Annotated in this window: 60 protein-coding genes (2 of these 60 cut by a window edge); 50 read left to right on the forward strand and 10 right to left on the reverse strand. The window is 38.3% G+C overall.

What is annotated here, in order from left to right:
* The 3 genes from cobA to BK581_RS01680 all read left to right on the forward strand — a co-directional run.
* A protein-coding gene (gene cobA, locus BK581_RS01670) for a uroporphyrinogen-III C-methyltransferase (RefSeq protein ID WP_078576519.1) crosses the window boundary here: on the forward strand, positions 1-1369 show its 3' portion. It extends 41 nt beyond the left edge of the window; the window shows 1369 of its 1410 coding nt (coding positions 42-1410); its start codon lies off the left edge, out of view; it ends in the stop codon at positions 1367-1369.
* Between the two features lie 237 nt (positions 1370-1606).
* Positions 1607-2425, forward strand: a complete 819-nt coding sequence (locus BK581_RS01675) for a formate/nitrite transporter family protein (RefSeq protein WP_078576521.1) — start codon at positions 1607-1609, stop codon at positions 2423-2425.
* 203 nt (positions 2426-2628) lie between these two features.
* Positions 2629-3090 (forward strand): GNAT family N-acetyltransferase, encoded by a 462-nt coding sequence (locus BK581_RS01680; RefSeq protein WP_078576522.1) that lies wholly within the window; start codon positions 2629-2631, stop codon positions 3088-3090.
* 237 nt (positions 3091-3327) lie between these two features.
* On the opposite strand, the gene katX is transcribed toward BK581_RS01680, so the two are convergent.
* From katX to lexA, 3 genes are all read right to left on the reverse strand, one after another.
* Complete coding sequence (gene katX, locus BK581_RS01685; RefSeq protein WP_078576524.1) at positions 3328-4923, reverse strand: catalase KatX; 1596 nt, start codon at positions 4921-4923, stop codon at positions 3328-3330.
* 88 nt (positions 4924-5011) lie between these two features.
* Positions 5012-6247: a DNA polymerase IV gene (locus BK581_RS01690; protein ID WP_078576525.1), complete on the reverse strand. Its 1236-nt coding sequence runs from the start codon at positions 6245-6247 to the stop codon at positions 5012-5014.
* A 103-nt stretch (positions 6248-6350) separates the two neighbouring features.
* Positions 6351-6974: a transcriptional repressor LexA gene (gene lexA / locus BK581_RS01695; RefSeq protein ID WP_078576526.1), complete on the reverse strand. Its 624-nt coding sequence runs from the start codon at positions 6972-6974 to the stop codon at positions 6351-6353.
* Between the two features lie 201 nt (positions 6975-7175).
* On the opposite strand from lexA, the gene yneA reads away from it, so the two are divergent.
* The 11 genes from yneA to BK581_RS01750 all read left to right on the forward strand — a co-directional run bounded on the left by yneA (position 7176) and on the right by BK581_RS01750 (position 17605).
* Positions 7176-7502 carry a cell division suppressor protein YneA gene (gene yneA, locus BK581_RS01700; protein ID WP_169837478.1) on the forward strand — a complete coding sequence of 109 codons (327 nt, stop codon included), beginning with the start codon at positions 7176-7178 and terminating at the stop codon, positions 7500-7502.
* Positions 7499-8152 (forward strand): YneB family resolvase-like protein, encoded by a 654-nt coding sequence (locus BK581_RS01705; protein WP_078576529.1) that lies wholly within the window; start codon positions 7499-7501, stop codon positions 8150-8152. Before yneA ends, BK581_RS01705 begins: the two co-directional genes overlap by 4 nt.
* Positions 8153-8224: 72 nt before the next feature.
* Positions 8225-8470, forward strand: coding sequence for a DUF896 domain-containing protein (locus BK581_RS01710; RefSeq protein WP_078576530.1), 246 nt, complete (start codon positions 8225-8227; stop codon positions 8468-8470).
* 223 nt (positions 8471-8693) lie between these two features.
* Positions 8694-10691, forward strand: coding sequence for a transketolase (tkt, locus tag BK581_RS01715; protein WP_078576531.1), 1998 nt, complete (start codon positions 8694-8696; stop codon positions 10689-10691).
* Between the two features lie 397 nt (positions 10692-11088).
* Positions 11089-11535 (forward strand): sporulation inhibitor of replication protein SirA, encoded by a 447-nt coding sequence (gene sirA / locus BK581_RS01720; RefSeq protein WP_169837480.1) that lies wholly within the window; start codon positions 11089-11091, stop codon positions 11533-11535.
* A gap of 118 nt (positions 11536-11653) precedes the next feature.
* On the forward strand, positions 11654-11872 hold the full coding sequence (locus BK581_RS01725; RefSeq protein ID WP_078576533.1) for a YneF family protein: 219 nt from the start codon (positions 11654-11656) through the stop codon (positions 11870-11872).
* Positions 11873-12278: 406 nt separating this feature from the next.
* The gene (locus BK581_RS01730; protein WP_078576534.1) at positions 12279-14042 is read left to right on the forward strand and encodes an ABC transporter transmembrane domain-containing protein; all 1764 of its coding nucleotides are present in this window, start codon (positions 12279-12281) and stop codon (positions 14040-14042) included.
* The gene (locus tag BK581_RS01735; protein WP_078576535.1) at positions 14035-15855 is read left to right on the forward strand and encodes an ABC transporter ATP-binding protein; all 1821 of its coding nucleotides are present in this window, start codon (positions 14035-14037) and stop codon (positions 15853-15855) included. The genes BK581_RS01730 and BK581_RS01735 overlap by 8 nt, the downstream gene beginning before the upstream one ends.
* Positions 15856-16092: 237 nt before the next feature.
* Positions 16093-16416, forward strand: coding sequence for a metal-sensitive transcriptional regulator (locus tag BK581_RS01740; protein ID WP_078576536.1), 324 nt, complete (start codon positions 16093-16095; stop codon positions 16414-16416).
* 25 nt (positions 16417-16441) lie between these two features.
* Positions 16442-16648 (forward strand): copper chaperone CopZ, encoded by a 207-nt coding sequence (gene copZ / locus BK581_RS01745; RefSeq protein ID WP_078576537.1) that lies wholly within the window; start codon positions 16442-16444, stop codon positions 16646-16648.
* 450 nt (positions 16649-17098) lie between these two features.
* Positions 17099-17605, forward strand: a complete 507-nt coding sequence (locus tag BK581_RS01750) for a CcdC family protein (protein WP_078576538.1) — start codon at positions 17099-17101, stop codon at positions 17603-17605.
* A gap of 44 nt (positions 17606-17649) precedes the next feature.
* On the opposite strand, the gene BK581_RS01755 is transcribed toward BK581_RS01750, so the two are convergent.
* Positions 17650-18087: a DUF2621 domain-containing protein gene (locus BK581_RS01755; protein WP_078576539.1), complete on the reverse strand. Its 438-nt coding sequence runs from the start codon at positions 18085-18087 to the stop codon at positions 17650-17652.
* 582 nt (positions 18088-18669) lie between these two features.
* Positions 18670-19137, reverse strand: a complete 468-nt coding sequence (locus BK581_RS01760) for an NUDIX domain-containing protein (protein ID WP_078576540.1) — start codon at positions 19135-19137, stop codon at positions 18670-18672.
* 188 nt (positions 19138-19325) lie between these two features.
* Between BK581_RS01760 and BK581_RS01765 the strand changes: the two genes are divergently transcribed.
* The 6 genes from BK581_RS01765 (at position 19326) to BK581_RS01790 (ending at position 23999) form a co-directional block, all read left to right on the forward strand.
* Positions 19326-20579 (forward strand): NAD(P)H-dependent oxidoreductase, encoded by a 1254-nt coding sequence (locus tag BK581_RS01765; RefSeq protein WP_078576541.1) that lies wholly within the window; start codon positions 19326-19328, stop codon positions 20577-20579.
* 41 nt (positions 20580-20620) lie between these two features.
* Complete coding sequence (locus tag BK581_RS01770) at positions 20621-21028, forward strand: transcriptional regulator GutM (RefSeq protein WP_078576542.1); 408 nt, start codon at positions 20621-20623, stop codon at positions 21026-21028.
* A gap of 80 nt (positions 21029-21108) precedes the next feature.
* On the forward strand, positions 21109-21624 hold the full coding sequence (srlA, locus tag BK581_RS01775) for a PTS glucitol/sorbitol transporter subunit IIC (protein ID WP_078579819.1): 516 nt from the start codon (positions 21109-21111) through the stop codon (positions 21622-21624).
* 31 nt (positions 21625-21655) lie between these two features.
* Complete coding sequence (srlE, locus tag BK581_RS01780) at positions 21656-22669, forward strand: PTS glucitol/sorbitol transporter subunit IIB (protein WP_078576543.1); 1014 nt, start codon at positions 21656-21658, stop codon at positions 22667-22669.
* A 20-nt stretch (positions 22670-22689) separates the two neighbouring features.
* Positions 22690-23043 carry a PTS glucitol/sorbitol transporter subunit IIA gene (locus BK581_RS01785; RefSeq protein ID WP_078576544.1) on the forward strand — a complete coding sequence of 118 codons (354 nt, stop codon included), beginning with the start codon at positions 22690-22692 and terminating at the stop codon, positions 23041-23043.
* A 17-nt stretch (positions 23044-23060) separates the two neighbouring features.
* Positions 23061-23999: a sugar-binding transcriptional regulator gene (locus tag BK581_RS01790; RefSeq protein ID WP_078576545.1), complete on the forward strand. Its 939-nt coding sequence runs from the start codon at positions 23061-23063 to the stop codon at positions 23997-23999.
* A gap of 86 nt (positions 24000-24085) precedes the next feature.
* Here the strand turns inward: BK581_RS01790 and BK581_RS01795 are convergent, their stop codons facing one another.
* On the reverse strand, positions 24086-25747 hold the full coding sequence (locus BK581_RS01795; protein WP_078576546.1) for an SLC13 family permease: 1662 nt from the start codon (positions 25745-25747) through the stop codon (positions 24086-24088).
* A gap of 536 nt (positions 25748-26283) precedes the next feature.
* Here BK581_RS01795 and BK581_RS01805 point away from each other — a divergent pair.
* Positions 26284-27267: a ring-cleaving dioxygenase gene (locus BK581_RS01805; protein WP_078576548.1), complete on the forward strand. Its 984-nt coding sequence runs from the start codon at positions 26284-26286 to the stop codon at positions 27265-27267.
* Between the two features lie 74 nt (positions 27268-27341).
* Here BK581_RS01805 and BK581_RS01810 read toward each other — a convergent pair whose 3' ends face one another.
* Complete coding sequence (locus BK581_RS01810; protein ID WP_078576549.1) at positions 27342-28892, reverse strand: glycine betaine uptake BCCT transporter; 1551 nt, start codon at positions 28890-28892, stop codon at positions 27342-27344.
* Between the two features lie 457 nt (positions 28893-29349).
* Between BK581_RS01810 and BK581_RS01815 the strand changes: the two genes are divergently transcribed.
* The 9 genes from BK581_RS01815 (at position 29350) to BK581_RS20400 (ending at position 35834) form a co-directional block, all read left to right on the forward strand.
* Positions 29350-30570: a PcsB-like coiled-coil domain-containing protein gene (locus BK581_RS01815; RefSeq protein WP_078576550.1), complete on the forward strand. Its 1221-nt coding sequence runs from the start codon at positions 29350-29352 to the stop codon at positions 30568-30570.
* A gap of 153 nt (positions 30571-30723) precedes the next feature.
* Complete coding sequence (locus BK581_RS20000) at positions 30724-30888, forward strand: hypothetical protein (protein ID WP_169837482.1); 165 nt, start codon at positions 30724-30726, stop codon at positions 30886-30888.
* A 481-nt stretch (positions 30889-31369) separates the two neighbouring features.
* The gene (locus tag BK581_RS01820; RefSeq protein ID WP_078576551.1) at positions 31370-31795 is read left to right on the forward strand and encodes a YwqH-like family protein; all 426 of its coding nucleotides are present in this window, start codon (positions 31370-31372) and stop codon (positions 31793-31795) included.
* Positions 31792-32079 carry a YwqI/YxiC family protein gene (locus BK581_RS01825; RefSeq protein WP_078576552.1) on the forward strand — a complete coding sequence of 96 codons (288 nt, stop codon included), beginning with the start codon at positions 31792-31794 and terminating at the stop codon, positions 32077-32079. The genes BK581_RS01820 and BK581_RS01825 overlap by 4 nt, the downstream gene beginning before the upstream one ends.
* A gap of 24 nt (positions 32080-32103) precedes the next feature.
* Positions 32104-33528, forward strand: a complete 1425-nt coding sequence (locus BK581_RS01830) for a ribonuclease YeeF family protein (protein ID WP_078576553.1) — start codon at positions 32104-32106, stop codon at positions 33526-33528.
* Positions 33529-33555: 27 nt separating this feature from the next.
* Positions 33556-34278 carry a hypothetical protein gene (locus BK581_RS01835; RefSeq protein ID WP_078576554.1) on the forward strand — a complete coding sequence of 241 codons (723 nt, stop codon included), beginning with the start codon at positions 33556-33558 and terminating at the stop codon, positions 34276-34278.
* A gap of 42 nt (positions 34279-34320) precedes the next feature.
* Positions 34321-35064, forward strand: a complete 744-nt coding sequence (locus BK581_RS01840; RefSeq protein WP_078576555.1) for a hypothetical protein — start codon at positions 34321-34323, stop codon at positions 35062-35064.
* A 41-nt stretch (positions 35065-35105) separates the two neighbouring features.
* Positions 35106-35390, forward strand: a complete 285-nt coding sequence (locus BK581_RS01845) for a DUF4176 domain-containing protein (protein WP_078576556.1) — start codon at positions 35106-35108, stop codon at positions 35388-35390.
* Positions 35391-35699: 309 nt separating this feature from the next.
* Positions 35700-35834, forward strand: a complete 135-nt coding sequence (locus BK581_RS20400) for a hypothetical protein (protein ID WP_276327409.1) — start codon at positions 35700-35702, stop codon at positions 35832-35834.
* Positions 35835-36303: 469 nt separating this feature from the next.
* Here the strand turns inward: BK581_RS20400 and BK581_RS01850 are convergent, their stop codons facing one another.
* Positions 36304-36444 carry a small acid-soluble spore protein P gene (locus tag BK581_RS01850; protein WP_078576557.1) on the reverse strand — a complete coding sequence of 47 codons (141 nt, stop codon included), beginning with the start codon at positions 36442-36444 and terminating at the stop codon, positions 36304-36306.
* 118 nt (positions 36445-36562) lie between these two features.
* Here BK581_RS01850 and BK581_RS01855 point away from each other — a divergent pair, with 118 nt between their 5' ends.
* From BK581_RS01855 to BK581_RS01875, 6 genes are all read left to right on the forward strand, one after another.
* Complete coding sequence (locus tag BK581_RS01855) at positions 36563-36817, forward strand: hypothetical protein (RefSeq protein WP_078576558.1); 255 nt, start codon at positions 36563-36565, stop codon at positions 36815-36817.
* Positions 36818-37034: 217 nt separating this feature from the next.
* A complete protein-coding gene (acnA, locus tag BK581_RS01860; protein ID WP_078576559.1) occupies positions 37035-39755 on the forward strand; it encodes an aconitate hydratase AcnA in 2721 nt (906 codons plus the stop codon).
* A 218-nt stretch (positions 39756-39973) separates the two neighbouring features.
* A complete protein-coding gene (locus tag BK581_RS01865; protein ID WP_078576560.1) occupies positions 39974-40684 on the forward strand; it encodes a DUF421 domain-containing protein in 711 nt (236 codons plus the stop codon).
* 67 nt (positions 40685-40751) lie between these two features.
* Positions 40752-40886, forward strand: coding sequence for an FbpB family small basic protein (locus tag BK581_RS19815; protein WP_095995517.1), 135 nt, complete (start codon positions 40752-40754; stop codon positions 40884-40886).
* Between the two features lie 24 nt (positions 40887-40910).
* Positions 40911-41054 carry an acid-soluble spore protein N gene (locus BK581_RS01870; protein ID WP_078576561.1) on the forward strand — a complete coding sequence of 48 codons (144 nt, stop codon included), beginning with the start codon at positions 40911-40913 and terminating at the stop codon, positions 41052-41054.
* A gap of 320 nt (positions 41055-41374) precedes the next feature.
* Positions 41375-41863, forward strand: a complete 489-nt coding sequence (locus BK581_RS01875; RefSeq protein WP_245828849.1) for a VanZ family protein — start codon at positions 41375-41377, stop codon at positions 41861-41863.
* A gap of 42 nt (positions 41864-41905) precedes the next feature.
* On the opposite strand, the gene BK581_RS01880 is transcribed toward BK581_RS01875, so the two are convergent.
* Positions 41906-42571, reverse strand: a complete 666-nt coding sequence (locus BK581_RS01880; RefSeq protein ID WP_078576562.1) for a TVP38/TMEM64 family protein — start codon at positions 42569-42571, stop codon at positions 41906-41908.
* A gap of 164 nt (positions 42572-42735) precedes the next feature.
* Here BK581_RS01880 and BK581_RS20235 point away from each other — a divergent pair, with 164 nt between their 5' ends.
* The 12 genes from BK581_RS20235 (at position 42736) to BK581_RS01935 (ending at position 54302) form a co-directional block, all read left to right on the forward strand.
* Positions 42736-43101 carry a DMT family transporter gene (locus BK581_RS20235; protein ID WP_245828850.1) on the forward strand — a complete coding sequence of 122 codons (366 nt, stop codon included), beginning with the start codon at positions 42736-42738 and terminating at the stop codon, positions 43099-43101.
* 90 nt (positions 43102-43191) lie between these two features.
* Positions 43192-43683, forward strand: coding sequence for a DMT family transporter (locus BK581_RS20240; RefSeq protein WP_245828852.1), 492 nt, complete (start codon positions 43192-43194; stop codon positions 43681-43683).
* Between the two features lie 5 nt (positions 43684-43688).
* On the forward strand, positions 43689-45998 hold the full coding sequence (locus tag BK581_RS01890; protein WP_078576563.1) for an AAA family ATPase: 2310 nt from the start codon (positions 43689-43691) through the stop codon (positions 45996-45998).
* A 2-nt stretch (positions 45999-46000) separates the two neighbouring features.
* Entirely contained in the window at positions 46001-46423 is a 423-nt protein-coding gene (locus tag BK581_RS01895) for an acyl-CoA thioesterase (protein ID WP_078576564.1), read from the forward strand.
* 50 nt (positions 46424-46473) lie between these two features.
* Complete coding sequence (gene tlp / locus BK581_RS01900) at positions 46474-46728, forward strand: small acid-soluble spore protein Tlp (protein ID WP_078576565.1); 255 nt, start codon at positions 46474-46476, stop codon at positions 46726-46728.
* A gap of 413 nt (positions 46729-47141) precedes the next feature.
* Positions 47142-47456 (forward strand): hypothetical protein, encoded by a 315-nt coding sequence (locus tag BK581_RS01905; protein WP_078576566.1) that lies wholly within the window; start codon positions 47142-47144, stop codon positions 47454-47456.
* Positions 47457-47504: 48 nt separating this feature from the next.
* Positions 47505-48335, forward strand: a complete 831-nt coding sequence (nadE, locus tag BK581_RS01910; RefSeq protein ID WP_078576567.1) for an ammonia-dependent NAD(+) synthetase — start codon at positions 47505-47507, stop codon at positions 48333-48335.
* Positions 48335-49186, forward strand: a complete 852-nt coding sequence (locus BK581_RS01915) for a PHP domain-containing protein (RefSeq protein ID WP_078576568.1) — start codon at positions 48335-48337, stop codon at positions 49184-49186. The genes nadE and BK581_RS01915 overlap by 1 nt, the downstream gene beginning before the upstream one ends.
* A gap of 680 nt (positions 49187-49866) precedes the next feature.
* Positions 49867-51075: an EAL domain-containing protein gene (locus BK581_RS01920; RefSeq protein ID WP_169837484.1), complete on the forward strand. Its 1209-nt coding sequence runs from the start codon at positions 49867-49869 to the stop codon at positions 51073-51075.
* A gap of 171 nt (positions 51076-51246) precedes the next feature.
* A complete protein-coding gene (locus BK581_RS01925; RefSeq protein WP_078576570.1) occupies positions 51247-52404 on the forward strand; it encodes an MFS transporter in 1158 nt (385 codons plus the stop codon).
* Between the two features lie 125 nt (positions 52405-52529).
* Positions 52530-53189, forward strand: coding sequence for a TVP38/TMEM64 family protein (locus BK581_RS01930; protein WP_078576571.1), 660 nt, complete (start codon positions 52530-52532; stop codon positions 53187-53189).
* A 93-nt stretch (positions 53190-53282) separates the two neighbouring features.
* The gene (locus tag BK581_RS01935) at positions 53283-54302 is read left to right on the forward strand and encodes a DUF2207 family protein (protein WP_078576572.1); all 1020 of its coding nucleotides are present in this window, start codon (positions 53283-53285) and stop codon (positions 54300-54302) included.
* Here BK581_RS01935 and BK581_RS01940 read toward each other — a convergent pair.
* A complete protein-coding gene (locus tag BK581_RS01940) occupies positions 54294-55109 on the reverse strand; it encodes a hypothetical protein (RefSeq protein WP_078576573.1) in 816 nt (271 codons plus the stop codon). The two genes, BK581_RS01935 and BK581_RS01940, sit on opposite strands and share 9 nt — an antisense overlap.
* 510 nt (positions 55110-55619) lie before the next feature.
* On the opposite strand from BK581_RS01940, the gene BK581_RS01945 reads away from it, so the two are divergent.
* Both BK581_RS01945 and BK581_RS01950 read left to right on the forward strand, forming a co-directional pair.
* Positions 55620-57113: an esterase/lipase family protein gene (locus tag BK581_RS01945; RefSeq protein WP_078576574.1), complete on the forward strand. Its 1494-nt coding sequence runs from the start codon at positions 55620-55622 to the stop codon at positions 57111-57113.
* 236 nt (positions 57114-57349) lie between these two features.
* On the forward strand, positions 57350-57671 hold the 5' portion of the coding sequence (locus tag BK581_RS01950) for a YwpF-like family protein (protein WP_078576575.1). It continues 203 nt past the right edge of the window; the window shows 322 of its 525 coding nt (coding positions 1-322); the start codon lies at positions 57350-57352; its stop codon lies off the right edge, out of view.

Consider the following 57671-nt stretch of genomic DNA (forward strand, 5'->3'; position numbering starts at 1 on the left):
CGTAGGTCTTTTAACAGAAAAAGGCCGCCAATGTTTGGAAAAAGCAGAGGTTGTCCTATATGATCGGCTAGCAAATCCGCGTCTTCTTAGATATACAAAAGCTAACTGTCAGTTAATCTACTGCGGGAAGCTACCAGATAGACATGTAATGCGCCAAGAAAAAATTAACGACACATTAATTGAGATGGCATTGGCAGGGAAACGGGTTGTCCGCTTAAAGGGCGGCGATCCGTCTGTCTTCGGCCGGGTTGGCGAAGAAGCAGAAGCCGCACGTAACGAAGGCATTGATTACGAGATTGTTCCTGGCGTGACATCAAGTATTGCGGCAGCGAGTTATGCTGGCATGCCGGTTACGCATCGTGATTATAGCGCTAGTTTTACCCTTAGAACAGGCCATTCCTGTCAAGAGAACGAGTTAAAAACACATTCAGATGATGAGCTAGGGGATACAATCGCTTACTATATGGGAGTGAAAAACCTTTATCATCACTGTCAAGTGCTAATCAATAAAGGTTTTCCTCCAGAAACGAAAGTGGCCGTCATTGAATGGGCTACTACAGGAAAACAACGCACGGTGGAAGGAACACTTTTAACCATTTCCGATGAAGTGAAGGCAAATAATATTCAAAACCCTGCCATGACAATTATCGGTGATGTCGTAGCATTACGTCAAAAACTGGCGTGGTATGAGGAAAAAAGAATGTTCGGAAAGCGACTTTTAATTGCTAAAGCGTCTGCTGAGGAAAGTAAATTAGAACGCTATTTCCTTAATGAAGGGGGAGAGGCGTATGCATTTCCTACTTTAAAAACGGAGAAGAAGTCTATTTCTTCACACGAGTTAAAACAAATTCGGTTAGCGGAAAAACTCGTATTTTTATCACCTGAGAGTGTGACGATTCTGATTGAATCGCTGTTAGCTCACGGTTACGATATCCGAGATCTGCCACGACAGATTTATTCATTGTCGGAAAAAACAAAGAAAGTTCTTCTTTCTATCGGGATTCGATCAGAAAAAATAACTGAACCGTCTCATGAGATGATAAAAGTCGGTTACGTTAATAAACCTATATCCGCCGAGGATAACTCAAAGCTAATCACCACTCATCATTTGCAGATAGATGATAGATTTGAAGTGATAGATAAACGTTTATTAAACGAGGAAACATGGGAAACCGTTGTTTTTCCTAGTCAATCGTCAGTTGATTGGTTTTTAGCAGCTTTAAAATCATATGGCTATAGAGATAATTGGATTAAGACAATATCGTTCGCTTATATTGGTCAACGTGTCAAAGCGTACGCAGAAGAAAAGGGTTTTACAAAGATAGATGAAGAAGTACAACGCGAATTAGCGTTAGGTTATTGGAAATAAGGTGTCGCAAAATAAGTTAGAAAAGACATGCTTATTTTCTAGTTGGATTTGCTCATTTTTTCACAAATGTTATGTGCCTGTTAAAGGAAAATTATCATCACAATGTGTGTTATAAAAATAGAAATGTTTCTGAACTGATGGATAGATGAAAGGTGCTAAAAAGTCTATCTACTAATTAACGGTTTAACCCAAGCTTTAATGATACTTAACTTATCTGAAAATAAGGGGACGATTGAGATGAAAGACGTTATCCAGTCATTTAGTCAAGCGGCTGTTCAAAGAGTCGATCAATTAAATACAAGTAAAACAAAATATTTTGTTTCCGCCATGATGGCAGGCTTTTTTGTAGGATTAGGTATTATTTTAATTTTTACGATTGGCGGCTTATTATCACCTATAAGTGTCGCGGCGACACGCATAGTGATGGGGGTGTCGTTTGGTATAGCGTTAAGCCTTGTTTTAATGGCAGGGGCTGATTTATTTACAGGAAACAATATGATTATGACGATCGGAACGTTGGAAAAACGAACATCTTGGAAAGATACTTGGCGCATTTGGGGATATGGTTTCCTTGGTAACTTTGCAGGGTCCGTGCTTGTGGCTGTTCTTTATTACTATTCAGGCCTTTGGGAAGGGGCTACTGCCGACTTTATTACCACAACGGCAAGTGTGAAAATGAATGCGCCGTTTATGGAATTACTTGTGCGTGGTATTTTATGTAACATTTTAGTTTGTCTAGCCATTTGGTGTGCTTTTAAATTAAAAGACGATACTGCAAAATTAATTGTGATCTTTTGGTGTTTATTTGCGTTTATTACTTCGGGCTTTGAGCATAGTATTGCCAATATGACTCTCCTCTCTATCGGGTTAATGGTACCACATCCTGAAACAGTGTCTCTTTTTGGAATGGGAGCTAACCTCGTCCCAGTCACAATTGGGAATATGATCGGTGGGATTGTGTTTGTAGGAGGAGCTTACTGGTATACTATTTCGGAAACAACGCCTAAAAAAGCGGTTGAAAGTAGCACAGTGAGTACAATGAGAAAAGAAGCCTAATGATAGCAAAGGTCAAAAGCTTTTAAACTGGGTGGGAGTAAAATCCCACTCAGTTTTCTATATGTACGAAAGGCGAAAAGTTGGTATTAATATCATAAAACCATTCTTAGAAAAATTAACGCTTACTTGCTGAACTGAATACACTACCAAGAGCAATGGTCGTGATTTCAGAGTCAAGTTACAATGTGTATAAGGAGGGTTATATGAAAGTAAGGCAAGTGAAGGACGCAAAGCTTATTAGTCAACTAAACAGACCTGTACAGGAGCTTCATTATACACTCTACCCAGAATTCTTTCATAAGTATAATGAAAGGGACATTTACAACGTTTTTAATCGACTGGTGGAAAGCGATCATTTTATTTTTCTTCTATTGGAGGAAGATGAAAAGGCAGTAGGCTACGCGTGGATCGAAATTCGAGACTATCCGGAAAACCCATTTATAAAAGGGTATAAATCACTTTATGTTCATCAGATCAGTATTATTGAGGAAAAAAGACATAAAGGGGGAGGCTCACTTTTAATGGCCTCAATTTATCGGATTGCAAAGGAGAAAGATATCACCATTGTTGAATTAGACTATTGGGTCAAAAATGAGTCAGCGAAAAATTTCTATAAAAAAGAGCAGTTTGAGACACAACGAGAGTGTGTTTTCAAGCGATTGTAGACTATAAGAAATTTTTTGGAATTAAGGAATACATGTTAGATGAGTCTAGTAATTTGTGGATTTTGAAGTTGTTATGAGCTTTCCTAATATATAGTAGAAAATGTCGTGGTAGCTTTATAAAGACCACTTCTTTTTCCTACGATTGTTAAGACCTGTTCCTATAGAACATGCTCTTAAGGTACATGTAAAAACGAGACGGAGACGACGATCTCTGTCTCGTTTTCACGCCTTCTTCAATTAATAAGGGTCTGATGGATGACTTTCTGCTTCTGCCTGTCGCACTGCTGATTCTGATTCAGTAGCTCCTATTGGGTTCCGATGACTCTCATCACTGTTATCCTCTTTCTTCTTAAGCCCTTCAGCAACTCTTCTACCATAATCAGGATCGGCTTTTTTGAAATGGTCTATCATCTGCTCTTGAATGTCTTGTCGACACGGCTTTAAAGCATTTACCAAATTGTTGATAAGCTCACTTCGTTCAAATTCGCTAAATCGTCGATAAGTTTCACCAGCTTGCTTGAAATTATTTTGCCGATCGATAGCTTCTCGTTTTACATCACCTTCTACATAAGGGGTGTGATCTTTACCGTCTTGCTGTGCTTCTTTTAAACCGCCAATAATAGAAGGCTCGTAATTGACATGTGGATTTTGATTGTCACCTTTGTCCACATAATAGTTCATTTGGCCAGCTCGCTGATTCGTGGACACATGCTTTTTCGGAGAATTAATTGGTAACTGTAAGTAATTTGAGCCCACACGGTAACGCTGTGTATCAGAATATGAGAAAGTTCGCCCCTGCAGTAGCTTGTCATCTGAAAAATCAAGTCCATCCACGAGCACGCCTGTACCAAAAGCGGCTTGTTCCACTTCTGCAAAATAGTCCTCTGGGTTTTTATTTAGTACCATCTTACCTACAGGCTGCCAAGGGACATCTTCTTTATACCAGAGCTTTGTTGGGTCAAGGGGGTCATAATCTAATTCGGGATGATCATCATCCGTTAAAATTTGCACGAAAAGCTCCCATTCAGGGTAATCACCTTCGTCAATCGCTTCATATAAATCTTGAGTCGCGTGGTTGAAATTTTTCGCTTGAATGTTTTCAGCTTCTTGCTGTGTCAAGTTTCTAATGCCTTGTTTCGGTTCCCAATGATATTTAACGAGAACGCCTTTCCCCTCTTTATTCACCCATTTATACGTATTGACGCCTGATCCTTGCATGTATCTATAATTAGCAGGAATTCCCCAAGGAGAAAAAAGAAATGTCACCATATGCGTGGCTTCTGGTGACTGTGAAACAAAATCAAAAATCCGTTCACCGTCTTGAAGGTTTGTAACTGGATCTGGTTTAAAGGCATGAACGAGATCTGGAAACTTTAGTGGATCTCTTATAAAGAAAATCTTCAAATTATTTCCGACTAAATCCCAATTACCATCTTCTGTGTAAAATTTTATGGCAAAACCTCTCGGATCACGTAAGGTTTCCGGGGAGTTGCCGCCATGTATAACGGAGGAAAAACGAACAAAAACAGGAGTACGTTTACCTTTTTCCTGAAATAACTTAGCTCTTGTATAGGTGGAGGCTGGTTCATCTCCTACAGTTCCATAAGCTTCAAAGTAGCCATGTGCTCCAGCACCTCTTGCGTGGACAACACGCTCTGGAATCCGCTCTCTGTCAAAGTGACTGATTTTTTCAAGAAAATCGTAATTTTCAAGGGTCGTGGGGCCACGATTACCCACAGTTCTCACATTTTGATTATCGGTGACAGGATGCCCTTGTCTGTTTGTCAGTGTATCATCATCGTGATGATTGGCTGCTTCGTTTTTATCTTTCACAAAAAAACCTCCTTATACTTGGTGGTAACACAGTGATATTTTTCCATATAAAAAAGGTCTTATACATTTTTTTAGTATGAGAAGTGACTCATTTATAATGTCCGCCTATTTTAGCTGCTCTGTCCTTAGCCTGACTAGAGGCCAATAAAGAGGAGGCGCGTACGAGGGACGTTTTACCATATTTAGTGAGGATCTTATCTGTCTCATAACCTAATTTTATCTGGTCAGGTCGTTTTTCTTTAAATAAGCTTAGTTGTATAGAGTCGTCACTGACTAAGTTTGTAAGTGACACATGCAAACGTCTAATGGGTTGCCCATCCCAAAAGGTTTCAAAAAGTTCACAGGCGAAACGATATGTTTCTAATGTAATATTTGTAGGGTCAGGGATCGTGATTTGCCGATGAAATCCTGTTTTGATGTGATAGGAAGAACCAGTCACTCCAAGAGTTATAGTCTGTCCCATGACGTGAGCGTGCCTCGCTCGGCGACATACTTCTTCACAAAGTTCTAACAATACAACTTTAATATCTGTTATCTCGTGATAATCACGAGGGAGGGTCATCCCGTTACCGATCCCTTTTTGTCCGTCAGTAGTCGACAGAGAGACTGGAGAATAGTCAATACCATGAGCATTCATCCAAAGAACTTGACCATGAATTCCCCACTCTTTTTTTATTTTAGCTACGTCTGTAAGCGCTAAGTCACCGATTGTACGGATGGCACGACGCTGTAAATGACGAACCATCTTACTGCCCGCACGAAAGAGTTTTTCGATTGGCAGGGGCCATAGAACGTTTTCGATCTCGTCTTTTTTTAAATGAAAAATGCCGTTCGGTTTATGTTTAGAAAAAGTGTCACATGCCATTTTTGCCAACACTTTATTTTCACCAATCCCGACTCTAGCAAAGACTCGTAGCTTTAAATAAATCTCATGTTGAATATGGCGAGCGATATCTTCAGGGGTACCAAAGAGTTTTTGAGAATAGGTCACATCCATGAATTGTTCATCGATGCTATATGGTTCTACAAGATCCGTTATACTTTTAAGGATATCTGTAATAGCTAGGGAATTATCAATATATTCTTGCATATGAGGAGGGACAGAGATGAGATTAGGGCATTTTTCTCGTGCTTCCCATAGTCGTTCACCGTTTTTAATTCCTGCCTGCTTAGCAAGGGGGCAGGCTGCTAAAATAACGCCAGAACGCCTTTCTGGATCCCCGGAGACGACGAGAGGCTGATTTAAATGATGATAATATTTCGCCTTTTCTACAGACGCAAAAAAAGATTGCATATCAACTAAAAAAATGACTTTTTTCATGATGTAATTCCTCCTTAAGCACTAGAATACAAAATGGAGGAGACAAAAACAAGAACATTTGTTCTTTTCCCATAAAAAAGAAACACGAGCATAGCCCGTGTATGAATTAGTGCAGTGTACGAAATACACCGATAACTTTTCCTAAAATATGCACATTGTTAAGAATAATAGGATCAAGAGTAGCATTTTCGGGCTGCAAACGAATATGGTTTTCTTCCTTGAAGAAACGTTTTACAGTGGCTTCCTCTTCCTCAGTCATGGCGACGACAATATCACCGTTATTCGCATAGCTTTGCTGCCTAACTACCACATAATCACCGTCAAAAATCCCAGCTTCTATCATAGAGTCTCCTGATATCTCCAAAATGAAAGAATGTTCATCTTGAACAAAGCTCGCAGGCATCGGTAAATATTCTTCAACATTTTCAATGGCGGTAATCGGCTGACCGGCTGTGACTTTCCCGATAACAGGAATATGAACGGAGAGGGTTTTTGAGACTGACCCAGTATTATCTTCTAAGCCGATCACTTCAATGGCACGGGGTTTAGTCGGATCACGTCGAATATACCCTTTTTTCTCAAGCCGTGAGAGATGCCCATGCACAGTAGAACTGGAGGCAAGTCCAACGGCCTCCCCAATTTCTCGCACAGAAGGTGGGTATCCTTTATCTTTTACTTCTGCTCTAATGAATTCGAGGATCGCTTGCTGACGTGGAGATAATTTTGACATGTAAAACACCTCTTTATATATATTTAAGCTTGTACTAATATCGGATTCGTGTGCATATACATAACCTGACCTTTCGATAACACAGGGATATTATACCATGAGAACACAAGTTGCGCAAACGAACGTTCTCTTTTTTTCTTGACACGAACATTCGTTCCGTTTATGATAAGGGAACAAACATTCTTATTCGAGGTGAGAGTTATGACATACTATCGATTCTTTAAGAAATATGTGGACGGATCTGTTGCTATTTTAATGTTATCTGCTCTTTTATTCTCATGGACATATTTTACGGAAGACGATGACGTACAGGGACGTGAGGAGCAATTTTTTATGACATCTAAATGGACTGTATCAGAAGGAGAGTCATTATGGATGATTGCTAGTTCCGCAGCGGAAGAGATGGAGATGACGATTGAAGAAGCATTAGTATGGATAAAAAATGAAAATGCATTAGACAATGAAGCGATATATCCAGGACAAAGCCTCGCGATCCCGGTGGAAATGAAAGGTGTTGCCTCAGAGTGAAAGGAATTATATACGCAAGAGTAAGTACTAATAAGGAAGCACAGACAACTTCTCTTATGAGACAAGTAGATGAGCTAAAGATGGCAGCGAAAGCGTGGGGAATTGACATTAAAGATATTGTTGAAGAACGGGCGAGCGGCTATGAAGCGGAACGAGATGGTATTCTCACTGTATTGGAGATCTTTAAAGAAGGAGCGGCTGATATTCTTCTCATTCAAGATGAAACACGGCTTGGGAGAGGGAATACCAAAATGGCACTTATTCATCAATTTAAAAAAATGAAGGTACCGATTTATTCAATTAAAGATGAAGGTGAATTAAGCTTGTCAGAAACAGACTCGATGATTTTAGACATCGTGTCTGTTGTGGAAGAATATCAACGCAAATTACATAACGCAAAAATTAAAAGAGGTATGAAAAAGGCTGTCGAAGCCGGCTATGCGCCTCAAAATAATTTGACACATTTAGGCCATGCCGCTGCGGGAAGAAAGCGAAAAAACGTGCCAATTGAAGAGATTGTTCGACTGAGAGAAACTGGTCTGACATTTCATGAAGTAGCAGCTATGCTTAGAGGATTCGGTTACGACATTTCGAAAGCGACCGCACACCGTCGTTATAAGGAATACGAGGCTCAGAGAAAACATTCATAATGAATATGAGTTGAAACATCCTCTATAGTTTAATAAGATAAATGAAACACTTACGACTTTGGAGGAATGAGAATGCTTAGTAAAGAAAAAATACAACGTATCAATGAGCTTGCACGGAAGGCGAAAAGTGACGGTTTAACGCTTAAAGAGCAGCAGGAACAGAAGGACCTTCGTCAGGAGTATTTAGGTAATGTACGCCAATCATTTAAAAACCAGTTAACGTCTGTGAAAGTAGTAGATAAAAAAGGAAATGACGTGACACCTGAAAAATTAAAAGAGGAGAAAAGAAAAAAAGGAAGTAATGGGCCCTTACATTAAATATTCTATGGGTGACGCTATATTCAAACGACCTACCCCATCGGAAAATCCGGTGAGGGATCTTTTGTATTGAAAGCGCTGTTAAAACGTGGCTATTTTAAGACACTTTGCTTAAGAAGTCACTTTTATCTATTGAAAACGGTTGTCTAACCTCTCCAGAAAGTATATGATATGTATGAGAAAAAGTGACCATTATATTAACAGAAAAGAGGCTGATTTTTTCATGGGTACTAATATTGACCACTTATCAATTGCAACGATAAGAACACTATCGATAGACGGTGTTGAGAAAGCACAATCAGGCCACCCGGGAATGCCGATGGGGGCTGCACCTATGGCTTACAAGCTGTTCTCACAATTTATGCAGCATAATCCCACAAATCCAGATTGGTTTAACCGAGACCGATTTGTTTTGTCAGCAGGGCACGGCTCAATGTTGCTTTATAGTCTGCTTCATCTTCATGGTTATGATGTGACAATCGATGACTTGAAAAATTTCAGGCAATGGGGAAGCCGTACACCAGGGCATCCTGAAGTAGGAGATACCCCAGGAGTAGAGGCAACAACAGGACCTCTTGGACAAGGTGTGGCTATGGCGGTTGGGTTTGCTATGGCAGAAAGAAAACTTGCTGCTACTTACAATCGCGATCACTACAATGTCGTTGACCACTATACATATAGTATCTGCGGAGACGGGGATTTAATGGAAGGTGTGTCGGCGGAAGCAGCCTCACTCGCTGGTCATTTAAAACTTGGAAAACTCGTTGTTCTTTATGATTCCAATGATATCTCCCTTGATGGTGAGTTGCACCAGTCATTCTCTGAAAATGTGGAAGATCGCTTTAAAGCATACGGCTGGCAAGTGATTCGTGTGGAAGATGGAAATGACTTGAATGAGATTTCGGCAGCGATTGAATCAGCTAAAGCAGATGAGCGTCCAACATTAATCGAAGTAAAGACCGTCATTGGATACGGTTCACCTAATAAAGGTGGTAAATCAGCATCTCACGGCGCACCACTAGGCGGAGATGAAGTAAAAATGACGAAAGAAGCCTATAAATGGACGTTCGAAGAAGACTTTTACGTACCAGATGAAGTAAGGGAGCATTATAAGCAACTTGCAGAAAAAGGACAAGCAGAAGAAGAAAAGTGGCACGATCTCTTTGCAGAATACAAAAAAGCTTATCCAGAGCTTGGTGAAGAGTTGGAAACAGCGATTAAAGGAGAGCTTCCTGCTAACTGGGATAAGGCTATTCCTGTCTATGAAGAAGGAGATAAGCCTGCTACAAGAGCTTCAGGAGGAGAAGTCTTAAACGCCATTGCTCAACAGGTTCCTAGCTTATTTGGTGGATCAGCAGACTTGGCTTCTTCAAATAAAACAATGCTAAATGGGGAAGAAGATTTTAGTCGAGATAACTATAGTGGCCGAAATGTGTGGTTTGGTGTACGTGAGTTTGCTATGGCGGCTGCGGCCAATGGGATGGCACTTCACGGTGGAATTAGGCCGTATGTCGCTACATTCTTCGTATTCTCGGATTACTTACGCCCAGCTTTACGTCTATCTTCTATTATGAAGGTACCGGTCACATATGTCTTTACACATGATAGTATTGCTGTCGGAGAAGATGGCCCTACACATGAGCCGGTAGAACAGCTAGCAGCTTTAAGAGCGATGCCTGGCATATCAATTATCCGTCCAGCAGATGGAAATGAAGTGGCTGCCGCTTGGAAAGCTGCACTTGAGAGTACAGATGAACCTACAGCACTTGTCTTAACAAGACAAGGTTTGCCTACATTGCCATCAACGAAAGAAAAAGCGTATGAGGGTGTTAAAAAGGGTGCATATGTTGTATCTGAAGCGAATGGCGATGCAAATGGACTGTTACTGGCTAGTGGTTCAGAAGTAGCGTTAGCTGTAGAGGCCCAACAAGCTCTTGAAAAAGAAGGGATCTTTGTCTCTGTCGTCAGTATGCCAAGCTGGGATCGCTTCGAAAAACAATCAGCTGAGTATAAAGAATCTGTATTGCCATCTCATCTGAAACGCCGTCTAGGTATTGAAATGGCGACTACTCTTGGTTGGGAAAGATATACTGGTGATGAAGGATCGGTTCTTGGAATTGACAAGTTCGGAGCCTCTGCACCAGGAGACCGCATTCTTCAAGAATATGGCTTTACTGTTGAAAATGTGGTGACTCGTTTTAAACAACTCTTAGAAAAATAATAGACAAAAATTACGTCAGAGGATTTCTTTGGCGTAATTTTTTTAGTTACAAGCTAGTTAGTTTAATATGATGTTTAATAAATGATAAAGAAAGATAGTAAATGTCAGTTATATTTTTTGATGAGTTTTTATTGTATTTAATTCAGTAGCCTATGTCCGGCAGTCCACCCACGGAATGGGCTACTGATGGATGATTGCCATCACTCTCTATGATTACGACTAGCTAATAGGTTAGGAAAGCAATGAATAAATGATTATAAGATGAATAATATATAAAAAGACAAACATTTAGACAAAACAAGTCAATAAGCATCACACATTGTGACAAATATTTGAGTAAATGTCTTTTATAATGAAAGTCAAGCAATTAGCGCGTAATTATAAGAGAGGTGAGTGTATGCGAAAGTATGAAATAGTTTTAATGAGAGAAGATGTGGCTCTCATGTATCGGGGGATGGAAAAGAAATTATTTCAGCTATTTAAAGAAAATCGCCTCGCTACAGGGCTATTAAAAACAATCACGCGATCGCAAATTAACTACATTACAAGAACAATTCCAGAGAAGCAAATTAATCAAGTTATTTATCATACTCTTTTTCACAATAAAGATTACAGTAACATAGGAAATAATCATCGCATTAATTTTAAAAGAGAACATAGTAATGCAACTTTAACAGTTACTCAGGATAAAATTTTGTTAGAGGCAGATGGCAATTTAGATGCTGAGACGTCCTTTTTTGAAATTCTTCGCCATTACCAACACTATTTTTTAGCGTTGAACTATAAGAACAATGAGTATGGCTGGTTGAGGCCGTTAAGAGCTTTGGATATTGTACAAAAATGAGTTAATCTCCCAACTTCTCTTTAAATATGAAAGCCTTTCATGTATAATAAATAGGGTTCAAACATTATGACGTTTTTAGTCGACAATTCAGCAGATTAGAGAAGGAGGGTCAACGCCGATGTGGGTAAATATTTTAATCGGTGTCATCGCTCTGTTAGCAGGAATCGCGCTTGGATTCTTTATCGCTAGACAGTACATGATGAATTATATGAAGAAAAATCCGCCAATCAACGAAAAAATGCTTCGAGTGATGATGATGCAAATGGGACAGAATCCATCGCAAAAGAAAATTAACCAAATGATGAAAGCGATGCAAGGTCAGACAGATAAAAAATAACAGCAGCACTCCTTTTTATAGGGGTGCTTTTTAATATGACTATTAAAGTTTGTTTTGTACTAAATAGACAGTTTTAAACATCATTAAGTGGCTGTATAATTTATAGAAGTGATAGTAAAAGGCACTTTTTACACGGGGAGTTATTCAAGAGAAGTTTTGAGGGACGCTTGCTAGGAAAAGTTGCTAAATAATTGCCTGTGAAATGATCATTTCATTTTCTCAAACATTATCCAAACACCGTGATACTCATGTGTTGTATTTCATCACGCATAGTTGAAAGTAAGGCGTAAACCTAACTAATATGAGTGTCTTGGTATCATGATATGAAAAAATAAGTTGTGATAGATATGATGGGTATGGATCCACCCTAGGTTATCGATCATTATCGAGGAGAGTGAGGCTATCCGTGCGTGTATTCATAGATTTAATGTGGTATTTCAAACAAGAAAAGTGGCGTTATGGGGCTGGCATCATCGTATTAGCGGTTGTATCTCTGCTATCCCTTATTCCCCCTTATGTAGTTGGTGTTATAGTCGACCATATTTCAGCAGGGACGTTGACACAAGACATTTTAACACGATGGATGCTTTTGTTAGTGGTTCTTGCTGCTATTATTTATGCTTTCCGTTATCTATGGCGAATTCTAATTTTTGGATCGGCGATAAAGCTTGCTAGGTTGTTACGTTACCGTCTCTATAGCCATTTTTCTAACATGTCGTCATCATTCTTTCGCCAGAGAAGAACGGGAGACCTCATGGCCCATGCTACGAATGATATTAGAGCCGTCGAACAAACAGCTGGCACCGGTGTCCTTACATTAGTGGATTCGATAACCATGGGGGGCTTCGTGATTATCACGATGGCAGCAACGATCAGCTGGAAACTTACGCTAATCGCTTTGCTTCCTATGCCGTTCATGGCTTTAGCTACAAGTCGTTATGGTTCTTTGCTTCACAAACGCTTTCTTAAAGCACAAGCGGCGTTTTCTTCTCTAAATGACAAAGTCCAAGAAAGTATGGCAGGAATAAGAGTCATTAAAACGCTTGGTTACGAAAAAGAAGATACAGAAGCTTTTAAAAAAGAAACGGCGAATGTAGTAGAAAAAAATATGGCTGTTGCTAAAGTGGATGCATTATTTGACCCCACTTCATCATTGATTATAGGTGTCTCTTATTTCTTGTCCATTTCATTTGGCGCTGTTTTTGTTGTAAATAATGACATTACAATTGGACAGCTTACTAGTTTTACTGTCTATCTTGGTTTGCTTATTTGGCCAATGCTAGCTTTTGGCTGGTTATTTAATATCGTGGAACGTGGAAGAGCTTCATACGACAGAGTGAAAGCACTATTAGCCGTCAAAAGTAATATTGATGATAAGAAGGGGGCTGATTCTGTACCACCAACTGGAGATATTACTTTTCAGATTGATTATTTTTCTTATGAGGAAGGTCAGCAAAAGCCGGTCTTAAAAGATATTAGTTTACATATTAAACGCGGAGAAACATTAGGGATAGCAGGGAAAACAGGAAGTGGAAAAACGACACTTGTTTCTTCACTTATGAGAGATTTTCAAGTAACAGGTGGTACTATTGCGTTTGCAAATAAACCGATAGACATGTATACCCTTGAAGCTATTCGTAAAACAGTGGTCTATGTCCCGCAAGATCACTTTTTATTTTCTGCATCAATTGCTGACAATATAAGTTTTGGAAAACCGGACGCCTCCTATCAAGAGATTATTGAGGTAGCAAAATTAGCATCCGTACATGATGACATTTTAGCATTAGAAAATGGATATGAGACGCTGGTAGGTGAACGAGGGGTCACGCTTTCAGGTGGGCAGAAACAACGTTTATCTATAGCGCGGGCATTATTAATGGATCCAGAAGTTCTCGTTCTTGATGACGCATTATCAGCTGTTGATGCAGAGACAGAGGAGACGATTTTAAGCCATTTACGAGAATTGCGTAATGAAAAAACAACCGTTATTACGGCACATAGATTGAGTGCTATTAAACATGCTGAACAGATCATTGTCATGGAAGAAGGGTCAATAATTGAACATGGAGACCATGCCAAGCTTATGGCGGAAGGTAATTGGTACTACACCATGTATAATCTACAGCAACTAGAATCATTAGTGGAAAAGGGAGGTGAAATGTATGAATGATCGACATAAACTACTAGTCGCTCCTTTGCCACAACGCGAGACATTTAAACGTCTTCTCAACTACGCGCACCCCCATTGGAAGTGGCTATTAGTTGCTTTTTTTCTATTAGCAGGTGGGACAGCGGCAGAACTAATTGGGCCAATATTAGTACAAATATTTATTGACGATTTTCTCACACCACGTTTTTTTCCACTCCAGTCACTAATGGTACTTGGGCTTGGTTATATATCACTTCATGTCCTATCTGCTTTAATGAACTATTCTCAGTTGTTACTATTTCAAAAAATAGCACTCCGTATTATTGAAAAGCTAAGGATCGATATTTTTGAGAAAGTAGAGAGGTTAGGACTATCATTCTTTGATACGTTTCCAGCTGGAGGCCTTGTTTCACGCATCACCAATGATACAGAGCAAGTAAAAGAATTATATGTTAGCGTGATGGCTAATTTTCTGCAAAATATCATGTTTCTTATTGGGGTATTTGCTGCGATGTTTTATTTAAATGTACAACTTGCTCTTTTTTGTCTTGTTTTGCTGCCCTTAATCGTGGTCATTATGGTGCTATATAAGAAGTTTAGTACGACATATTATACTGAAATGAGCGAAAAATTGAGCGAATTAAACGCACGTTTAAACGAATCAATTCAAGGAATGACAATTATTCAATTGTTCCGGCAAGAACGTCGAATGAGAAAGGAGTTTGAAGAAATTAACCATCGACATCATCGGGCGTGGTTTAAGAGTATTAAGCTAGATGGGTTATTATTACGTCCAGCTGTCGACGTACTGGCCATTTGTGCTCTTGTTATTGTTTTGAGTTATTTTGGCATGACCTCACTAACAAGTCCGGTGGAAATTGGGGTCCTCTATGCATTTGTTAATTATCTCGATCGCTTTTTTGAACCAGTGAACCAAATAATGCAACGGCTTTCTGTTTTTCAACAAGCTATGATTTCAGCAGGCCGGGTGTTCAAGCTGATGGATTATGATGAACGTGGCCCTCAACAAGCCGGAAATAAAGATCCTAAAATTCTCAAAGGAGATATTGAATTTAGGAACGTGACGTTTTCGTATGACGGCACTAAAAATGTGCTTAATGATATTAGTTTCCGTGTACGTGAAGGAGAGACGCTAGCTTTAGTAGGCCATACAGGAAGTGGGAAAAGCTCAATCATTAATCTACTTATGCGATTTTATGACCGATCAGCAGGGGAAATTTATATTGATGGCTCATTAATCGACCACTATAGAAATGAGGAATTGAGAAAATCGGTTGGCCTTGTATTACAAGATCTTTTTTTATTTGTCGGTGATGTTGCGTCTAACATTCGTTTGTTCGATAAAAAAATGACGGATAATGAGGTAGAATCTGCTGCAAAATTCGTTAATGCGCATACGTTTATTTCAACACTTACACAAGGTTATTCTACACCGGTAGGAGAAAGAGGCGGAACATTGTCAAGCGGTCAAAGACAATTAATATCATTTGCGAGGACGATGGCCCGAACACCTAAAATTCTTATTTTAGATGAAGCGACCTCAAGCGTGGATACAGAAACAGAAGCAGTTATTCAACAAGCCCTTACTAACATGAGCAAAGATAGAACAACGATTGCTATCGCTCATCGATTATCAACGATTAAACATGCTGACCACATTATTGTCCTTCATGAAGGTCAAATTGCGGAAGAAGGGACGCACGACGAACTTCTTGCTAAAAAGGGATTATATGAGAAAATGTACCTTCTTCAACAAGGTGCTGATAAAATGGGACTCACTCATGAAGACGGCCTCAATATGCAGAAGGGATGAGTGTACAAGATTTTAATGTGAATGTACCACTAGAAAAATAAAAAACAATAGCAAATCTTGAACTGCGAATAGGGTTGTAAGTGAGGAAATACTAAAAGCGTAGTGGGGATAATATAAAAATGGCAAAAATCTTTTTATAAGCGTAAGGTGGCACTGGTTTAACGATTAAATGAATTCAGTTGACACAAATACTTAACAGGGGTATGGTATAATTATTAAACGATAGAGGTGACAATAATGGATGAGAAATTAACAATACCTCTTAAACAGGAAAACACGCCTGTAAAAATGCGGTCTGATGAAGACAAAAAACAGCTTAACCAACGTTTAAAGCGTATTGAGGGTCAAGTGAGAGGCATTCAGAAAATGATTGAAGAAGACCGTTACTGTGTTGATATTCTCGTACAAGTATCTGCTGTAAATGCGGCGTTAAAAAAGGTAGGCTACAATTTATTAGAAGACCATACACGTGGGTGTGTGACGAACGCTGTTAGACATGGTGATGGTGATGAAACAATAGACGAGCTTATGAAAGTGATTCAGCAATTTACCAAATCTTAATCATTTATTTTGAGGAGTGAGTAAAATGAAAACAGAAAAAATAACGATTGAAGGTATGTCATGCAACCATTGTAAAGAAGCTGTGGAAGGTGCGCTAAACAAGGTTAATGGTGTAACACATGCAGAGGTTAGTTTAAGCGATAATTCTGTAACAGTGTCTTTTGATGAAAGCAATGTGAGTGTTGCGACTTTAAAAAATGAGATTGAAGAACAAGGGTATGACGTTGTTTAAAAGATCCTATTAGATATTTTTTGTCACAGTTCAAAATGTGTTAAGTAATATAGTTATTATAAAGGTGAACACATCATAATGGATACTAGTTCAATAAGTTAGTTATAATGGGAAGTATATCCTAATACTCATTGGGTAAAGGTTATACTTCTTTTTTCATCACAGATAAGCGTCTGTAAAACTCTCTGCTCAAAATAGAGGGGAGAACTAAATCAATTTAGGCGAGCTAACTGACACTAAAGTCCTGATTCACTCGACCGACCACTTCAGTTGGAGATAAGCTATAATGACTTGCAAATACATAAGATAGCCAATATTAACGCTGATTCATATATCAATTACCATATTAGGAATAAACAAGCCATCTGTGTTTTTTGTATGTAACCGCATTAAAAAGAAATGAAGTGTGATATAATTAGTGCTGGTTCAGTAGGAGAGGGGAGTCATTCTATGTATCCAGTTTTGTTTTCAATATTGGCTGTTTGTATGGCACTCTTTGCTTTTTTTGTTAGAATGAAAGCGATGCAAAAGCCTGCGTCTGTTAAGAAAATACTTATTCCACCTATTGCTATGTCCACGGGATTTATGATGTTTCTTTATCCACCAGTAAGAGAAATTACCTTATTTGAAGTGGGAGAAGCGCTTACTGTCGGCATGTTATTTTCTATCATCTTAATTAAAACATCGGCGTTTGAGATTCGCGGTAATGATATTTTTATGAAGCGTTCAAAAGCGTTCCCATTTATTTTGTTTGGCCTTTTAGCTGTTAGACTTATTTTCAAATTAATTTTTGGCATTTATTTTGAGTATGAAGTACTGGCCGGAATGTTTTTTATTCTAGCTTTTGGAATGATAGTACCTTGGCGAATCGCCATGTATGCTAAATTTAAAGATATGGAAAGACAACTTCAGGCACGTAACCACACTAACCAAACGGAATTGACAGTCCAAACATAGACCCCGGCAGAAAATGCCGGGGTCTTTTAGATTATGAACTTCATTTAAGGTGATTGGAGAAAATATCTTTCATAAGGGGTTGCATCAATATTTTTTTCTTTAAGTTTTTTGCGTAGAAATTTATGATCTCTTTTCGGCGTGGCTAAAATATACCCTTTAATAATTAATTCCTCACTTATTTCTCTTGCCTCATTTTCTAAGGCTAACTCACCGATTTTACCAGCAATTTTCCCTTTTGCCACGTCTCTAAATAATTCAGGTACAGGCTCAACTAACTCATTGAGAAATTTTTTTTGCTCGTCAGACCACAAATGAAGTGTTTTATTAATATAATACTCTTGCCAGTCCAATATGGATTTTCCGTCTTCTTTAGGCATTTTTTTAAGGAATTTACGAAACATAAAATAACCGCCAATTGCAACAAACACAAACACAAGAACCGACCAAAAAAAGATGAACCACATAAATAAATCTTCGAGCATAAAAACACCTCTTTCTCTCATCCGCCTTTTATTTTACGATATTTCCACTGTTCTGAAAAGGTTTAAGTTGGTAAGCGTTTAAAATATAGCAAAGAAAAAATTATATCTATTAAACAGGAGACCAAAACAGCCCCTTAAGCTGTTTTGGTCTGTCATGTATCTAACTATTTTAGGGATGAATTGGAGGCTGAAAACAATATCATTATGATTTCGACAATATGCTTTTATGTTTTGGTCTTCATTTATTCTGTTTATATCAACAGCAGAGAGACTATATGAAAAATTTAAATAGTTGTTTTAGCTTGTATTGAATGAATCTCTCAGATATCAGTGCTAATTGTTGTGAGTACAAGCGACAGAATAACATCGGGGGTTAGCAGTGTTAAGAAAACATTTGTGTTAAAAAGGGAATTTATTCTTAATACCACCGAGCTTGGACAGAAGTTTTACAAATATAATTTGCGAAAACTGAATGTTTAAATTAATACTTAACAATCTATGAGACACCAATTTTACAATAATATAGGAGCTGAGTCTTAAAAATGATTTTAAATAGAGAACATGGTTGTACGTATTTCCTTTTCATCTTAAAAAAGCTTCTGTTCTTTGGCTTAGCGCATCTTGTATGCGAATTTTTTGTGTAGGGTGAATATTGAGTGTTTCTAAATTAGACAGATGAATATATTTAACCTCTAGTGATTCACTACTGCTTTTCAATTTCCCATCAATTGCTTGACACAACATACATATAGAAAACTGCTGGCGAACTTCCCCATCTGCGTAAGCAATAACATGATTTGGATCACTATAAACCCCAATTAACCGAGTAACTTTGACATTTAGACCTGTTTCTTCTTTCACTTCTCTTTTGAGAGCAGCCTCAATAGATTCTCCAGGTTCTTGCTGTCCACCAGGTAGTGACCATTTCCCATTATCAACTCGCTGTTGCAATAAGATAGCATTCTCTTTAATAATAATACCGCTTACAGCTGGTACCAGTGAATTGGGCATAGGAGCTGTAGAATCATAATAATAATCTTTTCTATTCATCGTTATCCCTCCATTTTTTAAGTATATCATTACAAAAGATTTGGTTGACATTCCTAGTTAATGCTTCTATAATCTAAAATATATTATAACAAACGTTACATAACGTAACATATGTTATGAATATATTTTTTGATCTGTTGTGGAACATATGTGAAAAGAGTGTGTTATATTAAAAAGGAGGAAGAAACATGTCGATTTATAGCAAATTGTTGGAAAGAGAAAAAGGGAATGAGCCAATTAAAGTAGGTATTATTGGTGCAGGACAGATGGGGTTTGGTTTAATTGCACAAATATCCCGTGTCTCTGGAATGGTTGTAACGGGAATTTGTGATGTCAATATTGAAAACGTTAGCAAATCAAGAGATTTCTATCAATCTCGAGAAAATAGACTTGTAAAAACATTGACATCTCAAGATTACAGGGAGGTCATTCACTCCCCTAATGTGGAGATTATTGTTGATGCCACAGGGGTTCCAGAAGTGGGAGCTAATATAGCATTAGAAACTCTAAAAGCTAAGAAGCACCTCGTCCTATTAAATGTTGAGGTGGATATTACGGTTGGTTCGATCATGAATGATTTATTTGATTCAGCCGGCCTAGTATATACTGGTTCAGCTGGTGATGAACCAGCGGCAATTGTAGAGTTGTATGAATTTGCTAAACTGATGGGACTAGAAGTGGTTGTGGCAGGTAAAGGAAAAAATAACCCATTGGTCCCACTGGCAAATCCTGATACGTGCGCTAAAGAAGCGAAGCAAAAGAATATGAGTGCACATATGTTAGCAGCCTTTCAAGATGGTACAAAAACAATGGCTGAAATGAATTTGTTAAGTAATGCAATTGGCTTAATTCCTGATAAAGTTGGGATGCACGGTGTAGAAGCAGATCTTACAAATGTTGCTGATAAGCTAACTCTTAAAGAACAGGGGGGAGTGTTAAATGGTTTAGGAGTAGTGGATTATGTTAATGGACTAGCTCCTGGTGTGTTTGTGATTGTAAAAAGTGAATTGAAGCCTGTTGATGAGGAATTGCGATACTTATTGAAAGTTCATAAGTCACATGGTGATCACTATACTCTTTACAGACCGTATCACTTAGCAAGCTTGGAAACACCAGTAACTATTGCGAAAGCTGTTTTAGAACAAGAACAGTCGATCCATCCATTAGGTGCACCCATTTCAGAAACGGTTGCAGTAGCTAAAAGACCAATTAAACCAGGTGAAAAAATTGATGGTATTGGCGGCTATTCTGTTAGAGGGGTTCTTGAAACTCATAAAGATATGAAATTAAATAAGCACATTCCTATAGGATTGATTAGTGGAGAAGTTATTGCTAAAAAAACAATAAACGAGGGTGAGTTTCTAACAGAAGATAAGGTTGAGCTTGATGTTTCAACAACTGTCTGGAAATTACGTATGTTGCAGGACAAATTATTTTCTTAAAATTATAAATATTTCCAATATTAAAACAAAGGGGGATTAATATGGGATTGATCACGTTAGCTTGTGGGTTATTACTTATGCAATCGTTTTTAACATTTATACAGGTGAGGTATTATAGAAAATCTGTTGAACGCTTCTTTAAAAAATATAATACGAAGAAAGATGTTCACTTATTTACAGGTCAAGCCCGTAGAAAATTTGGTGCCGGTTCAATCGTGATGTTAGTTGTTGATGAGAAATATATCGTTCTAGATTGTCAGACAATGAAGGGGGTTAGTGTATTATCAAAGTTCAAAGATATAGAAAGTTTCCGCGGTTGTCACGTAGGGGAAATTCTAAACGATTTACAATATGAAGACAAAAAACGGAAAAAATCAGCGATCGACATTGCTCTACAAAATGCAAGTGAAAATGCCTTACTAACCATTTCAAAGAAACAAATGACATGATTTTCCAGGGGGATTTGTGACGCTATAATGTTAAGCTCGGTACTTAACTAAACAAAAAGCTAAAGAAGGGGTGTTTTATGATGGAATGGATAGAATGGTTCGGTGAACATTTTATCGGAATGTTTGATGCTGGTGGAGAACAATTTATGAATTTATTTACCGGCATTGTACCTACGTTGGTCGTATTATTAACGTTTACTTACGCCATGATTAAATTCATTGGTGAAGAGAGAGTAACGAAGGCAATTCAATTTGCTTCAAAGTTTATGGTTTTAAGATATACACTTATGCCAATACTATCAATTCTTCTTCTAACAAATCCGATGGCCTATACTTTTGGACGTTTTGTAGAAGAGAGACAAAAACCTGCTTTTTTTGATTCATTAGTTTCTTTTTTGCATCCAGTAACGTCTATTTTTCCTTACGCTAATGCTGGAGAATTATTTGTATACTTGGGGATCGCTAATGGGTTGATTCAGGCAGGTTATGGAACAGCTGAATTAGCGGTTCGGTTTTTCTTAGTAGGGATAGTTGTTATCTTCCTCAGAGGGGTTATTACAGAGCGGATCACCTATTATTTAGCAAATAAAATGTAAACGCATTCAATTATACAAAGGGGTGATATATATGAATTATAAATCGGTATTTGTCAACAAAGGATCAGGTGGTTGGGGTGATGGTTTAACATTAACACCTGAAGGTAAAAAGGTAAAAGTAGTTTCAATTACTGGAGGTGGTATTCATCCAGTTGCGAAAAAAATTGCAGAATTAACAAATGGTGAAGCAGTTGATGGTTTTAGAAATTCTGTGCCTGAAGATGAAATGATGTGTGTTGTCATTGACTGTGGAGGTACGGCGAGAATAGGGTTATACCCTATGAAGCGTATTCCTACTGTTGATGTCTTGTCATCATCACCGTCTGGGCCACTTGCTAAACATATTACTAAAGATATATTTGTTTCAGGGGTAACAGAAAAGCAAGTTCATCTAGCAGATGACATTGGTGAAGAGCCAAGAGAAGGATCTTCTGAAAAAGAGAATAATGAGGGTGTGCTAGATAAACAACAATTTGAAAAAGAATATAATGAAGCTAAAAAAGAATTTAGCGACAATAAGGATGGTTTTTTAATCAAATTTTCAAAAGGAATAGGAAGTATTACAGGAACGTTTTATCAAGCAGGTAGAGATTCCATTGAGATGTTAATAAAAAATATTATACCATTTATGGCGTTTGTTAGTATGTTAATTGGTATAATAAATTATACAGGTGTTGGTGACTTAATTGCGAATTCATTAGCGCCTTTAGCAAGCTCTATTTGGGGATTAATTGTGATAGTATTGATTTGTACATTGCCGTTCTTGTCACCGGTTTTAGGTCCGGGGGCTGTAATAGCTCAAGTAATCGGAGTGCTGATTGGAAGTCAAATAGCCCTTGGTAATATCCCTCCTCAGTTTGCTTTGCCAGCGTTATTTGCCATAAATGGACAAGTTGGGGCAGATTTTATACCCGTCGGTCTTTCGTTGGGAGAAGCAAAACCGGAAACCATTCAATACGGTGTGCCAGCTGTATTATATAGCCGGTTAATTACTGGAGTTCTAGCTGTTGTTATTGCTTATGTTGCTAGCTTCGGAATGTATTAATTTAATTCAGGAGGGATTAGATGTATAAATCCAATGTAATAGAAATGGGTTCGCTAGTTGAAAGTTTTAAAGAAGAAATGTTAGTCATTCTATTCGGGCCAGAAGCTCCAAAAGAGTTAAGAGAAGTCTCTGTGATTCATGATTGTGTACAAATATCAGAAAATCCAGTTCAAGAGGGGGGGTTATTAATTATTGATAATCAAGAATATAGTATCACGGCAGTTGGATCTTCTGCTAACCAAAACCTTAAGGAGCTGGGCCATATTTCAATTTATTTTAATGAGATAGAAGGTGATATTTTACCCGGTGCTGTTTTTGTAAGTCCTTCATCAATGCCTATAATAAAAGAAGGTAGTACAATAATTTTCAAATAACAGAATGGATGATAGTTATGTCTTTTTTAGAAGACAGAAGATTACTCGTTAAAATAGCATATATGTATTATGAGGAGGGGGCTACGCAATCAGAAATTGCCAAGACATTTGGTTTTAGCCGTTCATTAATCTCTAAATATTTAACTAAAGCTAAAGAACTAGGGGTAGTAGAAATCATTATTCATGAAGATGAAGATCATCCTTTTATGGGATTAGAAGCAAAAATAGAGCGGAAATATGATTTAAAAGAGGTTATTTGTGTTCCTTCAGGAAATGATTCAGCGAAGTCACGTCTCGGAGCTGCTGCTGCTAAATATTTATTGAGAGTTATAAAAGATGGGAAAACAATCGGATTCTCATCCGGTACCACTTTAAATGAAGTGGCAAAAGCGATGCCGCAAACAACTAATTACTCTCAGTTGCTAACTGTTCCACTAGTAGGCGGTATGGGGGATGAACAGGTGGATATTCATGCTAATAGTATTGTAGCAAGAATAGCGGAAAAGCTTAACGCTAGATATAAGCTATTGCACGCACCTGTTTTAGTCGATTCTAAAGAAGCTAAAGATGTCATTATTAATCTAGGTGTGATAAAAAATACGCTTGATATTGGACGAGCAGTAGACATTGCAGTAGTGGGGATTGGTGGAACACCCGAACACTCGACTATGGTTAAATCTTATTTAGACCATGGGAATGATAAAGGAATAAATTATAACGAAATTGTGGGAGATATTTGTTATAATTTTATCGATTCTCACGGAAAAGCACCTTCAAACAGTTGGAACGATAGAGTTGTGGCTTTAGAAGTGAATAAATTAAAAGACATTCCACACGTTATAGGGATAGCAAGCGGTTCAAATAAAGTGAAAGCTATTCAATCTGCTTTAAATGGGGAACTTCTTAACGTTCTAATAACAGATGAAGAAACTGCTCTAGCGTTACTAAAAAGTTGATAGAGTACTCTCGAAATGCCAAATTGAGTAAGTAACCAACGCGGCTCAGGCTAGTAAAAATGTTGACAGCCTGAGCCGCTGTTTCTTTAGTTAGGAAAGGTTGTTAAATCAATTCCAAACACAAATGGAAGTAACAGTACAACAAAAGTGACAACACCGATGATTGCGAGAACGTTCATCCAAAAGCCTGCTTTCACCATATCTAACATTTTCAAATAATCAGTGCCAAACACGACTGCATTTGGTGGTGTCGCTACTGGAAGCATAAAAGCACAAGAAGCAGCTAAAGCTGCCGGCACCATCATGGCGAAGGGGTGAACATCAATAGCGTAGGCGAGTGATGCCATAATAGGCATAAGCATGGTTGCAGAAGCTGTGTTAGATGTGATTTCAGTCAAAAACATCACGAGTAATGTTACAGCAAGGACAATTAAGATAAATTCCACACCGATTAAAACGCTTAACTGTTCACCGATCCACACATCAAGTCCTGTGTCCCCAAAAGCACCTGCAATAGCAAGGCCGCCTCCAAATAATATAAGAATACCCCAAGGGACATCTTTCGCAGTATGCCAATTCATTAATTTAACACCTTCATATTTAAATGAAGGAATGAGAAAGAGTAACGAGGCGCCTGTAATTGCGATAAGGGTATCATTAATATTAGGATGAAGGTACTCTTGAAGGATAAACGACCGCGTGATCCATGCAATCGCAGTCAATGAAAAAATCATCATAACCATTTTTTCATCTGCACTCATTTGACCTAAGGCTTTCCGTTCATTTTCAACCACTTCTCGCCCCCCAGGTATATCTTTCATTTTCATTGGAAAAGCAAAGGTAATTAAATAAATCCATGCAATAACTAATAAGAAAGCAGCTAGTGGGACACCGAATAACATCCAATACCCGAAAGATAAATCCACATCAAATATTTCACGTAACTGCCCAGCTAAAATGGTATTTGGAGGTGTTCCAATAATCGTCCCTAATCCTCCAATAGACGCAGAAAAGGCTATTGCAATCATGAGACCTTTCGCGAATTGATCTGCTTCCTTTTTTGGATTCTCAACAAATTTCTCATCAATAAGATGTGTAAACTGATAAATAATGGCTGTGCCAATCGGCACCATCATCATAGCTGTGGCTGTATTAGAAATCCACATGGACAAAAATGCTGTCGCGGTCATAAACCCGAGCATGAGACGTTTTGTACTCGTGCCAACAAGGTGAATGATCGTTAGTGCTATACGCTTATGAAGGTTCCAACGCTCTAAAGCTAATGCGATAATAAAGCCGCCAAGAAATAAAAAGACAATATCATTCCCATAATTAGGTGTTACTTCGTCAACGCCTATTGTCGTCACGAGAGGAAATAAAATAATAGGTAATAATGACGTTACTGGAATGGGAATCGCTTCAGTAATCCACCATGTGGCTATCCATATTGTTCCTGCCAACACACCACGGGCTTCAAAAGAAAGACCGTCTGGTTGAAAAAATAGTAGAACGAGAAAGAATAAAAGAGGGCCAAGAATTAAACCGACTAACTGCTTTGCTGAAAAATCACGCTTATCAGGTGATGGTTGACGATATGTACCTGTCATTTTTCCTGACACTTTTTCCATACGACCTCTAGAATCGCTCGGTGGTTCACCGCCAGATCGGCCTCCGATAAAACGGATGATGTCGATTATTCTGTCATGACTTTCCCATGTTTTGTGCCACACATATTTAATGATCTCCACACCTGTCAACCCCTTATTCTAGAATAGTTGTGTCTATTTTAATAAATTTTATCATTGGGGATCTCTTGAATAGAAATCTTGTATGATGTCATGAGAGGCCATGAATAAAGCGCTTTCAAAGTTTTTCTCGTGATCGCTTTCAATCTCTTGAATTTTTAATGACATTTCTATAAAATTGCGACACGTAGCAGAATGCTTAATAGTGAGGGAAATAGTTGAGTAGCCGCTATGTATCAGAATAGGTTTGTTAAGTATTGTGTAGCCTATGAAGGTAATTAAAATGGCGAAGTTATGCCTTGTTGTAGTCATTTTAAATTTTTGTCCCCTTAAAATAGAATGACTCTGTTTAACTGTATAGAAGGAGTCATAGCGTTACATAAGAAATCATTACCTTTAGCAAGAATTTTCTTAAGTAAAAACACCCCTAAAAAGCTATCAGATAAAAGTCAGTAAACAAATGACTTGCATTACTATAAAAAATAAAGTAACTTAATAAATATAAGGAAATCTATTTTGTTAGTTGGAGGGAATTTCAAATGAATCACTTAAAAGGGGTACACCATGTTACCGCCATAACGAGCAGTGCAGAAAAAAATTATGAATTTTTTACGTATGTATTAGGTATGCGGTTAGTTAAAAAAACAGTCAATCAAGATGATATTCAAACGTATCATTTGTTTTTTGCTGATGATGAAGGAAATCCAGGTACGGATATGACCTTTTTTGATTTTCCTGGCATTCCAAAAGGACACCACGGAACAAATGAGATTTCGAAGAGCTCGTTTCGTGTTCCCAGTGATGAAGCACTAGACTATTGGGTGAAACGATTTGATCGATTGGAAGTGTCACATACTGGCATTAAAGAACAATTTGGCAAAAAGACGTTATCTTTTGTAGATTTTGATGATCAACAGTATCAATTGATTTCAGATGAAAAAGATGAAGGAGTAGCAGCTGGTATCCCATGGCAGGATGGCCCGATTCCATTAGAATTTGCCATTACAGGTCTTGGACCAATTTTTGTTAGAATCGCAGACATCGACTATTTTAAAGAAATGATGGAAAAAGTGTTACTCTTCAAGGAAGTGTCCAGAGAAAATGATGTCTATTTATTTGAAGTTGGAGAAGGAGGTAATGGGGCTCAGGTCATAGCTGAACACAATACTGTTCTCCCACAAGCACAGCAAGGATATGGTACCGTGCATCATGTTGCTTTTCGTATTGAAGATAGAACGGTTTTAGATGAATGGGATAATCGTTTACGACGTTTTGGATTCCAAACTTCAGGCTATGTAGACCGTTTCTTCTTTCAATCTCTTTACGCGAGAGTCGCGCCGCAAATTTTGTTCGAATTTGCCACAGATGGACCTGGCTTCATGGGAGATGAACCTTATGAAACATTAGGAGAAAAATTGTCTTTACCGCCATTTTTAGAAGGGAAAAGAGACGAAATAGAACAATCCGTTCGACCAATTGATACTGTGAGAAGTACTATTACAATGGAAAAAGAATATGAGTGACTAAAAGACGAAGCAAGATGCTTCGTCTTTTGCTTTACTCATAACTAGCTCTTTCATTTCATAATCAAAAGTGTTTAAGTCGGTTTAATTTGATCCTTCCGTTTTTTTATCCGGACTTTAAGTCTTCTTTTCTCCGTTAACGGTTTAGGTTCTCGTTTTATGTCCGCTTTAAATGCTTTTAGCATGGAGAAAATCATCATAAAAAGGACAACTGTAAGAGGAAAGGCGCTGACGATAATCGCTGTTTGCATGGCTTCTAAACCGCCTGTAGCCATTAAGACAACTGAGGAGGCGGCTAAAATCAGTCCCCAAATATATTTCACTATATTAGGTGGTTCAGTGCTCCCATTAGTTGTTTGCATACCTAGCACAAATGTGGCTGAATCTGCTGAGGTAATAAAAAAGGTACTGATAAGAAAAACCGTTATGATCGCTAAAAGGCTACTAAAGGGAAGCTGTTCATAGACAAAAAATAAAGCTGTTTCAAGGGTCTGTCCTGAAACATTCAGTCCTAAAGTGTACTCATAAAAGATGCCCGTACCTCCAAAAACACAAAACCAAAGAGTACATACAAGGGTTGGAGCAACAAGGACAGCGATGACAAATTCACGAACGGTTCTCCCTTTTGAAACTCGCGCAATAAACGTGCCGACAAACGGCGCCCAAGCGATCCACCAGGCCCAATAAAATATTGTCCATCCTTGTAGCCACGCGGCATTGCCAGCATCGAATGGGGATAAACGCAGCCCCATTGCAGGAATATTTTGAACGTAGCTACCAAATGTTGTCGTAAATAAGTCTAGTAAAAAAATGGTTGGGCCAAGGATAATTACCGCTAAAAACAATATAACGGCCAAAATCATGTTTGTATTACTTAAATATTTAATCCCTTTTTTGATTCCTGTGCCAGCACTAATTAAAAATAACAAGGTGACAATGGCGATAATTAAAAATTGGATTGAAAAATTGTTTGGAATGCCCGTTAAATAACTTAACCCGCCATTTATCTGAGCGGCCCCAAGGCCCAAAGAGGCACACACACCAAAAAGAGTAGCGAAGACGGCTATAATGTCAATAAGTGTTCCAATACGGCCCTTAACGCGGTCTCCCAATAATGGGCGCAACGTTGCACTCATTAAACCTGGATAGCCTTTTCTAAACTTAAAATAAGCTAGGGCTAAAGCAATGATGGCATAGATCGCCCACGCATGGAACCCCCAGTGTAAATACGTATAACGTAAGCTCATAATAGCTGCTTCTCCCGTCTCACCTTCAATAAATGGGGGATTAGCAAAATGAGAAATAGGCTCAGAGACACCGAAAAATAATAAACCGATGCCCATACCAGCACTAAAAAGCATAGCAAACCACGTGGCACGGGAAAATTCCGGTTTGTCTTCTTCCTTACCTAATTTAATATGCCCGTACTTACTGAAGATGAGAAATAAGGCTACGACGAGAAAAAAAGTGGCCGCTATTTGATAAAACCATCCAAAATTTTGCAAGAAAAAGACGAGTGCAATATCCATGATAGCCTCCAAGTGAGTAGGTGACACGACACCCCACAACACAAAGACTAATGACATAACAAGTGCTATCCAAAAAACAGCGGACACTTTTTTCATAAACAGAAGCCTCCTTTATCTTTAGTCTTTGAAGGAGGCCTGTTTTTATGTGAAATGTTTAAATCTCTTTAAAAGAAACTTTTGAATTACTTAATTTGAGGCATCGAAATGTGCGAAGTCGCCAAAGAATTAATAAAATTCACACCATTCATGAGATGGCGTTTTCTTATTTACAACCTGGATATTGACTTTTAACAGCGTTGTCTTTCAGTAAAGATGATGAAAAGGCCGCGTGATATAAAAGGACTGATTATTGAATATAGATGATCCAATTTAATTGGAAAAAATCATATTTATAGTTTAAATTGGAAGTTTTGATACAGAAATATAATATTACTATTACATAATTGTTATCATTCTCTGTTATTGTGTTGGATGGACGAAAGAAATATATCTTTTGTCCAAGTTGCAATAGACACAAAAGCAACTGAATAACTCTTATTTAGGGGGAAACTGTGTGCTTAAAAAGTTCATAACACTCGCGATAGTGGCTTGGTTAGGCCAATTCTTTTTTGCTACTGGCACCTACGCTACAGAAGAACTCGAGAATGAACAGGAGCAAATTCAAGAAGAACGAGAGGCAGTTCAAGCTGAACTATCAGAGGCAGAGGCCGAATTAGTGGCATTGATTGCTGACCTCGAAAGTTTAAATGATCATCTTCATAATCTCAGTGAAAAAATAGAAGCTAATGAGGACATGATCGAGGAAACAGAGGCTGAAATTTCTGAAACCGAAAATCAAGTCGAAGAGCTTGAGGCAGAAATGGACCGGCTACAAGAAGATATTGATGAGCGGTTTGAGTTGTTGAAAGATCGAGCAAGCTCTTATCAAAGAAATGGTAGTGGAAATGGGGCTTATATTGAAGTTATTTTAGGAGCAGAAAGTTTTGGTGACTTTATGAGTCGTGTCATGACGATCTCCAAAATAGCACAAGCAGATAACGATTTTATCGAGCAGCTTGAAGCCAACCAATTAGAATTAGAAGAAGTACAATTACAACACGTTGAATCACTTCTGGCGCTTGCTAATAAAGCAACTGAGTTAGAAGAAATGCAAGATGAGTTAGATGAGCAAAAAGAAGAAGTGGAACGTGTACGTGATGATATGAAGGAAAATGAAGCAGAGCAAGAGGCACTTATTGCTAAACTTGTAGATCAAGATTTAGACTTAGCTTCTCAAGAAGCGGATGTGCGTAATCGAATTAAAGATGAAGTTAAACGCCAAGAGGAACAACGGGCAGAAGCGGCACGTCAAGCAGAACAAGAAGCAAAAGAAAGAGAAGCGGCAGAGGCGGAGAAAGAAAGAGAAAGCGCTGAAGCAAAGAGTAGTGAATCAAACACTAGCTCGCCAAGCCGTTCGAACTCTAGCAATAACTCATCATCTGACGGAAGTTGGCAAACCTTTTCAGCGACTGCCTACACAGCATCTTGCAATGGGTGTTCAGGTATTACAAGCACAGGAATTAATTTGAAAGATAATCCTAACGCTAAAGTAATAGCCGTTGACCCTAGCGTCATTCCATTAGGCTCCCGAGTAGAGGTTAAAGGGTATGGAACATATATTGCGGCAGACACAGGTGGTAATATTACAGGCCAGAAGATTGATATTTTTATGTCTAATCGTAGTAATGCGTTAGCATTTGGACGTCAGTCCGTGCAAATTAGAATTTTGAATTAATATTAATCAATTCATACGGTAAATATTTAAACCTGTCCATTTTGGGCAGGTTTTTTTATTCTTAACTCGAAACTTTTCTCCCTCTGAGTAGTATATAGAGTTAAGATGTAAAAAAATAATATTAAACCGTTTCTACATAAAAGGAGGAGAAACATGGAAATGATCAATGTCCTTTATCAACTCGTTGCGTTTGGCTTAGTGTTAGGCGTACTATTTGTCGTAGTGATAGTTGTAAGAGATTATTTAAGAATTAAGAGGAAAGTAAAAAATCTCGAAACTAAATTCGATAATTTTCTAAAACATCGATCTGAACGCTAGCTCAGAAACCCTAAGCTACTAAAACGTATCGCTTTACACAGATAAAGCATCCGTAAACCTTCTTAGTCAAAATAGCGAGGAAAGATGTAACTCTATTTAGGCGGGAGATAACGGAGTTAATGTTCCAATTCACTCCACGACCGATCAGTGGGAGAAGAACAAAACGCCTACTGATTGGCGTTTTTTAATGAGGTAAATTATATAGAAATAAAGCAATAAAGGTTTTTATCCAATTACTTGTGGATAGCCCTTTAGTAATGGGCTGAAAGTTGTTTTTTGGATGAATTCCTAGTTAACTATTAACTTTTTTTAGAAAAAAGACTCATATCATCCTATTTATCCCATGTAGGACTTAGATTATCATTATATAGGTATTATCTATTTTTAAAAGTGAATATCACGGTATTAAGTGACAAAAAATCACTTCGTACGGATGTTCCCACGGAAAAATAAACATTTTTGAATTTTATGAGGTGATCCCATGATAACAGATGTATCTTCTCTCAATAACCAAATAACAAACCTAAGATCATCTATTTATAGTATGAATCAGCAAGTTAGTCTAAAAACAGAAGAAATAAGCCGACTGAAAATGGCACTCAGTGATTTAAACGGCTACAGTAGCGAATTTGATAGCAGTAAAAAGCTATGTCTTATGCCTGAACTTACCGCGAAAACATGGTTTGGGAGCTTAGCAAGTAAATTTCAATCTTTTCAATCAGGGGACTTGCAAAGAGGATATCTTGCCCTTTCGCAAAACCAGTTAAATAACGTTATAGCCAACGTGGAAGAAAAAATTTCCACGCTTGAGAGCAGTGTGAATCAACTGGAACGAAATATTTCTTCTCATAACACACGCATTAACCAATTAACTGAACAGAGGAATCAGGAGTTGAGAAGAACATGAGTGGCGAGATCAAAATAAATGACGAAAAAGTTCACAAGACTATTGATAATTTAAAAGCAGCGATTCAAGCGTTTGAAATATCTTTATCAGCCGATGTCCCTGGAGATAACAGCCTGTCTATGACCAACGAGTTAGCTGAAATGAAACAGCAGTTTGAAGAACTTGTTGCTGCTTATGAAGCCCTTATCTTAAAACAAGCTAATTCAACGACAGAAGCAGTAGCATCATTTAAAGAAGTGGATACTCAGCTCGCTTCTTCCTTGCAGCCTACGGCTATCTATTAGATTTCTGCAGGAGGATAACAAACAATGAAACTATTAGACATTCAAGCTCTTAATGAGGATATTAATGTAACAAAAAAAGAAGTACAGCAATTTCAAGAGAAAATCACAACACTTCAGCAAGCCGTTCAAGACATTGTCGCTCTTGATGATGCGTTAACTGGTCAGGGAGGGGAAGCGATTAAATCGTTTTATAATGATTGTCACAAAAGCTTCCTGACTTATCTAACGCATTTCACCACTCAATTTACGACCTCATTAGATCAGATGAAAGGTGCGGTAGCATCCTTAGAACCGAATAATGCCGGTTATATTAATGAGAATGTATTACAAAATGATGTGAATCAAGGGTTAACAAATGTATCCAATACAGCCGCCTCCATCACAGCAGATGTTAATGATGTCATTAGCAGGATCAGTGATATTGTCTCATTGCAACCCCTTGATGATCGTGGTGTTATCGATGATGTGAATCGAGGCAAAAAATCAGTCCTAGATGTGGTTGAGAAGCTTCATGCCTTAGATGAGTCACAAACAGCTTCCTTGCAGACAGTCAAAGCTGAGCTAGTGACAATGAAAAATTACGTGACTGATTTAGGAAGCAAGTTTGAAAGTGGTGCTGTTTCGATCACGAGCTTCAATACGTCGTCTTTACAAAATATCGCAGCGTATCAGCAGATGACAGAAAGTATTGAGCAACATGCGTCAATTAATGGTGATGAGCTGACACCTTCTGAGGAAGCTGAAGTGAATGAGGCGGTGGAAGGGTCAGAAGAAAATATTTTAGATTTTGATACTGAAGAATACCTAACAGCTGGAAATTTAACGAACCGTGTTGTAGAAGGGCTATCTTACTATGAAGCACATAATTTAACAAAAAAAGGATTTAGTATTAAATCTTATGTCACTAATAGTGGTGAGATAAAATATCGTGTATTTAACCCACAAGCTGCTGGAATAAGAGCCCCGAAAACAGGAAGGACGACCAAGTTATACTCAAAAAGCTTTATAGGTTCAATGAAAATGAAAAATGTCCCTAAAGTCGGCAAATTTGTGAACGCCAAAGTTGGTGCAGCAAAAGCGTTAGGTAGTAAAGCGGGGTGGCTTGGGACGGCCGTTACAGCTGGGTTTAATATGCATGGTAATATTCAAAATGGCGCATCCGCCTCAAAAATAATAGGGGATGTAGCTGTAGATGTAGGGATTGGAGCTGTTTCACTAGCTGTTGGTGGGGCTGTTTCAGCTTTAGCAATTGGTTCATTTGGTGCTCCTGTTGTATTAGGTGCAGCAATTTCAATTGGTTTTTCTATAGGTGTGACTACAGTTATGGATACTATTAAATTTAATGGAAAATCCCTTACCGACCATACAAAAGATGGTGTACAAAAAGTAGGAACTGGAATAAAAAATGGAGCTAAAGCAGTGGCAGGGTGGTTTAGAAAGAAAAAGTAAAAATCTAACACAGAAAGGGGTAGGGATATGCGGTTAGACTCTACTATTAAACGTAATCAGCTTCCCCAACACTTTCTTAATTTTTTAGGCTTTGTGGAAACATTTAAAGTTAAATTTTCAAGCGTTACATTTACGCTGATTTTTTTAAATCTGGGAGTCGTTTATTTACTTTACGTTCCTTTTCCGATGGTCGTTTACTATCTTATCCTGCCACTGATTATCTTGGCACATATTTGGATGATCCGCCTATTATGTAAAAATCCATACACAGTTCAGTATGAATTTATTTGGTTTATTGGGATAATTGCGGTGATAGGATCGGTTCTTTATTTGGTTTTATTTCAAGGCATCGCTTATTTCATGCTAGGTTTATCAACTCTATTGTTTTTATTTACGAGTAATCTCATTTTTGTTATCGCTACTTTTGTGTTTTTAAAATATCAACTGAATAAATACTCTGATATCACGAAGAAGCGAAAAACGGATTATATCTATCATAGCGGACTGTTAACGGCCGGACCGGGTATAGGCTATATCATAGGTCAAGCTGTTATGAGACACTCGGAATATTTAACATGGTTAGTTTTATTTTGTATTTTCTTATTCTTTTCTTTATTTTTGAGCTACGTAGCCGCTAAATTTATTTACAAAGCTCTATTTATGAGAGCTAACTGGCACTTAGTCGTGTTCCAAAAGCCACTTAAGCGCGATCGAAAAAAATTCCGAGAAAAAGGTCTCGTATTAAAATAATAGTGTCTTGCCTGGCTAATTAAAATGGAGAGTGACACGTCGATGATAAAATTAGATGAACAAACAGATATAAATACATTGCCAGATGACATGAGGCAACACTTATTCTCAATGGATTCTAAAGGAATGAAATGGTTAATATTTTCCTTTGTGTTTATTGTTATGAATGTGGTAGGGGGAGTTTTACTTGTTGCTGATCCTTTCGTGACAACTTATATGGTCATTGCTGCTCCAGTGATGATTATAATAAATGTGTGGGCGTTTGCATTAATGATCAGAAATCCGCAAAAGACACAATTAGAAGTGGTGTTATTTACGGCCTTTTTATTTGCAAGTTATGCTTTCGGTCTTCTTCTCATCTCACATAAATTCGCTTATTTTGTGGCAGGAGTTGAGGGGATAAGCTTCTTTATTGGGGTCTTAATACTATATTTAGGAACGATTGTTTACTTTATACGTTATTATCACAAGACGTTATCAACATTAGAAGGTGAAGTGGAGGCAAAGGAGCCAGCGAAATGGATGTGGAAAATTTTCGCGGCAGGCCCCGCTAGTGGGTTATTTATTTATCATGGCTTTCTGAAAGGAGCATTTGCCTCCGAGCTCATCTTAGTCGTCTTAGTTGTCTTGTTTGGAGTCCTTTCAATTTACTTATCTATTAAAATGTTTTATAAATATACGTTCATGAAACTAAATTTACCACTAGTCGTGTTCGTTCAATCTAGTCATGAACAAATGACTGAGTTTGAAGATGTTGAGGAAGACGACTATGAAGATGAAAACTAGATTATCGTAAATTCACTAAATCGAAGAGAGGAACAGATACAATGGAAAAAACACTTTTACCTAATGGTTCGATTGTACTTTTAAAAGGCGGTAATAAAAAATTAATGGTGTACGGAAGAAAACAGCTGCTTGTGACAGAAGAAGATGTGGAGAAAGAGAATGATGATTTAACGATGTATGATTATATTGGGGTACCTTATCCGGAAGGGTATGTGAATCCAGAGCATTCATATGTCTTTAACCATAGTGACATTGATGAAATTGTCTTTACTGGTTTTGTTAATGAAGAGGAAGAAGAATTTCAACACATTTTACGACAGGTTTAGACAATAGTTCTTTAAAGGTAATACTCTCTTCTCTATTTTGATTGGTATACCTTTTATCACAGATAACCGTCCATAAAACTGCCGCCTCAAAATGGGAGATAACCGCCACTGATTTCCTGATTGGAGGTTCGTTTTATCTGTAAAATGAGAGGTTATTTTCCCACGGAGAGCAGTACAACAAATTAGTCCCTATCATTAACTTACTTACTATATACATTATTAACAGGTTTAAATAATGATAAATAAACTAATTCAAAACGGATTTAGGTATAATTGAAAGTGTGACAAAAGAAGAAGGGAGGTATCGTTTTGAAACCGTTATTAAAAGGACTTGGTATCGGGGTAGGAATAGGAATGGCAATTTATTTATCAGGACTTGTAAAAGATTGTTGCGCCCAGCAAGAAATTAAACGAGAACGGGACAAGTTCGGGACGGGTGAATAACGTTTATCACAGATAAGCGTCATAAATCTCTCGGCTCAAAATAGAGAGAGGTAACGCCATTTAGGCAGGCGCTAGCGGTCGCTAATGTCCTGATTTGACTCAACTACTAATCAGTGGGATAGAACGAAAACCCTCACTATTGAAGGTTCATGTTATAAAGGGAAAAAGGTGACCTATAAAGGCCACCTTTTTCATTGAGTGAACAGTCGTTAAATGGGGTCAAATCGATGTTTAACTTTCGTCAACACCTCATTTTTTCGTTAATGACATGTCCTTGCCTGATTGTTCTTCTTAAACGTTGTTCAAGCGAACCACCCCTCAAGTACATATGCATTGCAAACGATACCCGCAAACTTAGTCACTCTCGTGAAGAAAGTCTGTAACCCTCTTCACTAACTAGCATAACCACACATGGATGAAAATATAATTGGTAATGTTTTCATGTTCGGAACGTATGGCTAGAGAAGAATTATCCTTCACCGTTTGTTTGTGAGACATGATTTTTCTTTTTCGTTTTGTGTGAGCCTTTTAAAGGGGCTGGTTGACCAGAATCATCTTGATTATTTTTTGGATTTGCTTGTCGTTGAGATTTATACGTGTTTTTTTCCATTGAGAATCACCTTCCTATTTGTATGGTTACTGCTAGTTTTTCCAGTAGTCTGTAGGATACTCATGGGCACTTATCCCAATAATAAATGTGATGATAAATGAAGGGGGGCGTTAAATCTGTGCCTTACAATAAAAATAAACAGCAGGCATTTCAAGCTGCTCAGCAAGCGTTTGTTCAACTAGAAGATGCTTATCAGCAGTTAGATGAGCAATCTCCTGATTACGGGCATCAAACTAAGCGGGTGCATGAAGAACTTAATGAGGCAGAACAAATTATTGAAAAGGCGTACGTTGTTGCTACGGAGCATCAAAAACATCAATTGGACATATATGCAAATGAATTGATGAACGTGAAGTATGAGTTATTTAAATAAAACGAATTGATAAAAATTAGTTATTGAAAATAAAGCAGCCAACTGATTTGTCTGGCTGCTCTTACATAATTGAAACGATAACAAGAGAGAAGCAAAAAAATGGACGATGAAGCATAAATTGTTATAGTATATAAGAGAAAATGTGACAATTTACTGAAAAGATTTTAGACAATTTCAATATTGTATTATATGATAGTACGTGAAGGAGGGAATACATATGTCAGATAACGTGTTATTTAATTCAAAGAAAACCTTTGATGTAAATGGTAAAACTTATCACTACTATGATTTGACAGCTATTGAGGAGGCTGGAGTTGGAACCGTTCACAACCTCCCTTACTCCATTAAAGTTCTTCTTGAGTCTGTACTAAGACAATTTGACGGTCGGGTGATTAAAGAGGAACATGTCGAGAATTTAGCTAAATGGGGTACCGATCAAGTGAAAAATATTGACGTTCCATTTAAGCCATCACGTGTTATCCTTCAGGATTTCACTGGTGTTCCGGCAGTCGTTGACTTAGCTTCGTTGCGTAAAGCAATGGCTGACATGGGGGGAGACCCAAAAGAAATTAACCCGGCAATCCCTGTGGACCTCGTTGTAGACCATTCAGTACAAGTGGATGAATTTGGCGGAGCTAACTCGTTGCTTCGAAATATGGAATTAGAATTTGAACGAAACGAAGAACGTTATAAATTTTTAAATTGGGCACAGAAATCTCTTGATAATTATCGAGCAGTCCCACCAGCTACAGGAATTGTCCACCAAGTTAATTTAGAGTATTTAGCGAATGTGGTACAAGAAGGTGTGACGGAAAATGGTGAAAAAATAGCGTTTCCTGATTCATTAGTCGGGACGGATTCACATACGACGATGATTAACGGCCTGGGCGTTTTAGGCTGGGGTGTCGGTGGTATTGAAGCGGAAGCTGGTATGTTAAAGCAGCCTTCTTATTTTCCTGTGCCAGAAGTTATCGGTGTCAAACTTAATGGTGCCATGCCAGAAGGGGCAACTGCTACTGACCTAGCATTAAAAGTAACTCAAGTTTTACGAGAGAAAAATGTGGTAGGAAAGTTTGTTGAGTTTTTTGGAACAGGGTTAGCCGATATGACGTTAGCTGATCGTGCGACAATTTCTAATATGGCTCCTGAATATGGGGCTACATGTGGATTCTTCCCAGTGGATGATGAAACACTTAACTATTTGCGCTTTACAGGTCGAAGTGAGGAGCTAGTTAACCTTGTAGAAGCTTATACGAAGGCGAACGGTATGTTCTACACACCTGGTCAAGATGACCCTAATTTCACATCGGTCGTTGAAGTGGATTTATCAGCGATTGAGCCTAATTTATCAGGACCTAAACGCCCTCAAGACCTCATCCCATTATCACAAATGAAAGAACAATGGAAAGAGGCATTGACAGCTCCTGTTGGTAACCAAGGTTTCGGGCTTTCGCCAGAAGAGATAGCTAAAGAGGTGAAAGTTGTCCATCCGAACGGCAATACCTCTACATTAAAGACGGGGGCAGTAGCGATCGCCGCCATCACAAGCTGTACAAATACGTCGAACCCTCACGTTATGATAGGTGCAGGACTCCTAGCAAAGAATGCTGTGGAAAAAGGATTGAATGTGCCTGATTACGTTAAAACAAGTTTAGCGCCTGGTTCAAAAGTTGTTACGGGTTATTTAGAAAGCGCAGGTCTTATGCCATATTTAGATAAACTAGGATTTAATCTAGTGGGTTATGGTTGTACGACCTGTATTGGTAACAGTGGTCCCCTACCAGAAGAAATTGAAAAAGGGATCGCTGACTCAGACTTGACTGTAGCATCTGTTTTAAGTGGAAACAGGAACTTTGAGGGACGGATCCATCCATTAGTGAAAGCGAACTACTTAGCTTCACCACCACTAGTTGTGGCGTATGCATTAGCAGGTACGGTCGATATTGACTTGTTAAATGAACCAATCGGTCAAGATTCATCAGGAAATGATGTTTACTTTAAAGACATCTGGCCGTCAAATGATGTGATTCAGAAAGCAATGGAAGAAGCTGTTGAGCCAAAATTATTTAAAAAAGAATACGAACGCGTATTTGATGATAATGAACAGTGGAACCAGCTTGAAACGACAGATGGTGATCTGTATAAATGGGATCCTGAGTCCACTTATATTCAAAACCCACCATTCTTTGATGAGATGTCACCAGAACCAGAAGATGTTAAAGAGTTGAACGGACTTCGTGCTGTTGCGAAGCTGGGAGATTCAGTTACGACTGACCACATTTCGCCAGCTGGTGCTATCGCTAAAAATAGTCCAGCAGGGAAATTTTTAATGGAGAAAGGCTTAAGCCCAGCTCAATTCAATTCTTACGGATCGCGTCGTGGAAACCATGAAGTGATGATGAGAGGGACTTTCGCAAACATTCGTATTAAAAACCAACTAGCGCCAGGCACTGAGGGTGGTTATACGACGTACTGGCCTACAGGTGAAGTGATGGCGATATATGATGCTTGCATGAAGTATAAAGAATCAGACACGGGGCTCATTGTTTTAGCCGGTAAAGACTACGGAATGGGAAGCTCACGTGACTGGGCTGCTAAAGGCACGAACCTTCTTGGTATTAAAACGGTCATCGCAGAAAGCTTTGAAAGAATTCACCGCAGTAACCTCGTTCTTATGGGCGTTTTACCTCTTCAGTTCAAAGAGGGAGAAAGTGCCGAAACGTTAGGATTAAGCGGTAAAGAAACATTTGATGTTAAAGTGACGAATGATATTCAACCACGGGATCATGTCACAGTTGTAGCGACAGATGCTGAAACTGGAAAAGAGACCACTTTTGATGTTATTGCACGATTCGATAGTGAAGTGGAGATTGATTACTATCGTCACGGTGGTATTTTACCAATGGTATTGAGAAATAATCTTGCTAGTGTAAAATAATGATGAAACAGCCTCGTATTTAGAGGCTGTTTTTATTTTTTTATGCGCATTATGTTTGTTTTGTGGGTAAGAAAAAGTTGAGCCTCTATTTGTATAAACAAACGGCAAGAAAAATAGAGTTATGAGACACCTTTGGTAAAGCTCGTTCATGTATCTCATTGTATACATCTGATAAGTTCAGCCATACTAGGAACAACGGCTAAAATCGGAGGATAATCATGTTTGACTTTTGGTATGGAACAACTGATTTAGCTATTTATGGCTTCCTTATCCGAGCTGCGATTGTCTATATTTATGTTTTTATATTAATTAAAGTACTGGGACAGCGTTCAATGACAACAATGAACCCGATTGATTTTCTTTTTGGCGTCGTGATTGGTGATGTTGTTGGGGAGCCACTTGCAGACGGAGAAGCACCGATGGCAGGCCCGCTATCTGCGGCAGCTTTTATTGGTGGCGTTCATTTATTTTTGTCTTACATTGCTCTTAAACTCCCTCGTTTTCGTCGAGTCATTGAAGATGAACCTATTATATTGATTGAGCAAGGAAAAATATTAACAGACGAACTGAAGAAAGCAAAGGTTACTGTAGAATCATTATTAATGGATTTACGGCTAAACAGCTCCATTAATTTAACGGAAATAGATTATGCTGTTCTTGAAGCAAATGGTCAAATTAGTGTTATCAAAAAATCCCGTTACGACACCGTAACGAAAAATGATATGGGGCAATCAGCTACTAATAAAGGTTATCCCACAGTCTTAATTCAGGATGGGCGTTATATACATGGCAATATTTCTAAAGTAGCGACGATTGAATGGGTTAATACCCAGATCAAAAATAATGGTTATGAAGATGTAAAGGATGTGTTTCTTATGACAATGGACGGCACAGGTCAAATGTACTTTAGTGGAAAAGGGAAAAATTAGAATATTTACAGTATAAGATAGCTCATTTTATGTTCATACTAATTTGTAATGAATGGAGGTAATAGAAATGAGTAGAAAAATGAAACTGAAATTTGAGGAATTGTATATCCAAAACTTACAAGCGTTACTTAAAGATAATAAAGCGGTTCATGAGATAGAAAAACGGATTGATCAGCGACATATGGATCGTCTAAGCGATTAGTGACGAAGATAGGAGGTGAATAATATGGGGAAACATCGCAATCCAGCTCATCATTTCCAGCCTAATCACTTAGGCACTCAACCACGCAAAAGTGACAGTAATAAAGGGAAACAAATGAACACAAAAGGTAATGAGCAACCAGATTATGTTCCAGATAAAGGGAAATGATTATAGGAGATTTCCTTCATAAATGAGCTTGGGTACAATTAAATCCAAGCTCATTTTTCTATATTTTCAATTGTTTTCGGTTACTTGCATTTAATTTTCTCTTCCATGCGTACAAGCCCGTTTGATTAAGCTCTCTCGTTTCTAAAAAGTGACTCAGGCCCTATCTAAATTGAATGTAACGCCTTCACTATTAGATAAACATAAAATAGTAGCAAAGTTAGAACCGAAATTTTTTATAAAAGACTTGTCAAACGAAGCTTCCAATAAGATAATATAATGATGACGGTATGTTACATATATTATGAAGGAGTTGCCCTCTGTTGAAAAAAAATAGATTCTTTTTTAACCCCTCTTTAACAAAGGGATTGTTAACTCTGCTCCTTATTTACATGGCGGGCTTATTTTATGTCACGCTATTTGCCTGGAATTACGGCTCTTCGTTTGGCCCCGTTGGCCCTGGAGGACGAAATTATAATTTAGACCCTTTTTTGAGTATTTACCGTATTTCTATGTACAGTGAGAGCTGGCTTGACCCTTTTCGTATTTTAATTGGGAATGTTTTGTTATTTGTGCCATTTGGCTATCTATTTCCGTTTTTAATAGATAGTATTAGAAAAATAAATAGCAATATTTCTATTTTATTAACTGTTTTCTTTTCGATGCTTCTATCTATATTTATTGAAGTGAGCCAATTTCTATTTACTTATCGAGTAGCTAATGTGGACGACGTCATTTTAAATACATTAGGTGGATTTATTGGTGTATTCGTTTATAAACTAAGTTTTCGCTTTATTCGTATCATTAAGTAATTTAAAACACAAAGCATTCTCATAAGAGAATGCTTTTATGCGTCAGACATTATTTAATCGTTTCTCTTCAGTTTTAATGAGTTGCTGTTCGAGACGTTTGAGCCACCATTTATAACCGATGTATACACATGTGATAAACACGGTGTAAATGAGGAGCATATAGACAAGCTCAGTAGGACTTGTAATAATTGTATGACCTATAAGTGCAAATAATGTCATTGAAGGGATTTTGCCAAGTCCGGAAGCGATAGCATAAATACTAAAAGTAACTCTACTTAATGCTGCATAAGCATTAATAATAATCGAAGGGATGACGGGGATCATCCGCAATACAGTAATGGACATAAAAGCATTTTTCTCAAATAACAAAGTGAGCCTTTTAGTAGCAGAGTATTTTAATAACAATTTAGTGCCTAATGTATCAAAGCCACCATATCTGATTAGTGAGAAAAAAATAAGAGAGGCAAGTGTTGAGCCTGTCCATATAATAAATGCTCCCATAAATGGTCCATACGCTGCCCCTATCACACCACCTACTAAAGGATATGGAATGACGGGAAATAAAGACATGAGAGTGGCGATAGATAATGTTAAAACCACGTACTCTCGTTCATTTAATTGAATCCAATGTAGTAATTCACTGTGAAAAAATAGTAAGCTAATAATCATTAGCAGGGTACTTACGAGCACCACAGATTTTCTGAGCATACATTATCTCCTTTTTATAAAGCGATCTATCTCATTATACACGATCTGACTTAAGCACAAAAGCATACACGTGTTTACTCTCATGCTATACTTAACTAACAAATATACTATATCAATAACATTTATAGCCTTTCTAGTGACTTTAAAATTTGAGGAGTCTAATTGTGAAAAAAACATTACTAAAATATCCTTGGCTCGTCTATGTCATGCTAGCTTGTGCCACAAGTAGCTGGGGAAGTGCGTTTATTGCTGGAAATATTGCTACTCAGGACCTAGATCCAAGTACAGTGGCTTTTTTTAGATTCTTTTTTGCTACATTATTATTAATTCCCCTTATGTTCTGGTTGGATAAAGGAGGACGGCGCCCTAAAGGTAAGGAATGGCTAATGATGGGGTTTCTTGGATTGACAGGTATTGCGTTATATAACATTGCTTTTTTTATTGCCACAAGAGATGCACCAGTGGTTAAAAGCTCACTTTTTATTGCTTCTAATCCCATATTAATTCTGCTAATGTCTGCTCTTTTTTAAAAGGAAAAGATAAAAGGAAGACAGGTTATCGGGTTAATCCTAGCACTAAGTGGGGCAAGTATCATTATAACGGAGGGCCAGTTTAGCACATTGATATCTGATGGTTTTCACCAAGTTGATTTAGTTCTATTAATAGCCGTTATATGTTGGGCGTTATATAGTGTCGTTGGAAAGGTAGCTTTACAAACATTCAGCTCGCTAACATGTACAACTTATGCTGTAGGAACTGGCACTATCATGTTACTTCCCTTTGCCATCGTAGAAACAAGCTATACGGAGCTTCAAAACACCAGTCTACTGTCATGGGGAGCAATTATTCATATGAGTATCATCGTATCTGTGATTAGTTTTGTTATGTACTATCAGGGGATAAAAATGATTGGTGCTGCGAAAGCCTCGATTTTCATCAATTTAATGCCTTTGTCTGCGGTTATTCTGGCAGTAGTTATCCTGGATGAAGCCTTTACATTTGTTCATTTTTTAGGAGCTCTTCTTGTCTTAACAGGTGTGACAATTGGCAGCAGAAGTGGGAGCATTGGGAACAAAACAACGAAAACCACTGTAATGGCTGATGGGAGGTAAAATAAATGGGTAAACAAGCGCAATATAAGTCACTAATAAACGAAATAGAAAAATGGAAGAATACATCTTTTAAACAGGCGAATGAAGCTGAGCTGGTGAGAATATTAGACAACGATCTGTTGGAAGATGAGGACCAAATAGCTGACGTGATGGCAATGCTTGCAGGTAGGCGGTATGAACGAAAAAGAGAATGGGATAATCAAGTAGACCAACTACTTACTGGCGCTAGTGATAAAGCGCCTTCTTCACCTTACGTGGCAGATATATGGGTTGATTTAGCATTATCATCTATGAACGAACCTTGGTTTCTAGAAGAATTACCTAAAATTCGTGAAACAGATCATAGCCAAGGAAGGAAAAGTAAAATAGACCGACTCTTAACCCTTGTGCAACAAGCAAAAGCTTGGTATCAAGAGTTAAAGGGAAAGGAAGAACGCATAGAACACGTGTTACGCTATGCAACTGATGAAGATAAGAAAGAGAAAATAAAAGAGGCCTTAAGTTTAATCGAACAGGTCGGTAACTGCCTTGAAGAGATTTTAAGGAGTGCAAAAGCATATAAAAGAACAATTAACGGGATCTACGCCTCTAGGGAAAAAAAACAACAGCTAGATGATGCCCTCGATGAATTGAAGGATTACCTTCACCAATGGGAAACTTGGCGAAAGACAACTGATGAAGAGGAAACAACGGCTTTAGCTACTCTATATGCTATGACAGGTATTGATGAAGTAAAACGCAAAGTAGAAACCCATTATCATTACCTTGAATATGAAAAGGAACGGCAGCGGCAAGGCTATCATTTTGAAAACGAAAGAAGCTTGAACATGATTTTAACTGGTAACCCAGGAACAGGTAAAACATCTATTGCGCGACTGTTAGCTAAAATTTATTATGATCTAGGTGTTCTGCCCCGTGAAGAGGTAGTGGAAGTGGATCGATCACATTTGGTAGGAGCTTATGTAGGACAAACAGAAGAAAAAACAATGAAAGTGATTCAACAAGCGTTAGGCGGCATCCTGTTCATTGATGAAGCATACAGCTTAAAGCGGGAAGGAAGCGGCGGGGCAGATTATGGCCAAACGGCGATTGATACACTCGTCTCTGCTCTAACTAGCGGAGACTATGCAGGTAAATTTGCAGTAATCCTTGCAGGTTACCCAGAAGAGATGAGGACATTTTTATGGAGTAATCCTGGTTTACGAAGCCGTTTTCCCGAAACAAATCATATTTATTTACCCGATTTTTCTATGGAGGAGCTTTTGGAAATCGCCGAGCATGTCGCGTTAGATAACGATTTTTCCTTAACGGAAGAGGCTTTAACGGAACTGAGGAAACGACTAGAAAAAGAAAAAGTAGATGAAAGTTTTGGCAATGCCAGAACAGTAAAAAATATTATTTTGGATGCTATCTTTCATAAGGGCGCGCAAACTGCGAAAGAAAAAGTATATTCCAAAGAAAGCTTTACCGTGTTAGATGCTGATGCATTCAAACGACATGACCGCACAGATGATAATGATGAGCAAGTCGGTGAGACTCAATTAAATAAGCTTGTTGGATTAACGAATGTAAAAAGAGAAGTACATCAACTTTCTTCCTTTGTGCAGATGCAAAAAAAACGAGAAAAACTTGAGTTACCTACCGTCCCCATTCAACTTCATGCTGTGTTTACAGGTTCACCAGGCACTGGAAAAACAACGGTGGCAAGTATTTATAGCCAAATTTTATATGATTTAGGACTTTTAAAACGAGGTCATATGATTGTCACGGGTCGAAGTGATTTAGTAGCTGGGTATGTGGGGCAAACGGCGATAAAGACTAAAAAGAAAATTCGTGAAGCACTTGGAGGCGTCTTATTTATTGATGAAGCTTATTCTTTAGTTAGCAAAGGACCACAAGATTTCGGCAGAGAAGCAGTAGATACGTTGGTAGAAGAAATGTCAAAGCACGGTGAAAACCTCGTTGTGGTGTTAGCTGGCTACTCTGCAGAGATAGCCAAATTGATGAAAACAAATCCAGGCCTTGCGTCTAGATTTAAAAAATATATAGATTTTCCAGACTATTCACCAGATGAGCTCTTACAGATATTAAAGTACTATATTGATCAATTCGGGTACACATTGGACGATACGGCGGAAGAAGCATTGCGAAAAGAACTTCATAAAAGGCCCCAAAAAGGTAATGGACGAGCCATGAAAGATCAAGTTGAAGAAGCGGTACAGCGTCAAGCTTTTCGGTTAATTCAAGAGGCTAATAGCCATGATGTTTCACGGTTGACGATAGATGATTTCCCGCTGATGGACGAGGAGGATTAAACATGTTTATAGATGAAACGACTATCACAGTTAGGTATGCAGAAACAGATCAAATGGGTGTTGTATATCATGCCAATTACCTCGTGTGGTGTGAAATTGGGAGAACGGGATTAATTGAACAGCTAGGCTTTAAATATACGGATATGGAGAAGCAAGGTGTATTATCTCCTGTCATTAATGTCAATATGAATTATTTACGACCTGCAAAATATGGTCAACAAGTAACAATTAAAACATGGATTGAATCTTATACAGGCATTAGAGTCAAATACGGTTACGAGATGCACAATTCGCTGGAGGAATTATGCTTAACTGGGACGAGTGAGCATGTGTGTGTTAATGCGGAAACATTCCGCCCTGTAAATATTAAAAAAGTATTTCCTGACTGGCACATCGCTTATGAGACGCACAAACGTCATGTATAAAAGGTGTAACTGATGAATGTTTTTTGAGCCTTCGAACACACTATTGACGAATGTTATATAGAAAGGAGGCTTGGGAAATGGCTAAAAAGGACGACCGTTCCAATAATGTTGAAAGATTAGAAGCTATGGTGGAAAACACCGAGGAAAACATAGAAGAGGCAAGTTCCACACTCGATAATCGTCATTTGTCTGAACAAGAAAAAAACAACATTCGTCATAAAAATGAGCGTCGGGAGCAGAGTATTGAAGCATTTAAGAATGAAATCGCCGACGAAAAAGGAGACAGAGAGCACGGGCGTATTTAAACCTGTGAGCTCAGCCAAGAGATTAGTTGCTCTAGCTGAGCTTTTTTTAATACAAACAATAGTAGATAATACATACTAACTTAAAGCTAAACGGTTGGGTGAATGAGTGAAATGTGGGAATAGGCCCTTTTAGGTGTGAAGAGATTAGAAAGAGGGAAATCCACAATAGAACCATTAAATATCGTATGTTTCTTTGAGCCAAGTGTTTTTTATAGAAGAATGAATGTACAATGCGAAGAAGCTCCTCTCTGGAGCGGAAGATATATGTATGAGTCACCGCTTAGTTTGTTATGATGAAAGTGATCAGATAGTAACGTTTAAAAAATAAAGGTGGTAAGTAGACGGAAAAGAAGATCTCCCTTGAATTTCATCCACAATCTGTTATTAAATAGAAGTGTGAAAGGAGATTTGATATGGCATTCGGAGTCAAGCGCCAAGAACTAACAGAATGGAAACAAAATGTACTTAAAGGTCGCGTGTCATTTTTAACTCATTTTTGGTACGATCCACGATTTCCTGAGTATAAAACGGTTACGAAAGCGGCATGTGCTGACCGTGACATTCTTTTAGCATGGGGTGGGAAATATGGGTTAAAAGAATCATGGCTCCATGAAAGAGAAAGCTTCCCTCATTTTGATTTAATAGGAGAAACAGAAAAGCGCATATTACGGGCGGAAGGCTGCTATGAGAAGTTATTACAGCTTGAAAATAAAGCTGGAATAAAGTGAAGAAAAGCATGCGTATCTATCAATTATAATTTGAAAAGGGTGATAATAATGCTAGAGTTTCAGCAAAACGTCATTGCTACACTGAAAGTGAAGCCACATATTGATCCTAAAGAGGAAATCAGGAATAGAATAAACTTTCTTAAGGCGTACGTAAAAAAAGCTGGAATGAAAGGATATGTGCTTGGTATATCTGGTGGGCAAGATTCCTCACTACTCGGAAAGTTAATTCAACTTGCCATGGAAGAATTAAATACTGAGGAGAAGACAGATGACTATACATTTATTGCTGTCCGTCTTCCATATGGAGAACAAGCCGATGAAGTTGATGCGCAAACTGCTCTCAACTTTATTCAGCCGTATAAAAGAGTGACTGTCAATATAAAAAAAGCGGTAGATGGTTCAGTTTCTCAGTTCATAGAGGCCACTGGCGAAACGATGTCCGATTTTGTAAAAGGCAATACGAAGGCTAGAGAAAGAATGAAAGTCCAATATGATCTAGCGGCTCATTTTAAATGTTTAGTTGCGGGAACCGACCATGCAGCAGAAGCCGTTACAGGATTTTTCACTAAATTTGGAGACGGTGCATGTGATGTGACGCCCTTATTTGGCTTAAATAAACGGCAAGGAAAAGAACTTCTGAAATTTTTGGAAGCACCTGAGATTTTATACACGAAAACACCGACAGCTGACCTTGAAGATGAGCAACCTTTGCTATCAGATGAGCAAGCTCTAGGTATGACGTATGATCAAATCGATGACTACTTAGAAGGAAAAGAACTCCCTGAGGATATTAAGAAGAATTTAGAGAGGCGCTATAAGTTAACTGAACATAAACGGCAATTGCCTGTCACCCTTTTTGATTATTGGTGGCAATCATAATGGCTCTAAAAGCAGATCTTCATATGCATTCCACTGCCTCGGACGGCGGGTATTCGCCGTCTGAAGTAGTAAGGCTTTGTGCTAAAGGGGAACTTGATCTTATTTCTCTAACGGATCATGATACGACAACAGGTATTGCAGAAGCTAAAAAGTCAGCGGCCTATTATAACATTCGTTTTATTCCTGGAATTGAATTATCAACACGAATAAATGATCAAAGTGTTGATATTTTAGGTTATGGTATAGATGTGACCGATCATCAGTTTCAGGAAACGCTCGCTTTCCATCGTCACAAACGTGAACAAAGGATGGTAAGAATGATAGAAAAGTGTCGTGATCATGATCTACACATTTCACTAGAAGATGTAGAAGCTCAAGTAACAGGAGAGACATATTCTCGTCCACATCTTGCGAAGGCTTTAATGAAAAAAGGGTATGGTGCTTCCGTACACGAGATCTTTGAAAGATATATAGGCTATGGGAAACCATGTTATGTAATGAAAGAGAAAGAAATGCTTCCTCAAGAAGCAATAAGGGTTATTCACGAAGCAGGAGGGGTAGCGATCGTTGCTCATCCGATTTATTATGATATAGATGAATCGATTTTCAAGTGGTGCATAGAAGATGGTCTTGATGGAATTGAAGTCTATCATAGAGACCACTCTCCACACGCCATAGCGCGCTTTCGTCGTCTCACTGAACGAATAGAAGAAACATTAGGAAAGTCTATCCTTAAGACAGGTGGGTCTGACTTTCATCATGAAGACTTCGGACGAGAAGGAGAACGGCTAGGGGTGACTAAGCTTCCTTTTCAAGAGGCCGAAAAGCTGTGGGAGCGCTGTAATTCATAAGTCGCCAACTCACTAGGGAGGCATGTTATCAAAAGCTGTCTCTTTCCTGCTTTTCTAAAATATTTTAATGATCTGCCTTATCAATGATAACGCAACTTAATCAATCCCCCTTTAAACTATTTTCCAAAAAAAATGTAGTTTGGAATGTACCTGAATCCGTTACTGGTGGACGCTTTCCGCGGGCACGGCCTCAGCCTCCTCGACGCAAAAAAACGCGTCTGTGAGGTCTTCAGCTCGCGCTGTTCCCGCTGGCGTCGCCACCATTCACTGCTTCGAGTAAATAGAAAATTCTAAATGAAGTAGCCTGAAATTTTGTTAGAATTTAGCATAGGGACGATTATTTAGTTCAAATGCTTATTCACCAGCCGGCCGCGGAAAGCGAATGGATGGATTGCAAATCAACACTTACTATCACGGATTTCAGGATGTATTTAATACTTTATTCTTAAAAATCAGTCGTTTTTAATGTCGCATGAATGATCGGAAAAAGGATTAAATTCACAAACTTCCTATGATGAAAGAATGGCGTGAACTGACGCCACTCATAACCCGTGGTATAATTTAAAATACGAGCTGATGAACTGATCTCTGTCAAATGTGTTAGGACTCTAGCAAAAGATCGTGGTCGGCTATAGCGATCTTCATAAAATATGAATGATTTACAAAAGGGGGAAGAGAGCTTGGATCCATTAGAAGTAATAGAAAATGTCCCACAGGTCGTGCCTCAGTTTCAGCCAGTTTTAAATTCTAGTGAGTATCGGATTATCGGTTATGAAGTACTGGGTAGGATAAATCAAGATGGGGCACTTAACTCTTTAGGGCCTTTCTTTCGCGATTTGTCTGTGCCATCAGAATACAAGTGGGAAGTGGATAAAGAACTTTATCGTCAAGCTGTAAAACGCGTTTTGGAAGGAAAGCTTTTATCCCGTTTATTCTTTAATGTGGATCCTAATACCCTTGTACAGCTGCATTGTTTAGAAGAATTAATGGAGCTTTTTGAGGAATTTTGTAAAGAAGGCTTACATAGAAAACAAGTCGTATTTGAAATGAGATTGACTGATTATCAAGGTGATTTGAACGATTTAAGTCATATGATCATGTACATGAAAGCAAGCGGCTACAGTGTGGCGTTAGATGATATAAAAACGAATGATGCTAATTTAGATCAACTGTCTAAACTGGAACCCAATATCATTAAAGTGGAATTATCTGACTTGAAATCATCTGTCAACGTGCATACCTATCGAGATGTGTTAAGTGCTTTATCTATTTTTGCTAGAAAAATTGGTGCTGGATTACATTTTAAAGGTATTCAAGATGCTCACCAGCTTCACATAGCATGGAAGCATGGCGGTCGATTTTTACAAGGCTTTTATCTTCATGAACCCGTTAATGAGTTTATAGATGAGTATACAATTCACCCTTTTCTCCAGAAAAGTATTCATTCTTTTATTGATATGGCTCATAGGAAATTGCAAAGTCAAATTGACTTTATCCGCTGGATGGATGCAAAAATGGAAGAAAAGAGTCATGACGTGTTTACTGATCAGCTAGTTGAAAACATTGCAAAAGAAACGCATGATGCCTCTTTCCGTGTCTATGTATGTGATGTGTATGGTTATCAAAAAAGTCCAAACTGGATTAAAAATGAAGATAAACAATGGACCCCTGATGAAACTACACGAGGGAAAAATTGGAGCTGGCGTACGTACTTTCTCGCCCATATTATGCAAATGAAGTATCGTAAATCAGGTGTGTTATCTGATAAATATCGAGATATAGAAACGAATGACCTCATCCGTACCTATTCGTATCCTTTAGGGGAGGAGCATTATATTTTTATCGATCTTGACCCTGTTTTTTTATTTGAGAACGATTGGCTTCTTTAAACTGTTGTTTATCACAGATAACCGTCCGTAAAACGCTCGCCTCAAAATACAGAGGCGTGATAACGGACGCTCATGTTCTGATTCACGCAACGACCAATCAGTGGGAGGAGAACGAAAACACCTACTGATTAAAGGTTCGTTTTATAGCGGAAAACGAGAGGGTATTCTATTATGGCGTCTATTTGGAAATTGAAAGGTATGTTGTTTTTTTTTCATGCTGCTATGACGATAATTGTCAGTTACCTACCTGTTTATTTTCAGTCGTTAGGGCTTAATGGGTCTGAGATAGGGATACTTCTTGCTGTTGGTCCGGCAGCAGCTATTGTGGCTCAGCCATTTTGGGGATTTATGAGTGACCGACGAAAAACAGTAAAACGGATTCTCATATTATGTTTAAGCAGTGCTTTTTTTGTTGGTTTCGTCTTTTTTCAGCTTGAAGAATTTTTCTTGCTATTTCCAGTTATGTTTGTGTTTTTTTCCTTCATGTCTCCAGCAGGGGGACTTGGTGACAGTTTATCTCAAAAAGTATCGGTTCAACGTGGTGTTTCTTTTGGTAGTATTCGTATGTGGGGGTCCCTTGGCTTCGGGTCTGCTTCTTTAGCAGGAGGCTATATATTAAGCTACATTGGGATTGCTAATATTTATTATGTCTTTGCGTCTTTTCTATTACTGGCTATTTTATTAACGTGTTTAGCACCAGATAGTGAACCGACGAAAAGGCCTGCTCAGCTTATTGATGCATTTAGGCTGCTCAAAGAAAGGGAGTTACTGATTTTTTTAGCCGTCATATTAACGATTAGTTTAACTCATCGTATGAATGATTCATTTTTAAGCTTGTATATCATTGAATTAGGCGGTGACGAATCTGTTATTGGTATAGCATGGTTCATCGGGGTGGTCACGGAGGCTGCGGTGTTTGCGTTAAGTGTTTATTGGCTTTATAAATGGCATCCGTTGACCCTCATTACAATCGCAGCAGCTATTTATATGATGAGATGGCTGTTAATGGCGATGGCTCCTGGGCCTGAATTCGTACTTGTTTTACAAGTCATGCATGGTCTTGCGTTTGGGACTTTTTATTTGACAGCTTTTCAATTTGTCTCAAAACTTGTGCCTGAGCATTTACAATCTACAGGCCACCTTTTATTTATTGCTGTATTTTTTGGTTTTTCTGGTGTCACAGGGTCACTATTTGGGGGCGCAATTATAAATGGCTTTGATGTGAGAACTGTTTACTACGTGATGGTCTGGATTGCAAGTATTGGCCTCGTCAGTGCATTAGGTTATCGTTATGTTTTTTTGAAAAAATCCCGTGAAATGAACGCATAAAACCGATGACCCTTTATACTGTCATCGGTTTTATCACGTTAACGCCTCTTCGTTTAAATTCTTAGCTATATTCGTTATAATGAGGGGAACAAATAGCTCAATACTTTAGATAGGGGTCACATACTATGAAGAAATGGGCAATGGCCATATTACTAATCGCTCTTATTATATTTATTATGATTAACTGGGAGTGGATCGTTCACCTTCAGCAAGAGGATTTGAGCTATTTTACAGAGGACGTCTTTGAGGAAGTGGGTTATGGGTTATTGTGGGTCACGATGCCACTTATGATTGTACAAAATGTGATTACACTGTTCCCTGTCCTTATTTTAATTATCATGCACTTTCATTTTTTTGGACTAATTGAAGGATTTTTATTTAGTTTAATTGGGACGACATTAGGGGCTCTCACCTGTTTTTGGCTTGCTAGATCATTTAGTTCCCGTTGGGTAGATCGCTTTTGGGGAAGAAATGAAAGGAGGTTAGCCTATGTGTTAAAGTTAATTGCCTCCTACGGTGTCTATATTTTAGTTGTGTTAAGAAGTATCCCTATTATGCCGAGCAATCTTATCTCAATTGCTGCGGCAGTGAGTCCTCTCGCTTTACGTCCTTATATATGGTCCTCATTTTTGGGGAATATGTCAATGATATGGTTATTAAGTTTATTGTCGGCTCCCCTTTGGATAGCTGAAAATGTGTTCATGCCTTATCTATTGAGCTATATTATTTTTGCCCTTACTGTGAGTGGCTATTATGCAGGCCGAGGAATACTTAAACAAGAATAATAAAGGAAAATGTTTATGTTATAGGCAGAGAATATCTATGAAAACGACTTTTAATGGTACGGAGCTCGTGACATTTGACGTGGAGGTGTAAGAATGGATGTGCAAGAGCTAACGATCACTGAATTCGTTTTTTTAATCATTTTCGTTGTCTTAAGTACAGTTGTGATTATCATCGTGGTTGGTGATCGATTAAAGCGTTATAAATTACTCAATCACATTTCCGAGCAGACGCTGTCCGAAACAGATTTTGCTAAATTCTCCCCTCAACTCATTTCCCAGCTTATTTATGGTAATGGAGTTTATACGAGGCATATCACAGCTGGATTACTAGATCTGGTCAGAAAACGTGTTATTACATTGGCTAAATCTGAAGAAGCTGGAAGCTATTATTTTTATGAAAAAGAACCTCAAAAACGAGGGAAACTCCCCCAGGAAGAAGACTACTTAATAGACTGGCTCCTTTATGACGTAGGGACGAGAGGCAGATTTTTTGTGGACGATCTACTCAACTATACGGAAAATAAGAAAAAACGAGAGCAGTTCCTTGAACGGTTGTATGAGTGGGAAGAGTTAATGCGGCATAAGTTAATAGAGGAAAAATTAATTGATACATTTCCTTTTTTAAAGCGTGTATTAACCGTTATCGCTATCTTCATGCTACTGATCGGAAGTGGACTTATTGTCTCCTCAGGCTTACTAAGTCTTTTATTTTTCATTAGTGGTGCTGTGACATTAATCATTATGCTGACATATTCCTCAATGACCCATTTAGGGCAGGTGGAATACAAAAAATGGGTCCCGTTTATTCAAAACATTAAAAGAAAGCCACCGTCAGAGTATCAAGATAATGAATCACTTACCGTGAGCTATGTCTATGCCATTGCATTTAACTTAAGTGACACGTATGTGAAGAAATTCCCCGTTAGGGAAGCTTCTCAAGTATCGTTGAAAAATAATCAATTTCCCCTTTATGTTGCCACCAGTGGTCCTGGTGCTGTGGCAGTGACGACTGAAGGGGTTGAATTGATCAACGACATGGAGATGTCCTTTGAGCAAATCATTTCACCTATGACGTATGACACGGTAGACGGTTCCGACGGGATTTCAGAGTAATGAGCGGCTAGTTTTTACTGATTTGGCAAAGCGATTCATCACCCAAGGGTGCAATAGCCCTTGGGTATATTTATATAAATACCAAGGAAGAGATGGCTGAAAATGTGTTAATGCTGTCCATATAGTTGTTTGCCCTGCATCATAAGCCACCACAAACCATAACCGTCCTGTGGCGTTAAGCGTATTTTTTTCTTTGTTTAAAAGGCCGCCTGTTAATTTCCATTCACTGATCTTCTGAGTCGTTAAGTCAGGCACTTTTTCTAAGTGTAAAAGTGGCGTAGATACACCTTTTAGGTGAAAGGTGGCACATTTTTCATCGAATGTAACAGTTAGAAGAGGCTTCACGAATGTGTTTAGCCAACGGAAGTACATATAAGCTATTGTGTGTGCATTTAATTGTTTGGTAGTTTTCCATCTTTGAACTGACGAAACACTGTTTTCTACTGTCTTGTTTCGTAAAGGATCCAATGTACTGTAGCGACAAAGAAGTGGCCTTTTAGATGTCGTGTTAAAAGGGGGTATTTCAGACTGTTTTTCAATTGAGATGGAGCGATCCCTTTCAATTGCTATAATTGTAAATAACTGAATGATTAAGGCGTGCAAATCATGAGATGAACCTTGCATCAAACGATCGGTGGTGGATAGCCGTTCTTGCAAGATAACCTGAGAATATGTATCAAAAAGCTGAGTGATATGGAAGGAAGTTAAAGGCAGGTTATGTGTCCCGTTCTTCATGCTTAATTTTATCTCTGTGGCGCAGTTATTTAGAGTGTTTGACTGTTCAGTGACAATGGCTGTGTGCTGCATATGCTTCATCCCCTCTCTGCTCACTATACCACGATATTCTTCTAGTGACCTAAAGAAAAAAGAATGATAGAAACGGATTTATCTTCTACCAATGTATGTGTGTACTTGCTTAGCTTGTTAAATACTATTTCCCCTAAATATGCTTTTACCGGTTTTCTCTTTCGCCTAAAAGATAAATGTAATGTTGACGACGACTACTTGAAGGGGTTCTTTTATTACAGATAACAGTCCGTAAAACGCCCGCCTCAAAATAGAGAGGAGGGCGACATCTATTTAGGCGACGGGAGATAACGGACGCTCATGTCTGATTCACGTAACTACTAAGCAATGGAAGAACGAAAACGCCCACTGATTGAGACTTGGTTTTATAACATTTTATTTACATATTTTTAACAACTTTTTGATAGTGGTTATAGGATATTGAGGAGCGTCTATCGAATTAAATAGGTAATCTTTGACCGAGAAAGGAGGTTTTGGTATTCGGTTATATTATTAGGGGAGTGGTGACGAATGAAAAAAGTAGTGGCTTTCTTTATGTTGATGTTGTTGTTATTTCCGACGGAAGCATTAGGAGGTAAATCTGGTACCCCTGGTAACCCTGGCGATTGGTATGTGAAAGATAATCCTGCAAATAGTGATCCAAGCAAGGCCCCACTTGTATTTGTGCATGGACTTAACAGTTCATCTTATGTTTGGTGGGAAGAAAACGATATGTATGATCTAGCATTAGAAAGAGGCTATGAAACCGCCTTTGTGGATTTATATCCAGTGAATAATATGTGGGATAACGGTTCGATGCTTGCTAGTATGCTAGGTGAAATTTATGAGTATTTTGGAGAGAAACCCCTCGTGTTAGTGACTCATAGTAAAGGTGGGGTTGATGCCCAATCAGCTCTGGTACATTACGGGGCTAATGAATATGTATCAAATGTTTTTACATTATCTTCACCGCATCATGGCTCTCAGTTAGCTGATTTAGCCTACAGCAATTGGGCAGGCTGGTTGGCTGAAATTATTGGCGGTAGAAATGACGGCACATATTCATTACAAACAGGTCAAATGGCTTATTATCGTAGTTTAACAGATTCCCACACTGACCACAGAAGGAATCCTATTTACACGCTAGCTGGGACGAGTTGGGGTGGTTTTGGCGGTGCACTTTATTGGGGAGGACTTTATTTAAGGCAATTCGGTCAAAATGATGGGGCTGTGACAGTGTCATCTTCTCGTTTAAATTATGCAACTGAAATTGCAGTAGGGGATTGGGATCACTTTCTTATAGCCAATGGCCGTGCTACATTTGATTTCTTTAAGCCATTTCTTTCGACAGATCATCAGGAGAATGAAGGGGCAACACCGAACATGGAGCTTGAGAAAGGAAGCGGAACGATTCTTCGGGGAGGCCCAGGAAAAGGGAATGTAAAAGAAGTGATTCCTGTAGAAGATGATGTTGAAGCAGTGACGTTCAGTTATTTATCAGATATGCCTTTAGATGACCTATTATTAATGAGCCCTAGTGGAAAGAGTTACTCATTTAATGACGTGACTGAAATGCATGGGGAGTTCTTTGGTGCTTGGCAGCATATAGCAAGTGTTGCAAATCCTGAAGCAGGAGAGTGGGTCTTGACGAATCGTCAGACAGGTACCAACCCTTATTTCTTAGCTGTACAAGTTGAAGGCGGTGTAGCTGACAAGCTACAAATGGAACTGCCTAAAAGGATAAAGGATCCATTAAAACCATCCATTCAAAGTACGGCTATTAATAAACAAACATTATCTTATGATATTCAAGTTTCGTATACGACTGCTGATAACCCTTCTGTATCATCTCGATTACAAACAGTTTCTTCAAAGAACGGTGAAATGAATCTGCCATTCAATCAGGAAGGGGCCTATACGTTGACGATCACTATTTCAGGAAAGACAACTAACCAAGCACCATTTGAACGAACGATTGTTAAAAATATATACATGGATAAAAAAGGTGACTTGTATTATAACTAAAGGTATTGGAAGGAAGCTGTCCTAGAAAGCTTGGGACAGCTTTACATATTGTTTAAAAGGGAAAGACATAAGTGCAAAAGAAAAGCTTCCTTTATCTGTGCGAGGAAAAAGTGATATCTTTGTTAAAGTGAATAAACTTGACGGTTCGATCAGTTTTCCTAATAATTAAAGAGGAATTAGCTGTTTTTATGTAGAAGAGGACAGTGGGGAAGTTAGATAAGGAGGTGATAGTGCCTATGAAAACATTTCAGCTTTGTTCGTTAACGATTTTGTTTGATGATGTTCCTGAATCTGGAGATGATATAAAAGGGCAAGAGATCCCGCTAGTAGAAGGGTTAATTATTAATAAAGAGGAAGCGGAAAAAAATTGGTTGTTAGAAGCTGTCCTGACGCCTGATTGGAAGGATTTTTTTACAGAATACTTAGTCAATGGGCAGTCTTTCATGACGGAAGTAACTATTACAAAGCGAACGAATGATCCAGCAACGCTCGTTTGTCATGTGCGTTCCGTCAATGAACTTGAGAAACATCTTAGTGTCCATTTAGAAGGCGTTCTTG

Source organism: Salipaludibacillus agaradhaerens, from assembly GCF_002019735.1.
GTDB classification, from domain to species: Bacteria; Bacillota; Bacilli; order Bacillales; family Salisediminibacteriaceae; genus Salipaludibacillus; species Salipaludibacillus agaradhaerens.

Bases quoted from the DNA above. Each gene is read 5' to 3' on its own strand.
- BK581_RS01675 (WP_078576521.1), top strand. From the start codon at position 1,607: ATGAAAGACGTTATCCAGTCATTTAGTCAAGCGGCTGTTCAAAGAGTC.
- BK581_RS01680 (WP_078576522.1), top strand. From the start codon at position 2,629: ATGAAAGTAAGGCAAGTGAAGGACGCAAAGCTTATTAGTCAACTAAAC.
- lexA (WP_078576526.1), bottom strand. From the start codon at position 6,974: ATGTCAAAATTATCTCCACGTCAGCAAGCGATCCTCGAATTCATTAGA.
- yneA (WP_169837478.1), top strand. From the start codon at position 7,176: ATGACATACTATCGATTCTTTAAGAAATATGTGGACGGATCTGTTGCT.
- BK581_RS01710 (WP_078576530.1), top strand. From the start codon at position 8,225: ATGCTTAGTAAAGAAAAAATACAACGTATCAATGAGCTTGCACGGAAG.
- tkt (WP_078576531.1), top strand. From the start codon at position 8,694: ATGGGTACTAATATTGACCACTTATCAATTGCAACGATAAGAACACTA.
- sirA (WP_169837480.1), top strand. From the start codon at position 11,089: ATGCGAAAGTATGAAATAGTTTTAATGAGAGAAGATGTGGCTCTCATG.
- BK581_RS01725 (WP_078576533.1), top strand. From the start codon at position 11,654: ATGTGGGTAAATATTTTAATCGGTGTCATCGCTCTGTTAGCAGGAATC.
- BK581_RS01735 (WP_078576535.1), top strand. From the start codon at position 14,035: ATGAATGATCGACATAAACTACTAGTCGCTCCTTTGCCACAACGCGAG.
- BK581_RS01740 (WP_078576536.1), top strand. From the start codon at position 16,093: ATGGATGAGAAATTAACAATACCTCTTAAACAGGAAAACACGCCTGTA.
- copZ (WP_078576537.1), top strand. From the start codon at position 16,442: ATGAAAACAGAAAAAATAACGATTGAAGGTATGTCATGCAACCATTGT.
- BK581_RS01750 (WP_078576538.1), top strand. From the start codon at position 17,099: ATGTATCCAGTTTTGTTTTCAATATTGGCTGTTTGTATGGCACTCTTT.
- BK581_RS01755 (WP_078576539.1), bottom strand. From the start codon at position 18,087: ATGCTCGAAGATTTATTTATGTGGTTCATCTTTTTTTGGTCGGTTCTT.
- BK581_RS01760 (WP_078576540.1), bottom strand. From the start codon at position 19,137: ATGAATAGAAAAGATTATTATTATGATTCTACAGCTCCTATGCCCAAT.
- BK581_RS01765 (WP_078576541.1), top strand. From the start codon at position 19,326: ATGTCGATTTATAGCAAATTGTTGGAAAGAGAAAAAGGGAATGAGCCA.
- BK581_RS01770 (WP_078576542.1), top strand. From the start codon at position 20,621: ATGGGATTGATCACGTTAGCTTGTGGGTTATTACTTATGCAATCGTTT.
- srlA (WP_078579819.1), top strand. From the start codon at position 21,109: ATGGAATGGATAGAATGGTTCGGTGAACATTTTATCGGAATGTTTGAT.
- srlE (WP_078576543.1), top strand. From the start codon at position 21,656: ATGAATTATAAATCGGTATTTGTCAACAAAGGATCAGGTGGTTGGGGT.
- BK581_RS01785 (WP_078576544.1), top strand. From the start codon at position 22,690: ATGTATAAATCCAATGTAATAGAAATGGGTTCGCTAGTTGAAAGTTTT.
- BK581_RS01790 (WP_078576545.1), top strand. From the start codon at position 23,061: ATGTCTTTTTTAGAAGACAGAAGATTACTCGTTAAAATAGCATATATG.
- BK581_RS01805 (WP_078576548.1), top strand. From the start codon at position 26,284: ATGAATCACTTAAAAGGGGTACACCATGTTACCGCCATAACGAGCAGT.
- BK581_RS01810 (WP_078576549.1), bottom strand. From the start codon at position 28,892: ATGAAAAAAGTGTCCGCTGTTTTTTGGATAGCACTTGTTATGTCATTA.
- BK581_RS20000 (WP_169837482.1), top strand. From the start codon at position 30,724: ATGGAAATGATCAATGTCCTTTATCAACTCGTTGCGTTTGGCTTAGTG.
- BK581_RS01820 (WP_078576551.1), top strand. From the start codon at position 31,370: ATGATAACAGATGTATCTTCTCTCAATAACCAAATAACAAACCTAAGA.
- BK581_RS01825 (WP_078576552.1), top strand. From the start codon at position 31,792: ATGAGTGGCGAGATCAAAATAAATGACGAAAAAGTTCACAAGACTATT.
- BK581_RS01830 (WP_078576553.1), top strand. From the start codon at position 32,104: ATGAAACTATTAGACATTCAAGCTCTTAATGAGGATATTAATGTAACA.
- BK581_RS01835 (WP_078576554.1), top strand. From the start codon at position 33,556: ATGCGGTTAGACTCTACTATTAAACGTAATCAGCTTCCCCAACACTTT.
- BK581_RS01840 (WP_078576555.1), top strand. From the start codon at position 34,321: ATGATAAAATTAGATGAACAAACAGATATAAATACATTGCCAGATGAC.
- BK581_RS01845 (WP_078576556.1), top strand. From the start codon at position 35,106: ATGGAAAAAACACTTTTACCTAATGGTTCGATTGTACTTTTAAAAGGC.
- BK581_RS01850 (WP_078576557.1), bottom strand. From the start codon at position 36,444: ATGGAAAAAAACACGTATAAATCTCAACGACAAGCAAATCCAAAAAAT.
- acnA (WP_078576559.1), top strand. From the start codon at position 37,035: ATGTCAGATAACGTGTTATTTAATTCAAAGAAAACCTTTGATGTAAAT.
- BK581_RS01865 (WP_078576560.1), top strand. From the start codon at position 39,974: ATGTTTGACTTTTGGTATGGAACAACTGATTTAGCTATTTATGGCTTC.
- BK581_RS19815 (WP_095995517.1), top strand. From the start codon at position 40,752: ATGAGTAGAAAAATGAAACTGAAATTTGAGGAATTGTATATCCAAAAC.
- BK581_RS01870 (WP_078576561.1), top strand. From the start codon at position 40,911: ATGGGGAAACATCGCAATCCAGCTCATCATTTCCAGCCTAATCACTTA.
- BK581_RS01880 (WP_078576562.1), bottom strand. From the start codon at position 42,571: ATGCTCAGAAAATCTGTGGTGCTCGTAAGTACCCTGCTAATGATTATT.
- BK581_RS01890 (WP_078576563.1), top strand. From the start codon at position 43,689: ATGGGTAAACAAGCGCAATATAAGTCACTAATAAACGAAATAGAAAAA.
- BK581_RS01895 (WP_078576564.1), top strand. From the start codon at position 46,001: ATGTTTATAGATGAAACGACTATCACAGTTAGGTATGCAGAAACAGAT.
- tlp (WP_078576565.1), top strand. From the start codon at position 46,474: ATGTTATATAGAAAGGAGGCTTGGGAAATGGCTAAAAAGGACGACCGT.
- BK581_RS01905 (WP_078576566.1), top strand. From the start codon at position 47,142: ATGGCATTCGGAGTCAAGCGCCAAGAACTAACAGAATGGAAACAAAAT.
- nadE (WP_078576567.1), top strand. From the start codon at position 47,505: ATGCTAGAGTTTCAGCAAAACGTCATTGCTACACTGAAAGTGAAGCCA.
- BK581_RS01915 (WP_078576568.1), top strand. From the start codon at position 48,335: ATGGCTCTAAAAGCAGATCTTCATATGCATTCCACTGCCTCGGACGGC.
- BK581_RS01925 (WP_078576570.1), top strand. From the start codon at position 51,247: ATGGCGTCTATTTGGAAATTGAAAGGTATGTTGTTTTTTTTTCATGCT.
- BK581_RS01930 (WP_078576571.1), top strand. From the start codon at position 52,530: ATGAAGAAATGGGCAATGGCCATATTACTAATCGCTCTTATTATATTT.
- BK581_RS01935 (WP_078576572.1), top strand. From the start codon at position 53,283: ATGGATGTGCAAGAGCTAACGATCACTGAATTCGTTTTTTTAATCATT.
- BK581_RS01940 (WP_078576573.1), bottom strand. From the start codon at position 55,109: ATGCAGCACACAGCCATTGTCACTGAACAGTCAAACACTCTAAATAAC.
- BK581_RS01945 (WP_078576574.1), top strand. From the start codon at position 55,620: ATGAAAAAAGTAGTGGCTTTCTTTATGTTGATGTTGTTGTTATTTCCG.